The organism is Arthrobacter sp. zg-Y877 (genome assembly GCF_030373105.1).
GTDB lineage: Bacteria > Actinomycetota > Actinomycetes > Actinomycetales > Micrococcaceae > Arthrobacter_B.
In genome coordinates this window covers 511,584-567,339 of record NZ_JAUCPU010000003.1, presented here as the reverse complement: position 1 = coordinate 567,339, position 55,756 = coordinate 511,584, and the positions used below count along the sequence as shown (strand labels likewise).

54 protein-coding genes (2 of these 54 only partly in view) are annotated in these 55,756 nt (G+C 66.1%); 24 read left to right on the top strand and 30 right to left on the bottom strand.

The window, feature by feature from the left end:
- Together QNO03_RS10045 and QNO03_RS10040 are read right to left on the bottom strand one after the other, a co-directional pair.
- A protein-coding gene (locus QNO03_RS10045) for a BCCT family transporter (protein ID WP_502874575.1) crosses the window boundary here: on the bottom strand, positions 1 to 1,171 show its 5' portion. 767 nt of this gene lie to the left of the window's left edge; 1,171 of the gene's 1,938 nt are visible here — the first part of the coding sequence; the start codon lies at positions 1,169 to 1,171; its stop codon lies off the left edge, out of view.
- 231 nt (positions 1,172 to 1,402) lie between these two features.
- Complete coding sequence (locus tag QNO03_RS10040; protein ID WP_229949253.1) at positions 1,403 to 2,533, bottom strand: VIT1/CCC1 transporter family protein; 1,131 nt, start codon at positions 2,531 to 2,533, stop codon at positions 1,403 to 1,405.
- A 334-nt stretch (positions 2,534 to 2,867) separates the two neighbouring features.
- Here QNO03_RS10040 and QNO03_RS10035 point away from each other — a divergent pair, with 334 nt between their 5' ends.
- On the top strand, positions 2,868 to 4,649 hold the full coding sequence (locus QNO03_RS10035; protein WP_283995888.1) for a long-chain-fatty-acid--CoA ligase: 1,782 nt from the start codon (positions 2,868 to 2,870) through the stop codon (positions 4,647 to 4,649).
- 16 nt (positions 4,650 to 4,665) lie between these two features.
- Entirely contained in the window at positions 4,666 to 5,832 is a 1,167-nt protein-coding gene (locus QNO03_RS10030; protein ID WP_229949255.1) for an AI-2E family transporter, read from the top strand.
- A 124-nt stretch (positions 5,833 to 5,956) separates the two neighbouring features.
- Here QNO03_RS10030 and QNO03_RS10025 read toward each other — a convergent pair whose 3' ends face one another.
- Positions 5,957 to 7,630 (bottom strand): FAD-dependent monooxygenase, encoded by a 1,674-nt coding sequence (locus tag QNO03_RS10025; protein WP_289603187.1) that lies wholly within the window; start codon positions 7,628 to 7,630, stop codon positions 5,957 to 5,959.
- A gap of 123 nt (positions 7,631 to 7,753) precedes the next feature.
- Here QNO03_RS10025 and speB point away from each other — a divergent pair, with 123 nt between their 5' ends.
- The 5 genes from speB to QNO03_RS10000 all read left to right on the top strand — a co-directional run bounded on the left by speB (position 7,754) and on the right by QNO03_RS10000 (position 13,224).
- Complete coding sequence (gene speB, locus QNO03_RS10020) at positions 7,754 to 8,722, top strand: agmatinase (RefSeq protein ID WP_289603186.1); 969 nt, start codon at positions 7,754 to 7,756, stop codon at positions 8,720 to 8,722.
- Positions 8,719 to 10,392, top strand: a complete 1,674-nt coding sequence (locus tag QNO03_RS10015; protein WP_289603185.1) for a thiamine pyrophosphate-binding protein — start codon at positions 8,719 to 8,721, stop codon at positions 10,390 to 10,392. Before speB ends, QNO03_RS10015 begins: the two co-directional genes overlap by 4 nt.
- Positions 10,393 to 10,533: 141 nt before the next feature.
- Complete coding sequence (locus tag QNO03_RS10010) at positions 10,534 to 10,944, top strand: ACT domain-containing protein (RefSeq protein ID WP_289603184.1); 411 nt, start codon at positions 10,534 to 10,536, stop codon at positions 10,942 to 10,944.
- An 88-nt stretch (positions 10,945 to 11,032) separates the two neighbouring features.
- On the top strand, positions 11,033 to 11,545 hold the full coding sequence (locus QNO03_RS10005; RefSeq protein ID WP_289603183.1) for a MarR family winged helix-turn-helix transcriptional regulator: 513 nt from the start codon (positions 11,033 to 11,035) through the stop codon (positions 11,543 to 11,545).
- Positions 11,546 to 11,586: 41 nt separating this feature from the next.
- Positions 11,587 to 13,224 carry an MDR family MFS transporter gene (locus tag QNO03_RS10000; RefSeq protein WP_289603276.1) on the top strand — a complete coding sequence of 546 codons (1,638 nt, stop codon included), beginning with the start codon at positions 11,587 to 11,589 and terminating at the stop codon, positions 13,222 to 13,224.
- A 2-nt stretch (positions 13,225 to 13,226) separates the two neighbouring features.
- Here QNO03_RS10000 and QNO03_RS09995 read toward each other — a convergent pair whose 3' ends face one another.
- From QNO03_RS09995 to QNO03_RS09975, 5 genes are all read right to left on the bottom strand, one after another.
- Positions 13,227 to 14,384, bottom strand: coding sequence for an FAD-dependent oxidoreductase (locus tag QNO03_RS09995; RefSeq protein WP_289603182.1), 1,158 nt, complete (start codon positions 14,382 to 14,384; stop codon positions 13,227 to 13,229).
- Positions 14,374 to 15,117 carry a class I SAM-dependent methyltransferase gene (locus tag QNO03_RS09990; RefSeq protein WP_289603181.1) on the bottom strand — a complete coding sequence of 248 codons (744 nt, stop codon included), beginning with the start codon at positions 15,115 to 15,117 and terminating at the stop codon, positions 14,374 to 14,376. Before QNO03_RS09990 ends, QNO03_RS09995 begins: the two co-directional genes overlap by 11 nt.
- Positions 15,114 to 16,325, bottom strand: coding sequence for a type III polyketide synthase (locus QNO03_RS09985; protein ID WP_289603180.1), 1,212 nt, complete (start codon positions 16,323 to 16,325; stop codon positions 15,114 to 15,116). The genes QNO03_RS09990 and QNO03_RS09985 overlap by 4 nt, the downstream gene beginning before the upstream one ends.
- Before the next feature lie 129 nt (positions 16,326 to 16,454).
- Positions 16,455 to 17,237 (bottom strand): cytochrome c oxidase assembly protein, encoded by a 783-nt coding sequence (locus QNO03_RS09980; RefSeq protein WP_289603179.1) that lies wholly within the window; start codon positions 17,235 to 17,237, stop codon positions 16,455 to 16,457.
- Complete coding sequence (locus QNO03_RS09975; RefSeq protein ID WP_289603178.1) at positions 17,230 to 17,718, bottom strand: DUF2243 domain-containing protein; 489 nt, start codon at positions 17,716 to 17,718, stop codon at positions 17,230 to 17,232. The genes QNO03_RS09980 and QNO03_RS09975 overlap by 8 nt, the downstream gene beginning before the upstream one ends.
- Positions 17,719 to 17,795: 77 nt before the next feature.
- Between QNO03_RS09975 and QNO03_RS09970 the strand changes: the two genes are divergently transcribed.
- Entirely contained in the window at positions 17,796 to 18,089 is a 294-nt protein-coding gene (locus tag QNO03_RS09970) for a DUF503 domain-containing protein (RefSeq protein WP_289603177.1), read from the top strand.
- 50 nt (positions 18,090 to 18,139) lie between these two features.
- Positions 18,140 to 20,644, top strand: a complete 2,505-nt coding sequence (locus tag QNO03_RS09965; RefSeq protein WP_289603176.1) for a Tex family protein — start codon at positions 18,140 to 18,142, stop codon at positions 20,642 to 20,644.
- Positions 20,645 to 20,649: 5 nt separating this feature from the next.
- Here QNO03_RS09965 and QNO03_RS09960 read toward each other — a convergent pair whose 3' ends face one another.
- From QNO03_RS09960 to QNO03_RS09950, 3 genes are read right to left on the bottom strand one after another with little or no spacing between them, the layout of a single operon-like run.
- A complete protein-coding gene (locus QNO03_RS09960; RefSeq protein ID WP_229949280.1) occupies positions 20,650 to 20,874 on the bottom strand; it encodes a hypothetical protein in 225 nt (74 codons plus the stop codon).
- A gap of 21 nt (positions 20,875 to 20,895) precedes the next feature.
- The gene (locus QNO03_RS09955) at positions 20,896 to 21,588 is read right to left on the bottom strand and encodes an HAD family hydrolase (RefSeq protein ID WP_289603175.1); all 693 of its coding nucleotides are present in this window, start codon (positions 21,586 to 21,588) and stop codon (positions 20,896 to 20,898) included.
- A gap of 11 nt (positions 21,589 to 21,599) precedes the next feature.
- Positions 21,600 to 22,106 (bottom strand): very short patch repair endonuclease, encoded by a 507-nt coding sequence (locus tag QNO03_RS09950; RefSeq protein WP_289603174.1) that lies wholly within the window; start codon positions 22,104 to 22,106, stop codon positions 21,600 to 21,602.
- A gap of 122 nt (positions 22,107 to 22,228) precedes the next feature.
- On the opposite strand from QNO03_RS09950, the gene QNO03_RS09945 reads away from it, so the two are divergent.
- On the top strand, positions 22,229 to 22,462 hold the full coding sequence (locus QNO03_RS09945; protein ID WP_229949286.1) for a YegP family protein: 234 nt from the start codon (positions 22,229 to 22,231) through the stop codon (positions 22,460 to 22,462).
- 90 nt (positions 22,463 to 22,552) lie between these two features.
- Here QNO03_RS09945 and QNO03_RS09940 read toward each other — a convergent pair whose 3' ends face one another.
- Positions 22,553 to 22,696, bottom strand: coding sequence for a hypothetical protein (locus tag QNO03_RS09940; protein ID WP_229949287.1), 144 nt, complete (start codon positions 22,694 to 22,696; stop codon positions 22,553 to 22,555).
- A 199-nt stretch (positions 22,697 to 22,895) separates the two neighbouring features.
- Between QNO03_RS09940 and QNO03_RS09935 the strand changes: the two genes are divergently transcribed.
- Positions 22,896 to 24,566 (top strand): FAD-binding dehydrogenase, encoded by a 1,671-nt coding sequence (locus QNO03_RS09935; RefSeq protein WP_289603173.1) that lies wholly within the window; start codon positions 22,896 to 22,898, stop codon positions 24,564 to 24,566.
- 258 nt (positions 24,567 to 24,824) lie between these two features.
- On the opposite strand, the gene QNO03_RS09930 is transcribed toward QNO03_RS09935, so the two are convergent.
- Positions 24,825 to 25,358 (bottom strand): hypothetical protein, encoded by a 534-nt coding sequence (locus tag QNO03_RS09930; protein WP_289603172.1) that lies wholly within the window; start codon positions 25,356 to 25,358, stop codon positions 24,825 to 24,827.
- Between the two features lie 244 nt (positions 25,359 to 25,602).
- Here QNO03_RS09930 and QNO03_RS09925 point away from each other — a divergent pair, with 244 nt between their 5' ends.
- Entirely contained in the window at positions 25,603 to 26,226 is a 624-nt protein-coding gene (locus QNO03_RS09925; protein WP_289603171.1) for an FMN reductase, read from the top strand.
- Between the two features lies 1 nt (position 26,227).
- Here QNO03_RS09925 and QNO03_RS09920 read toward each other — a convergent pair whose 3' ends face one another.
- The 4 genes from QNO03_RS09920 to QNO03_RS09905 form a co-directional block, all read right to left on the bottom strand.
- Complete coding sequence (locus QNO03_RS09920) at positions 26,228 to 26,680, bottom strand: MarR family winged helix-turn-helix transcriptional regulator (RefSeq protein WP_289603170.1); 453 nt, start codon at positions 26,678 to 26,680, stop codon at positions 26,228 to 26,230.
- A gap of 65 nt (positions 26,681 to 26,745) precedes the next feature.
- Positions 26,746 to 27,006 (bottom strand): hypothetical protein, encoded by a 261-nt coding sequence (locus tag QNO03_RS09915; RefSeq protein ID WP_229949295.1) that lies wholly within the window; start codon positions 27,004 to 27,006, stop codon positions 26,746 to 26,748.
- A 191-nt stretch (positions 27,007 to 27,197) separates the two neighbouring features.
- Positions 27,198 to 30,539: a DEAD/DEAH box helicase gene (locus tag QNO03_RS09910; RefSeq protein WP_289603169.1), complete on the bottom strand. Its 3,342-nt coding sequence runs from the start codon at positions 30,537 to 30,539 to the stop codon at positions 27,198 to 27,200.
- A 149-nt stretch (positions 30,540 to 30,688) separates the two neighbouring features.
- Positions 30,689 to 31,666 carry a hypothetical protein gene (locus QNO03_RS09905; protein WP_289603168.1) on the bottom strand — a complete coding sequence of 326 codons (978 nt, stop codon included), beginning with the start codon at positions 31,664 to 31,666 and terminating at the stop codon, positions 30,689 to 30,691.
- 133 nt (positions 31,667 to 31,799) lie between these two features.
- On the opposite strand from QNO03_RS09905, the gene QNO03_RS09900 reads away from it, so the two are divergent.
- The 4 genes from QNO03_RS09900 to QNO03_RS09885 are packed head-to-tail and all read left to right on the top strand — an operon-like array spanning position 31,800 to position 35,609.
- The gene (locus QNO03_RS09900) at positions 31,800 to 32,321 is read left to right on the top strand and encodes a gluconokinase (RefSeq protein WP_289603167.1); all 522 of its coding nucleotides are present in this window, start codon (positions 31,800 to 31,802) and stop codon (positions 32,319 to 32,321) included.
- A 30-nt stretch (positions 32,322 to 32,351) separates the two neighbouring features.
- Positions 32,352 to 33,755, top strand: coding sequence for a GntP family permease (locus tag QNO03_RS09895; protein WP_289603166.1), 1,404 nt, complete (start codon positions 32,352 to 32,354; stop codon positions 33,753 to 33,755).
- A gap of 16 nt (positions 33,756 to 33,771) precedes the next feature.
- The gene (locus QNO03_RS09890) at positions 33,772 to 34,545 is read left to right on the top strand and encodes an SDR family oxidoreductase (protein ID WP_229949299.1); all 774 of its coding nucleotides are present in this window, start codon (positions 33,772 to 33,774) and stop codon (positions 34,543 to 34,545) included.
- A 14-nt stretch (positions 34,546 to 34,559) separates the two neighbouring features.
- Complete coding sequence (locus QNO03_RS09885; RefSeq protein ID WP_289603165.1) at positions 34,560 to 35,609, top strand: L-idonate 5-dehydrogenase; 1,050 nt, start codon at positions 34,560 to 34,562, stop codon at positions 35,607 to 35,609.
- A gap of 79 nt (positions 35,610 to 35,688) precedes the next feature.
- Here QNO03_RS09885 and QNO03_RS09880 read toward each other — a convergent pair whose 3' ends face one another.
- From QNO03_RS09880 to ppk2, 3 genes are all read right to left on the bottom strand, one after another.
- On the bottom strand, positions 35,689 to 36,474 hold the full coding sequence (locus QNO03_RS09880; protein WP_229949301.1) for an alpha/beta fold hydrolase: 786 nt from the start codon (positions 36,472 to 36,474) through the stop codon (positions 35,689 to 35,691).
- Entirely contained in the window at positions 36,471 to 37,193 is a 723-nt protein-coding gene (locus QNO03_RS09875; protein WP_289603164.1) for a FadR/GntR family transcriptional regulator, read from the bottom strand. Before QNO03_RS09875 ends, QNO03_RS09880 begins: the two co-directional genes overlap by 4 nt.
- A 122-nt stretch (positions 37,194 to 37,315) precedes the next feature.
- Positions 37,316 to 38,344, bottom strand: coding sequence for a polyphosphate kinase 2 (gene ppk2, locus QNO03_RS09870; RefSeq protein WP_289603163.1), 1,029 nt, complete (start codon positions 38,342 to 38,344; stop codon positions 37,316 to 37,318).
- Positions 38,345 to 38,475: 131 nt separating this feature from the next.
- On the opposite strand from ppk2, the gene QNO03_RS09865 reads away from it, so the two are divergent.
- On the top strand, positions 38,476 to 39,456 hold the full coding sequence (locus tag QNO03_RS09865; RefSeq protein WP_289603162.1) for a GmrSD restriction endonuclease domain-containing protein: 981 nt from the start codon (positions 38,476 to 38,478) through the stop codon (positions 39,454 to 39,456).
- A 39-nt stretch (positions 39,457 to 39,495) separates the two neighbouring features.
- On the opposite strand, the gene gluQRS is transcribed toward QNO03_RS09865, so the two are convergent.
- Positions 39,496 to 40,401: a tRNA glutamyl-Q(34) synthetase GluQRS gene (gene gluQRS / locus QNO03_RS09860; protein WP_289603161.1), complete on the bottom strand. Its 906-nt coding sequence runs from the start codon at positions 40,399 to 40,401 to the stop codon at positions 39,496 to 39,498.
- A gap of 127 nt (positions 40,402 to 40,528) precedes the next feature.
- Between gluQRS and QNO03_RS09855 the strand changes: the two genes are divergently transcribed.
- On the top strand, positions 40,529 to 40,798 hold the full coding sequence (locus QNO03_RS09855) for a hypothetical protein (RefSeq protein ID WP_289603160.1): 270 nt from the start codon (positions 40,529 to 40,531) through the stop codon (positions 40,796 to 40,798).
- 83 nt (positions 40,799 to 40,881) lie between these two features.
- Here the strand turns inward: QNO03_RS09855 and QNO03_RS09850 are convergent, their stop codons facing one another.
- Positions 40,882 to 42,258 (bottom strand): amino acid permease, encoded by a 1,377-nt coding sequence (locus QNO03_RS09850; protein WP_289603275.1) that lies wholly within the window; start codon positions 42,256 to 42,258, stop codon positions 40,882 to 40,884.
- A gap of 314 nt (positions 42,259 to 42,572) precedes the next feature.
- On the opposite strand from QNO03_RS09850, the gene QNO03_RS09845 reads away from it, so the two are divergent.
- Entirely contained in the window at positions 42,573 to 43,466 is an 894-nt protein-coding gene (locus QNO03_RS09845) for a hypothetical protein (protein WP_289603159.1), read from the top strand.
- A gap of 59 nt (positions 43,467 to 43,525) precedes the next feature.
- Here the strand turns inward: QNO03_RS09845 and QNO03_RS09840 are convergent, their stop codons facing one another.
- From QNO03_RS09840 to QNO03_RS09820, 5 genes are all read right to left on the bottom strand, one after another.
- On the bottom strand, positions 43,526 to 43,963 hold the full coding sequence (locus QNO03_RS09840) for a VOC family protein (RefSeq protein WP_289603158.1): 438 nt from the start codon (positions 43,961 to 43,963) through the stop codon (positions 43,526 to 43,528).
- A gap of 9 nt (positions 43,964 to 43,972) precedes the next feature.
- The gene (locus QNO03_RS09835) at positions 43,973 to 44,458 is read right to left on the bottom strand and encodes an SRPBCC family protein (protein ID WP_289603157.1); all 486 of its coding nucleotides are present in this window, start codon (positions 44,456 to 44,458) and stop codon (positions 43,973 to 43,975) included.
- Positions 44,458 to 44,964 (bottom strand): SRPBCC family protein, encoded by a 507-nt coding sequence (locus tag QNO03_RS09830; protein WP_229949317.1) that lies wholly within the window; start codon positions 44,962 to 44,964, stop codon positions 44,458 to 44,460. The genes QNO03_RS09835 and QNO03_RS09830 overlap by 1 nt, the downstream gene beginning before the upstream one ends.
- Positions 44,961 to 45,329 (bottom strand): ArsR/SmtB family transcription factor, encoded by a 369-nt coding sequence (locus QNO03_RS09825; protein WP_229949739.1) that lies wholly within the window; start codon positions 45,327 to 45,329, stop codon positions 44,961 to 44,963. The genes QNO03_RS09830 and QNO03_RS09825 overlap by 4 nt, the downstream gene beginning before the upstream one ends.
- Positions 45,330 to 45,501: 172 nt before the next feature.
- Positions 45,502 to 46,896: an FAD-binding oxidoreductase gene (locus QNO03_RS09820; RefSeq protein WP_289603156.1), complete on the bottom strand. Its 1,395-nt coding sequence runs from the start codon at positions 46,894 to 46,896 to the stop codon at positions 45,502 to 45,504.
- A gap of 427 nt (positions 46,897 to 47,323) precedes the next feature.
- On the opposite strand from QNO03_RS09820, the gene QNO03_RS09815 reads away from it, so the two are divergent.
- From QNO03_RS09815 to mmsB, 5 genes are all read left to right on the top strand, one after another.
- Entirely contained in the window at positions 47,324 to 47,713 is a 390-nt protein-coding gene (locus QNO03_RS09815) for a hypothetical protein (RefSeq protein ID WP_289603155.1), read from the top strand.
- Between the two features lie 161 nt (positions 47,714 to 47,874).
- Positions 47,875 to 48,309: a VOC family protein gene (locus tag QNO03_RS09810; RefSeq protein WP_229949324.1), complete on the top strand. Its 435-nt coding sequence runs from the start codon at positions 47,875 to 47,877 to the stop codon at positions 48,307 to 48,309.
- Positions 48,310 to 48,561: 252 nt separating this feature from the next.
- On the top strand, positions 48,562 to 49,680 hold the full coding sequence (gene chvE, locus QNO03_RS09805; RefSeq protein ID WP_289603154.1) for a multiple monosaccharide ABC transporter substrate-binding protein: 1,119 nt from the start codon (positions 48,562 to 48,564) through the stop codon (positions 49,678 to 49,680).
- A gap of 69 nt (positions 49,681 to 49,749) precedes the next feature.
- Entirely contained in the window at positions 49,750 to 51,297 is a 1,548-nt protein-coding gene (mmsA, locus tag QNO03_RS09800) for a multiple monosaccharide ABC transporter ATP-binding protein (RefSeq protein WP_289603153.1), read from the top strand.
- Entirely contained in the window at positions 51,294 to 52,496 is a 1,203-nt protein-coding gene (mmsB, locus tag QNO03_RS09795; RefSeq protein WP_289603152.1) for a multiple monosaccharide ABC transporter permease, read from the top strand. The genes mmsA and mmsB overlap by 4 nt, the downstream gene beginning before the upstream one ends.
- Positions 52,497 to 52,575: 79 nt before the next feature.
- On the opposite strand, the gene QNO03_RS09790 is transcribed toward mmsB, so the two are convergent.
- The 3 genes from QNO03_RS09790 to QNO03_RS09780 form a co-directional block, all read right to left on the bottom strand.
- A complete protein-coding gene (locus tag QNO03_RS09790) occupies positions 52,576 to 53,577 on the bottom strand; it encodes a sugar phosphate isomerase/epimerase family protein (RefSeq protein ID WP_229949330.1) in 1,002 nt (333 codons plus the stop codon).
- 52 nt (positions 53,578 to 53,629) lie between these two features.
- Positions 53,630 to 54,817 carry a Gfo/Idh/MocA family protein gene (locus QNO03_RS09785; RefSeq protein WP_289603151.1) on the bottom strand — a complete coding sequence of 396 codons (1,188 nt, stop codon included), beginning with the start codon at positions 54,815 to 54,817 and terminating at the stop codon, positions 53,630 to 53,632.
- Positions 54,818 to 54,878: 61 nt separating this feature from the next.
- A protein-coding gene (locus QNO03_RS09780) for a substrate-binding domain-containing protein (RefSeq protein ID WP_289603150.1) crosses the window boundary here: on the bottom strand, positions 54,879 to 55,756 show its 3' portion. Its footprint extends 163 nt past the window's final position; the window shows 878 of its 1,041 coding nt (coding positions 164-1,041); its start codon lies beyond the right edge, outside the window — the gene reads right to left on this strand; its stop codon occupies positions 54,879 to 54,881.

The window sequence follows — 55,756 nt, the reverse complement described above, 5'->3', positions numbered from 1 at the left end:
ACCAGGCCCAGTAGAAGATGGTCCAGCTGGAGAGCCAGGCGCGCATGGATTCGTCGCCTGCCACCTCGGTGCGGGAGGCCATCGAGGCCATATTGGCGGCGTAGTCGCCGATGGCTGCCGGGATGACGTTGAGGATGAAGAGCGTCGGCCCCACAACGAAAACGATGGCGGCCAGCACCAGCGCGAGGACCATGTTGATGTTGGACAGCCACTGGATGCCGCGGGAAATGCCCGAAACGGCGGATGCCACGAAGCAACCGGTGAGGATCGCGACGATCGCAACCAGGACGGTGGTTCCCGCGGTCCCGAGGAAACCAACGGACTGCAGGCCGCTGCCGATCTGCAGGGCGCCGAGGCCCAGCGAAGCGGCGGTACCGAAGAGGGTGGCGAAAATGGCAAAGATGTTCAGTACCTTGCCCAGCGGTCCCTCCACCCGCTTCACACCGAAGAGTGATGTGAAGGCCGAGGAGATCAGCTGGCGGCGGCCGAGGCGGTAGGTGCCGTAGGCCATGGCAACGCCGACGACGGCGTACATGGCCCACGGATGCAGGCCCCAATGGAACAGGGACGTGCCCATGGCGGTCTGCAGTGCTTCGGGGGTCTGGCCCTCAACGGTGCCGGGGGGAGGGGAGATGTAGTAGAACAGGGGCTCGGCCGCGCCGTAGAACATCAGACCGATGCCCATGCCGGCGGCGAACATCATGGAGATCCAGGAAACCGTCTTGAACTGCGGCTCTTCACCGTCCTGGCCCAGGGGGATCTTTCCGTACCGGCCCACGGCCAGCCAGATCACGTACGCCACGAGGAACGAGGCAAGGAGCACAAAGAACCAGCCCGCGTTAGTGATAACCCAGTCCAGTGCCGTGGTGGAGACGGCGGAGAGGTTGTCCCTCCCGAAGAAGCCCCAGGCAATGAAGGCGAGTGCCAGGACACCGGTGACGGCGAAGATCACTTTATCGAGCTTCGCCGGCACGCCGCGCCGGAGTGCTTCTTCCTGCTCGCGCTGCCCCTCGATCATCTGCTGGACGAGTGCTTCTTCCTGCTCCACGATGGGCATCGATGAAGTGGAGGGATCCGCAACGGAGGTGGAGCTGGTGGCGGGTACCGGCGGGGCGGGGGTGTCAGCAGCGTGCTTCCCGACGTCGCGCGTTGGACCTTCTGTGGTAGCCATAGGCCTTCCTTATGTCAGCGCAAAAGGGTCCCGGGTCTGGTGTGGACCCGGGCAGGCAGAATGGCAGTTCCTCTTTATTTGAGCGTGCAACGGACCTGAAACGGTCCGCCGGAATCTATAAAGTAACGCTGCCGTGCTTCTGCGTCCCTTTACATAATTCGCAAGTGTGTTGCTTCCAGACTCGCGGCCTGCGGCACGCCAAGTCAAATTGGCTTTTAGGCTCCACGGGGCCTAGAGCGCGGTTGTTCCGAAGAGCATTCCCAGCAGATATGTGGCGGCAGCAGCGCCGAATCCGATCGCCAGCTGGCGCAGCGCGCGCTTGAGCGGGGAGCCACCCGAGAGCAGGCCGACGACGGTGCCGGTGGTCAGCAGCGCCAGTCCCACCAGGACGCAGGAGAGGACGACGGCGGTCATCCCCGTCAGGCCGAACAGGTAGGGGAGGACGGGAATAACGGCACCGGATGCGAAGAAGCAGAAGCTGGACGCCGCAGCCCCGAGGCCCGTCCCGACGGATTCGTGTTCATCGCGTGTGGTGTCCGCGTCGGCTTCGGGGTTAAGGGAGAAGCTAGGATCGCAGTCGCAGCTGTAGAGACCCATCCGCTCGGCAGCACGGTGTTCGGCGGCCTCCCGCGTCATGCCGCGCGCCCGGTAGACCAGCACCAGCTCGTTGGCATCGATGTCCAGTGATTTCGCAGCTGAAAGCGTGATCTGGGTGGGACGGGACGCATCCAGCAGCTCACGCTGGGACCGGACAGAGACATACTCTCCCGCACCCATGGACAACGCCCCGGACAGCAGGCCGGCCAGGCCGCTGATGAGGATGAAGGTGCTGGATACCCCCGTGGCCCCGATGCCCATAATGAGGGCCAGGTTGCTGACCAGCCCGTCATTGGCCCCGAACACCGCCGCGCGGAAGTTTCCCGACAGGCGGGTCCGCCCCCGGGTCGCGAGTCCGCGGATCACTTCCTCGTGGATCTGTTCATCGGCGGCCATGGCGCTGGGGACATGGGGATCATGGGCGTAGGGGGAGCGGCTCTCGGCGCGCTGCGCCAACGCCAGGACGAACACGGAGCCAAAGCGACGGGCGAGCAGCCCGAGGAGGCGGTTACGGAAGGAAGCGCGTGTCCTGCGTCCGGCGTCGTCGCCCAGCAGTGTGCGCCAGTACGCTTCATGGCGGCCCTCCGCCTCGGCCAGGGCGAGCAGGATGTCGCGTTCCTCGCCGTCGCGGCGTTCGGCCAGATACCGGTAGGTTGCCGCTTCCGCCTGCTCATCGGCAAGGTATTGCCGCCAGCGCTTTATCTCGGCAGGGGTCGGCACGCTGGAGTCGCTGGATGCGGGCTCCGGCAGGGATTGGGGGTTCACGGTACTCCTGACAGGGACCGGAAAGGGGAATCCGGTCAGTTTGAACACAGCTTAAACACAGCTCTTCTGACCGAAGGTCTCGCTCGCCCGCGGCTGGTGCCGGCGGGTGGACTGCCGGGACGCCGCAGCGTCCAGTATGTCGACAGGCCTCGGCTTGGAATGGACCCGTATCGTCACTCAAATAGTCACGCACATGGTCCCGCCGGAGCTACTCCCCTTCGCGTGTCCCAGTGTAGTCGAATCCGCCGGTCGGATCGGCGGATCCGCCCGGGCGCGGTTGGAGGCGGGGACGTGCTGGCTTAAGTCAATGACGGGCAGGCGCTAAAGTCATTTCGTGAGCAAAAACTACCCTCTTCCGGATCCGAACCGCCCGTGGACCCGCCACTACAGCGAGGGAGTACTGGAAGGCTTTACCCTTCCGGACGAATCCCTCGTCGACGTCGTGGAGAGGTCCGTCCGCAACCACCGGTCCAAGCCCGCCCTGCAGTTCTTCGGTGCCACCACTTCCTATGGGGAATTGGGAGACCAGATCCGCCGTGCCGCGGCGGGATTGTTGAAGCTCGGTGTCCGTAAAGGCGACCGGGTGGCGCTCGCGCTGCCCAACTCGCCCCAGCATGTGGTTGCGTTCTACGCAGTGCTGCGCCTGGGCGCAGTAGTGGTGGAACACAACCCCCTCTATACGGACCGTGAACTCCGCCACCAGTTCGAGGACCATGGCGCCACTGTGGCGATCGTCTGGGACAAGATCGTGGAGAACATCCAAAAGCTTCCCGCAGACATCCCGGTCCGGACCATTGTCTCCGTGGAACTGATCCCGGCCATGCCGCTGGTGAACCGGCTGGCCTTGAAGCTTCCCGTCCCGGCGCTGCGGGAGGCGCGGGCAGCCCTCTCGGCTGCCAAACACCCGCCCCGCCGCCCGCGGAAACTGGTCCGCTGGCAGGACCTGCTGGACAACCGTCCGCTGCGCAGCCGCCACCCCCGGCCTGAACCCGAAGATCTGGCGGCCATCCAGTACACGAGCGGCACCACCGCCGATCCCAAGGGTGCGATGCTCACGCACGCGAACCTCGTGGCCAACGCGGCGCAGGGGCGCGCCTGGGTCCCCGGGCTGAAGCCCGGCCACGAAACCTTCTACGCCGTGCTGCCCATGTTCCACGCCTACGGACTGACACTGTGCCTCACCACCGCCATCAGCCTGGGTGCCCGGATTGTGCTGTTCCCCAAGTTCGACGTCGATATGACGCTCAAGGCGATGAAGAAGACACCCGCCACCTTCCTGCCCGCCGTGCCGCCCATCTATGAGCGTTTGGCAGCAGGAGCGGCGGAACGGGGTATTTCCCTTCAGGGTGTCCACGCCGCCATTTCCGGTGGCATGAACCTTCCGCCCCGGACGGTGGAGCTGTGGGAAAAGGCCACCGGCGGGCTCCTGATCGAAGGCTACGGCCTCACCGAAACGTCGCCGATTTCCCTGGGTAACCCCTTTGCGGCGTCGAGGAAGCCGGGAACGGTGGGCGTTCCCTTCCCGATGGTCGACATCCGGGTGGTGGACCCCGAACACCCCACCGTTGAGGTGCCCAAGGGAAACCGCGGAGAACTGCTGATCAAGGGACCCCAGGTTTTTCAGGGCTATTGGAACAAGCCCCGCGAAACCGAGGCGGTACTGCTCGACGGCGGCTGGTTCCGGACCGGTGACATTGTCACGGTGGATGAGGATGACTTCGTCACCATTGTCGACCGGATCAAGGAGCTGATCATTACGGGCGGCTTCAACGTTTCCCCGTCCGAGGTGGAAAATGCCCTGAAGCGCCACGAGTCCGTGGACGACGTCGCCGTCGTCGGCCTGCTCCGCTCCGGCGGCGGGGAAGACGTAGTGGCCGCGGTGGTCCCCAAGGCAGGATCCCGCTTCAACGCCGAAGAGCTGCGCGCCTTCGTACGCAAGGAATTGGCCGCCTACAAGGTTCCCCGCCGGATCGTGGAGATCCAGGAGCTGCCCAAGTCCCTGATCGGCAAGGTGCTGCGCCGGCATGTCCGCGACAGCCTCCAGGACAACGGTGCCGGACCGGGCGCTGACGGCGCCGCCGAGAAGATTTCCCCAACCCTCCAGACCAAACCCTGAGCAGGAAAGAGCGAACATGAGCGCATCAAGCCCCGACAGGGCCGAACGGCACACCGAACCGGAGCATGCGAGACCCGGCCGCTATTGGAGTGGTGCCCTCGGCCATGCCGGGCAGCGTTCAGCCCAGATCCTGCTGATCCTGCTGCTGGTCTCGGTCACGGTCTACGGGCTGCTCCAGGTCACCCTGGTGGTGATCCCGGTGCTCCTGGCGCTGATCCTGGGGGCGGCGATTGCGCCGTTCGTGAACTGGCTGCGCCGCAAGGGCTGGCCCAGTGCCCTGGCCACGGGATTGTCCTTCCTGCTCCTGCTCGCCATCTTCGGTGGCCTGATAACCGGGATCGCGTTCGCTATCCGCAGCGAATGGGATGACCTGGTGGACCAGGCCGTCGCGGGCTTCGACAAGCTCTATGACTTTGTGCTCAACGGGCCGCTTCCCGTGGATGACGAGATGCTCGGCAATGCACGCGACAGCGTGATCGACTTCGCGACCAGCAGCACGGTCAGCAGCGGTGCCATTGCCGGTATCTCCGCCGCGACCTCGTTCGCTACCGGATTCCTGCTGATGGCCGTAGTGCTGTTCTACTTCCTCAAGGACGGCGACCGTATCTGGGCGTTCTTCCTGCGGCTGTTCCCCGCCGGTGACCGGCGGGACAAGGCCCGGCTCTCCGGCTTCCGAGTGATGGAGGTCCTCGGCGGCTACGTCCGCGGCACGGCCATTGTGGCGCTGGTTGATTCGGTGTGCATCGGTGCGGCGCTGTTCATCCTGCAGGTTCCGCTGGCACTGCCCCTGACGGTGATTGTTTTTGTTGGTTCCTTCATCCCGCTGGTCGGTGCCACGGCGGCCGGTGTCTTCGCCGCCCTGATCGCGTTGGTGGCCAACGGGCCGGTGGTGGCCCTGATTGTGATCATTGTGATCATTGCGGTCAACCAGCTCGAGGGCAACTTCCTGCAGCCGGTCGTGATGGGCAAGTCCCTGAGCATCCACGCCCTGGTGATCCTGCTGGCCCTGACCGCCGGAACCATCCTGGCCGGCATCGTCGGCGCCATCCTTGCTGTCCCGATTGCCGCCGTCGGCTGGGCTGTCATCAAGGTCTGGACCGGGGAGGACGACGGCGAGGATCTCGACGCGAAGGAGATCCCGGACCCCAAGGACCAGCCCGAAATGGAATCCCTCGACAAGTAAAGTACGGGACTTCCAAGGGGCCGGCCCCCCGTCCGCTTCGACGGATGAGGTGCCGGCCTCCGCTTTTCGCTCCGGCTGACCCGGTCCCGCAGAACGTGGGACGGCGGTGAGAGGGCTGGGCTGACTACACCCCGGCGGCAGGTCCGCTGGTCAGTCGCTGCAGGTAGTCCACGGCTCCGGTGATATCCCGCCCGGAGGACCGGTAGCCTACATAGCCGTCCGGACGGATGACCAGGAGTTCGGCCCGGCGGGAGCTCAAGCCCAGCCGGTGGAACGCCAGGCCGCTGACGTCCTTGATGATGCCCGGAGCGTTGGCAATCAGGCTGCTGCCAACGGTGAGGTACTGGACATTAAGCAGACCTGCGAGCCCGGGCAGAGCGGCATGGAGTTGGGGAACCGCGTCCTGGGGCCAGCCGGGTCCGGTAAGTAGAACCGAGAAGCCCGGCATGGACACCAGGTCCTGCAGGCGGCGTTCCCGGTCCTGGTAAATGACATCGGCGTCGGGCAGGCGGTCACCCGGCTGCGGGCCGCTGGCCAGGAGTGCCGGCCGGCGGGAGGGCCCGGACTCGACAATGCTGCTGCCGCGGTAGTTGACGTTCAGCTGGGCCATGGTCCGGAAGAGCCGCGCGCGGAGTCCGTCCCAGCCCATGGCCTTCGGGGCCAGTGCCGGCAGGAGTTTGGTGCGGGGGAGTTTCTTCAGCCCGTTGCGGCTGATGGCCAGCCGGAAAATGCGGTCCGTCGAGGACACGACTTCCTGGTCCACCGGCCGGCGCTCGGCGTGGTAGCTGTCGATCAATTCATCGCTGGCGAGGCCACGGGCGCCAAGCGCGAGTTTCCAGCCCAAGTTCAGGGCATCCTGGATCCCGGTATTCATCCCCTGGGCGGCAACGGGGGAGTGGACATGGGCGGCGTCCCCGGCCAGGAAGACGGAACCCCGCTGGAAGTATTCGGCCATCTGATGCGACAGGCGGAAGGTGCTGATCCAGCGCGGGTCGTGCACCTTGAGGGCGCCATGCGCAAAGGTGTCGGCCAGTCCCTGCAGTGTTTCAAGGGTGGCGGGTTTGCGCGGCGGTTTGATGGAGATCATCCGCCAGGTGGCGGCGCCGCCGAGCGGGAACAGGAAAAGGAAGCCGTCCTCGGTGGGGTAGGAGTGCACGGCGTCCGGTTCCGCACCCTCGATTTCGACGTCCGCCAGGATGAAAGTCTCGGGATAGGCTCCGCCGCGCCAATCCATGCCGGCCTTGGCCCGGACGGTGCTCCCGGCACCGTCCGCACCAACCACATAGCGGGCACGGATGCGCTCGATGCCCCGGTCCATCCGCTGGATCTTGGCTTCCATACCGGCAAACGGATCCTCGGGATCCAGGCGTTCAAGGTCCTGGAGCTCGGCACCGCGTTCGATGCGTACCCGGCGGGAAAGCAGATGCTGGGTGAGGATGCGTTCGGTTTCCGTCTGGGACAGGAACAGCAGCTGCTGGAAGGCAGAGTCCTCCAGACCGGTGTCGAAGAGATCGACTTCCAGCGTTTCCTCCGGCAGATGGAGGTGCAGTTCGCGGGCGGGCCGCCCGGCGGACACCAGCTCGCCGCTGATCCCGAAGGGCCGCAGCGCTTCCAGGGTGCGCGGCTGGATGGCGATGGCCCGCGATTCGGTGCCCGGCGTCTGGCGCCGGTCAATAATGCGGAAACTGGCGCCGAACGCTGCCAGCTGCGCGGCCAGGGCCAGGCCCGTAGGTCCGGCACCCACGATCAGGACATCGACGTCGTAGTTAGGGTCTTCGCTGTTATCGTGGGCCGCCATGCTCTCAGCCTAGTCTTGACCCTAACCGCAGTTCCACTTTAGCTTTCGACTACACCTCTGGTTACCCCACGTAACCCCCGACGGCGGACGACGATGCCCGCCCTGGATCCGGAGACAGCGCCCATGGATGAGACTCCCCGCGTGAACGCCAACGGCCGCTTGGGGCCGGTGGATGCCGCACAGGTCCCGCGGTACGCCGGGGCAGCCACCTTCGCCCGGCTGCCCCGCCTGGACCAGCTGGAACAGGTGGACGTGGCCGTGGTGGGGGTGCCCTTCGACAGCGGCGTGTCCTACCGTCCCGGGGCGCGGTTCGGCGGCAACCACGTCCGGGAAGCCAGCCGGCTGCTGCGTCCGTATCACCCGGCGCTGGACGCGTCGCCGTTCGAAAACCTGCAGGTGGCCGATGCCGGGGACATGGCAGTGAATCCCTTCAACATCAGTGAAGCCATCGACACAGTGCAGCAGAACGCCCTGGGCCTGACCGAAGACGGTGCCAAGCTGCTGACCCTGGGTGGGGACCACACCATCGCCCTGCCCCTGCTGCGCGCGGCTGCCGAACGGGCCGGGTCCCCGGTGGCACTGCTGCACTTCGACGCGCACCTGGACACCTGGGACACCTACTTCGGTGCCGCCTACACACACGGCACGCCGTTCCGTCGGGCGGTCGAGGAAGGCATCCTGGACACGGACGCCATGTCCCATGTGGGCACCCGTGGCCCGCTCTATGGGAAGAAGGACCTGGCGGATGACCGGCGTTTCGGTTTTGGCATCCTTACCTCGTCCGACGTTTTCCGGCAGGGGGTGGACGAGGTCGTCGCGAAGCTGCGCGACCGCATCGGCACCCGGCCGCTGTACATCTCCGTGGACATCGACGTCCTGGACCCGGCACACGCCCCGGGCACCGGCACCCCGGAGGCCGGCGGCATCACCAGCCGCGAGCTGCTGGAGATCCTGCGCGGGCTGCGTGGACTGAACCTGGTGGGCGCCGACGTCGTCGAGGTTGCCCCGGCCTATGACCACGCGGACATTACCGCGGTGGCCGCCTCGCACGTGGCCTACGACCTGATCACCCTGATGGGACTGTCCGCATGAGCGGTGAGTTCAGCGCCTCCGATGCCTTCACCGGGACGGGACCCGTCCGTAACGGCGGAGACCTGGTGATCGAAACCCTTGAAGCCCTCGGTGCCAGCAAGGTTTTCGGCATTCCCGGCCAGCACGCGCTGGGACTCTTTGACGCACTGTCCCGCTCCCGGCTCGATTTCATCTCCTCCCGGGTGGAAAACAACTCCGCGTTTGCGGCCGACGGCTTCTCCCGGGCCACGGGACAGGTGGGGGTGCTCTTCCTCTCCACCGGCCCCGGCGCCCTGACCGCCCTGTCCGGACTGCAGGAGGCCTATGCCACCGGGGTGCCGATGATCGTGGTCGCCAGCCAGATCCCCCTGGACGGGCTGGGTGCACGGCGCCGGGGGATGCTGCACCAGCTGGATGACCAGAAGGCCTCCGCAGCGAATGTCACCAAGAGCCAGCGGCTCATCCAGCATGCCTCCGGTATTCCTTCGGCCATCCAGGATGCCTGGACCGAAGCCATTTCCTCGCCTGCGGGACCGGTCTGGATCGAGATTCCGCAGAACGTGCTGCTTCACCCGGTGCTGGTTCCCGCGGTGGAAGACGCGCTCGCGGAGCCGTTCGACAATCCGCCGCGCAGCGAGCTGGTCAAGGAGGCCGTGCGCTGGCTGGAAGCAGCGCGGCGTCCGGCGGTGATCGCCGGGGGAGGGGTGCGCCGCAGCGGCGCCGAGGCCCCGCTGCTATCGATCGCGGAGAAACTGCACGCGCCGGTCATCTCGACGCCGGGCGGCAACGGCGCCTTCCCCTGGAACCATCCGCTATCACTGCAGGCCTGGATGGAAGACCGGTACATGACGGAGGTGCTCGAGGACGCCGATGTCCTGGTGGTCATCGGTTCGTCGCTGGGGGAAGTGACGTCCAATTACTTCACGATGGCACCCCGCGGCCGGATCATCCAGATCGACGCCGAACCCCGCGTCCTGGAATCGAACCGTCCCGCCCTCGGTATCCGTGCCGACGCCCGGCAGGCGCTGGATGCCCTCGACGAGGCCCTCCGGCCGGCGGAACGCCTCCCCGACTGGCACGGGCAGGGCGCGGAGGAGCTGGTGGCCGGTGCACTGGCGCGGGTACAGGCCCGGCTGGATGCCCAGGACCTCGGCATGGAGCGCCGCTTTATGGCGGACATCCGAGCCGCAGTGCCGGACGGTATGCAGACCTACTGGGACATGACCATCGCCGCCTACTGGGCGTGGAGCTGCTGGGACTCGAAGGCAGGCCGGTTCCACTCCGCCCAGGGAGCCGGCGGCCTGGGGTACGGCTACCCGGGGGCGATCGGAGGTGCGGTGGGCCTGGGGGAGCGGGTGCTCGCCGTGTCCGGCGACGGGTCGGCCATGTACTCCATTGCCGAACTGGCCACGGCCCGGCAGCATAACCTTCCGGTGACCTGGCTGATTGTCGACGACGGTGGCTACGGCATCCTTCGCGAATACATGGAGGACGCCTTCGGCAAGGCCACGGCCACGGAACTGGCCCGTCCGGACTTCGTGAAGCTGGCCGAATCATTCGGCGTGCCGGCCCGGCGCTGCGCCCCCGTGGACATCCGTACTGCCTTGGAGCAGTCCTTCACTGCCGAGGGTCCCAATGTGGTTGTGGTTGAAGCGCGGATAGGACTTTTTGCTCCCACGCATCTTGTCTGACGGGGATCGGGGGGGGCGGACCTCGACGCGCACGCGCGGCTCAACCGGGAAGAAAATGACCCTCTGGCATGATGTGGGGGTGCGATTGGCGCGGCCCCACCCTGTCGGGGCCTTCCGCACAAAGTGAATCAGGACTCTTCGATGACCTTTCCTGTCCCCACTCCTTCCGTGGAGTTGCATGTCCTTGCCGGTGATTACGTGATCGCACGGCTTCCCCCGGCGGCGGAGGTACCCGCTGTGCTTCTGGCAGGTTCTCCGCTCGGAGGATGGGTCTCCGTCACCCGAACCCCGCAGGAGCTTTCGATTGTCTGCCCCGCTGCGGTTGCCCCGGCGGACGCCGAAATTGACGGAATGTGGGCAGCGTTTTATGCCTCCGGTCCAATTCCGTTCGGGCTGACCGGTGTGGTGACCTCCTTAGTTGCACCTCTCTCAGCCGCCGGCTGCCCGGTGTTCGTCGTTTCGACTTTCGACGGCGACATCCTCATGGTTCCCGCGCCGCAGTACGGCCAGGCCCGCGACGTACTGCAGGCGGCAGGCCACACGCTTCGCTAGGACTGTTTAGTTAGTTGACCTAGGCAAATTTCCGCGTATAGTTGCCTAGGTCAACTATCAGTACCCAACACCCCCGGAGACCATCCCCATGCCTATGCAACAGGAAACGGCGGATGATCTGATCCGGAAGATCTTCGCCCTGCAGCGAACGTTGCGGTGCGTCACCCAACACAGTGCCGACCACGGTGGACCCGGCGTGGCACTGCAGGGAGTTATGCGCATGATCGGCGAGGACGGTGAGCTGCGGGCAACCGAGCTTGCCGCCAAACTCGGCATCGGCCCCGCCGGCCTGAGCCGCCACGTCGCCGAACTCGAAGAACTCGGTTACGTCCGGCGCCGCCCGCACCCCCAGGACCGCCGCGCCTACCTCATCAGCCTGTCCGAACTGGGGGAGTCGGTTCTTCACGACGCCATGAAAAACCGGGCAGCCGTGCTGCAGGAAGCGCTCGCCGCCTGGTCCGAGGACCAGGCCCGGCTTGCCGCAGAAACCATCGGGTCGCTCTCCGACTCGCTTTTTACGTCTATCCGCCGCGCACCCGGAACCCCCGGGAGGACGCCGGAAACCTCCGAATCCTATCCACAGGAGCAAACAGCTAAGTGACCGAGACCAAGACTGTCCGGAAGAAACATATTCCCGGCGAGATGAGCCACCGCCAGATCCTGCAGGCCCTGACCGGCCTGCTGGCCGCATTGTTCACGGCGATGCTGAGCACCACCATCGTGGCCAATGCCCTGCCCACGATCATGGCCGACCTGCACGGAACCCAGACGGACTTCGCCTGGGTGGTCACGGCAGCCCTGCTGGCCAACGCGGTGAGCACACCCATCTGGGGCAAGCTCGCGGACCTGTTCAACAAGAAGCTGCTGGTGCAGCTGAGCATCGTGATCTTTGTTGCCGGTTCCGTCCTCGCAGGTTTTTCCCATTCCATGGACCTGCTGCTGACCGCACGCGTCATCCAGGGACTGGGCATGGGCGGCCTGACTGCACTGGCCCAGGCGATCATCGGTTCCATCATTCCGCCGCGGGAACGCGGCCGGTACTCCGGCTACATGGGTGCCGTCATGGCCGTCGCCACAGCCGGCGGCCCGCTGCTGGGCGGGTTCATCGTCGACAGTCCGCTGGGCTGGCGCTGGACCTTCTTCCTCTGCGTTCCGCTCGCCGTCGTCGCCCTGATCCTGCTGCAGGTCACCCTGCGGCTGGAACACGTGCGCCGCCCCGCGAAAATCGACTGGCTCGGTTCCATCCTGCTCACCGCAGGTGTCTCCCTGCTCCTGATCTGGGTCTCCTTCGCAGGCAAGCCCGACTACTACGAATGGTGGTCCTGGGAAACGGCCGCCATGGTGGGCGGATCCCTGGTCCTGCTGGCCCTGCTGGTGCTGGTGGAGGCAAAGGTCTCCGAACCGATCATTCCGCTGAAGATCATCAGCCAGCGGACCACCGCCCTGGCCATCCTGGCTTCCGTAGCCGTGGGTATCGCCATGTTCGGCTCCACCACCTTCCTGGGCCAGTACTTCCAGCTGGCGCGCGGCTTCACCCCCACCGAAGCCGGACTCCTGATGCTGCCCATGATTGCCGGCAACCTGCTCGGTTCCGTGGGATCCGGCCTGCTCATCACCCGCTTCGGCAAGTGGAAGCGCTTCCTGATTATCGGCACCATTTTGGTGATTCTCGGGACGGGACTGGCCGGCTTCATCGACCACGAAACCGACATGGTCCTCGTCAGCCTGTTCATCTTCATCCTGGGCATCGGTATGGGCCTGCTGATGCAGAACCTGGTGCTGGCCGTGCAGAACACGGTCAAGGTCACGGATGTCGGTTCCGCCAGTGCATCCGTTGCATTCTTCCGCACCGTCGGCGGCGCCATCGGCGTGTCGGTGCTCGGCGCAGTGCTCTCCAGCTCGGTCAGCCGCCGCGTCACGGAGGAACTGGACAAGGCCGGTATGCCCACCAACGCAGACGGCACCACCGCCACGCTGGACATCGGCGAGCTTCCGCCGGCAGTCCAGATGTTCTTCCGGATCGCCTATGCGGAGGGTACGGCGGATATCTTCAAGATCGCCGCTGCCGTTGCGGTCATCGCCCTGGTCGCGGTGCTGTTCATCAAGGAGCAGGCGCTGCGCCGGACTTTGGACATCAAGCCGACGTCGGCCAACCCGCTTGAGCCCGGCCTCACCGGCGGCGCGGAAATGCTGCACACCGGCGCCATGTCCAGCGTGGATCCGGCCGCACCGGTTCCCGCCGACAGCACCGGCTCGCGGAACGGCAGCAGCTCGAAATAGCCCTACTGCATGGTGAAACGCCGTGCCACGGCCCCGCCCAACGCCGGGACCTGGAACATCCGTTCCAGCCCGGCGTTGCGCAGGGCCATTGCTCTTTGAGGCAGCGGCCGGCCCAGCACCATGTTGGCGCGTGCCTGCGCCGAGGCCACAACGGCGCCGCGCCGCCGCCGCCGTTCGAAGTCCTGCAGCGCCCGTCCCATCGGTTTCCCGTGCAGGGACGCGGCAATAAGCGGTGCCACGGCGGCCGCGTCCAGCCAGCCAAGGTTCATGCCCTGACCGCCGATCGGACTGATCTGGTGGGCCGCGTCCCCGACCAGGACCGTACGACCGGAAACCAGGTGGTGCGCCCGGCCAATCCGGACCCCGAAGGCGCTCAGCATGGAATTTCCGGCCACGTCCAGGCGGTGCCCGGTCCGCCTGTGGACCAGCTGCGCGAGGCCGGCGGCGGTGACTTCCGGCGGCAGGGCACCGCTATGCGCCACCCACCGGCGCAGCCCGCCCGGCAATGGAAACGACTCCACGATCCCCTCCGGCTCCAGGTAAAGCACCGCCAGCGCCCCGTCGCCGGTACCGTCCGGGTAATCACCCATCACGTAGGTGTCTGGCAGATCGCGTGCGGACCAGCGGGTGCCCAGTGCGGACCGGATGCCTGACCGCGCGCCGTCGGCCGCCACCAGGAGGACCGCCTCAGTCATGAAGGGCTGTCCTTCGCTGGTCCCGTACACACGGACGGAGGACCCGAGGTCGTCAAAGGATTCGACCTTGCTGCCCCGGACCAGCGCGCCGGGATCCAGGGCACGCAGCCGTTCCTCCAGCAGATGTTCGGTACGGACCTGGGGCAGGGTAAGGACAAAGGGGTAACGGTCCGACGCCGCCGCGAAGTCCAGGCGGGCCACGGTCCGCCCCGCACTGCGGGCTTCCCCGTGGGTGATGCGGACGCCTTCGCGGATCATGGCATCGCCAATGCCGGCCTGGGCCAGGGACTCCAGGGCGGGCGGATGGACCCCGATCGCCCGGGAATGGCTGCTGCGGCTCGGCCGCTGTTCCAGGACCTGGACGGACACCCCTGCCTGCAGCAGCAGGACGGCCAGGTACAGTCCGACCGGGCCGCCGCCCGCCACCACGACGTCGGTGCTGCGGCGCGGAAGATCAGCCGGCATCGAACTGGCCCGTGGGGGTCCGCGCAGGAACCGGCGGCCGGTAAAGAAGCAGGTTCTGCCATGGCTTCTGCTGCCGTCCCTGCCAGCCCGGCGGTGTCACCGCCGCGAGTTCCGAAGCCGTGTAACTGCGGCGGATGGAGGTCAGGCCGTCTGCCCGGATGAACGAGCCGGGGAAGAACGGCAGCGTTCCGACGGAGAACAGGGCGTAGGCCCACCGGCTGCGCTGAATGTCGCTGTGCAGGCACAGTTTCCGTCCCAGCAGCTCCGAGTCGGCCAGCAGCCCCCGCAGTTCCTTCGGAGCCAAATGGTGGAGCATGTGGTTGGAAATCACCGCGTCGTAGGACCGTCCCTCGGCAACCAGATCCCCGCTGAACGCACGGCGGAAGGTCAGTCCCGGTATCGGTGGACGCGAGGAGGCAAACGCATGCGCCCTCGGGTCCGGGTCAATCGCGGTGATCTCCACGGCTAGCCCATCCCGCCGGGACCAGCGGGCGATGCAGCGGGGGACATCCCCTCCACCGGAGCCGACGTCCAGCAGGGTGCCGCCGCCGTCCTGCCTGAACAGCGGACGGAGATAGCGGACATAGTTGCGCCGCCACCCCGAAACCACGGCATTGATCAGCCAGAACTGCGCGTAGGTGCGCTCGAGGCGCAGGAGATCCGCGTCGGGCCGGTCCATTTCCTCCACGGCGTCGAGGGCCCGGGTGGAAAGGGATGGGAAAACGGCTGTCATGCGGGAACACCCGCGGGCTCCACCTGGCCTCCCGGCACCGCCGCCTGTTCCGTTGCCGCGGCCGCCGGCTGGACCGGGCCGCCGACCCGGGTGAACAGACCGGTTTCCACGGTGAGGCCGGGTCCGAAGGCCATGGAGCAGATCCGCTCATTGCCGCCGGTGAACGGCTGCTCCAGGATGTACTTGAGCACAAACAGGACGGTGGCGCTGCTCATGTTGCCCACCGTGCGCAGTGTTTCCCGGGCCGGCACCAGCTGCTGTGCACTGAGTTCGAGTTTTGCCTCCACCTTGTCCAGGATGGCGCGGCCCCCGGGGTGGATGGCCCAGTGCCCAATGTCCCGGTAGGGGTGGACGCTCACCGACTCGTCGTGGGCCAGCAGGGGAGCCAGTGCGCCCACGATGTGGTCGTCGATGATGTGGGGGACGTAGGTGCCCAGGACCATCTCGAAGCCTTCATCGCCAATGTTCCAGGCCATGGCTTCTTCGCCGACGGGGGTCAGGACCGTTTCGAAATGGTCCAGCTGGATGGCCGGACCGGCGTCGGGCAGGTCATCGCGGGCGGTGATGACGGCGGCCGCCGCACCATCGGCGAAGAGCGAGGACCCCAGAATCGCATCGGGATCGTTGGAGGTGCGGACGTGTAGGGAGCACAGCTCCGCGCTGACCACCAGGACGACCGCGCGGGGGTCGGCTTCACAGAAGGATTTCGCGGCCCGCATGGCCGGGAAGGCGGCGTAGCAGCCCATAAACCCCAGATGGTAGCGCTGGACCGAGGGATTCAGCCCGAGGGCACGGGTGACTTTGTAGTCCGGGCCGGGGTTGAAGAAGCCGGTGCAGGAGACCGTGATGACGTGCGTGATGTCCGCCGCGTTGACGCCGGTGCAGGCAGCCAGCGCCTTTGACGCTGCTTCGATGAAGAGCTTGGTGGCCTCCACGGCAAAGATGTCGTTCCGGGTCTTGGTGCTTGGCCGCAGCAGCAGGCCACTGCGGGCGTCGTAGAAGAGGGGATGTTCCGAGGTGTCCGTCAGGGAGAGTTCGGCCAGGGCCGTGCGGCGGGTGTCGATGGCCGCGGAATCGAAGCAGGTGCGCACCAGCCGCTGACCCAGGCGGGTCAGGCCGGGCTGGGCCACGAAGGTGTCACGGACTTCGGACTGCACCAGGACTGTTGGAGGGATCGCAGTTTCCAGGGACCTCAGGGTAACCGTCATAGTCCATTGTTGGGGGAGGGCAACGCTCTGCACAATGGCAACGGTTGCTGGAAAGTTGCCTTCAGCCACTGGTTTTCCGGAACCCCGGCAGGGAAACCGGTTGCGGGTCGCCCCGGCAACCGGGCATACCTAGTGAGGGGAAGCGGTGGATGCCACCCGGCCCCGCGGCCGCGCCGACGCATACCACTGCCGGCACAACAGGACGATCAGGGCCAGTTCCAGGACCCCGCCGCCGTAATACATCACCAGCGCACCCTGTTCCGCAGCCGCGGCGGAAATCCCGGGAGGCGGGTCGGCGTAAATGCTCTTGGCGAGGATATTGTGCGCGGCGATGGAAAGCACCAGCACCGCTGCCCGCAACCGGTATCCGGACCGGTGTGGAGAGGGGTCCCGTCCCACTATGGAGGCGGTGAACAGATAGCCGGCCGCCAACAGATGCAGGGTCACCAGCCAGTGCACGGGCATGGATTCCTGCATGGACTGCAGCAGCCCGGTGCGGAACATCAGGATCATGCCGCCGGTGTTCAGCAGCGCGGCGGTCACCGGGAAGGACAGGAACCGGGCAAACCTGCTGCGCAGCAGGCGGGAGAGACGGCGTGCCGGAAAAACATCGAGTGTGCGCAGCGCCAGGGTGAACGGCCTCGAGAGCACCAGCAGCAGTGGGGAGAGCATCCCGGCCAGGAGGTGGGACAGGCTCAGCACGGCGAAATCTTCGTGGGCGAGTCGTGCCAACGGGTTCAGGACCGTGGCGAGTACGGCGGCCACGCCCAGGGTGAATAACGCAGTCCGGTACCAGGGCCACCGCCCGGAACGCGGTGAGAGGGCGCCGGCCCAGTAAGCGACCACAGCCACCACGGCGGGAATGAAGAACAACGACTCTGCGGGAAAGTCGCCGCCGCCGTGGCTATGCATCGGCGGGGGTTTCCCGTTCCCGCGGAACAGCAGTGCGGGTGCGGTAGGTGAGCCATGCACCGGCAAGAATCAGCAGACCGGCAATCACGTTCCAGACCGTGTCATAGGCCAGCAGGTCCACCTCGTAGCGGATCTGGTGCAGTCCGAGCAGCTTGTGCTGCACCGTCCCGTCGTACAGCTGGAAAACTCCGGCGCCCAGCAGGACCCCGCCAATCCAGCGCTGCCAGAGGGTCTCGTGCCACCGGCGCAGATCCGCGAACAGGAAGAGACCGGCTACCACGGCAAACCAGCCGAAGGCATGGAACAGACCGTCCGAAAACAGCCCGACGGAGGTAGTGGAGCGGTCGTAGAAATGGTGCCACTGGAGAAGCTGGTGGAAGATCACTTCATCAACGAAGGCAGCCAGCCCAATGCCAAACAGCACGCCGGAAACCAGGTTACGCAGGCGCGGAGAGCGGCGCGTGCGGAGGGTAGAGCTCATTCTTCGAACATAACACCGGTACCGTCCCGCCGCAGGCCCGCGTGACAGGAGCGGACTCCCCGGCAAGGATGGGGTGCATGTGGATAGGCGCACTTGAACTGGACCTGCTGCTGGGAGACGTGCACTCCCTCAAAGGCAAACGGTCGGTGGTCCGGCCGATCCTTGCCGAACTGCGGCGTAAGTTCGACGTTTCCGCTGCCGAGGTTGGTTCTTTGGACCTGCACCGCCGGTCCGGGATTGGGGTTGGGCTCGTGGCGGCGGACCGCTCCCATGTGGTGGACGTGCTCGACGCCGCGGAACGGTTCGTGGCCGGCCGCCCCGAAGTGGAACTGTTGAGCGTCCGGCGTCAACTCTTCACCGGGGAGGACTAGGCGCTCCGTCCAGCTGACATCGGTCGGAGAAATGGGGAACAATTGGGCGCGTGAGTCTTAGCGCCGTAGAACCCGTCAACCTTTCCGGATCCACCGATGAGCAGGTGATCGCCCAACTGGCCGCCGAACTGGGGGTTGCCCCCTGGCAGGTCCGGGCCGCGGTGGAGCTGCTCGACGGCGGCGCCACGGTTCCGTTTATTGCCCGGTACCGGAAGGAGGTCACCGGCACGCTGGATGACGCCCAGCTGCGGGACCTGGATGAACGGCTGCGGTACCTGCGCGAGCTGCAGGACCGCCGGCGGGTCATCCTCGAGGCGATTGATGCCCAGGGGAAGCTGACGAAAGAGCTGCGGGCCGCCGTCGTCGGCGCCGAGACCAAGTCCCGGCTGGAGGATATCTACCTGCCGTACCGGAGCAAGCGGCGGACGAAGGCACAGATTGCCCGCGAAGCAGGCCTGGAACCGCTGGCGGATACTCTGCTGGCCGACCCCCGGCATTCTCCGGAAGCCGAAGCTGCGCGGTACGTGCGCGACGGCGTTCCGGACGCGGCCGAAGCGCTCGCCGGAGCGCGGGCCATCCTGATTGAACGGGTGTCCCAGAACGCAGACCTGTTGACCGAGCAGCGCGAGAAGCTCTGGCGGCAGGGACGGATGCGCTCGCAGGTACGTCCGGGGAAGGAAGCCGAAGGGCGTAAATTCACCGACTATTACGATTTTTCCCAGTCACCCGCCGGCATGCCCTCGCACCGCGTCCTGGCACTGTTCCGCGGCGAGAAGGAGGGCATGCTGGAACTGGCGCTGACCGAGGGCGATCCGGCGGATGCCGAGGCCCTTGCCGCCGCCCGTGCCCGATACGAACGCTCCGTCGCTGCCCGTCTGGGGGTGGCCGAGCGTGGCCGGCCCGCCGATGCCTGGTTGATGCAGACAGTGCAGCTCGCCTGGCGCCGGATCCTCGCCAAACTCGCGGTGGACCTGCGCGTCCGGCTCTTCACCGACGCGGAAACCGAGGCTGTGCGGGTTTTCGCCGCCAACCTGCGCGATGTCCTGCTCGCCGCCCCGGCGGGAAACCGGGCCACCCTCGGACTGGACCCCGGGCTCCGGACGGGTGTGAAGGTGGCGGTGGTGGACGGTACCGGCAAGGTGGTGGCCACCGATACGGTGTACCCGCATGCACCCATGCGCCGCTGGGACGACGCCCTGGCAACGCTGGCGGAGCTGGTGAAGGAACATGGGGTGGAACTGATCGCGATCGGCAACGGCACCGCGTCCCGGGAAACGGACAAGCTGGCCGCGGAGCTGATCCGGCTGGTGCCCGGCGGGTCGGTGCGCAAGCTGGTGGTGTCCGAAGCCGGTGCGTCCGTCTATTCCGCCTCGTCTCTCGCCTCCGCCGAACTTCCCGGGATGGATGTCTCCCTGCGCGGCGCGGTATCCATTGCCCGGCGGCTGCAGGATCCCCTGGCGGAACTGGTCAAGATCGATCCGAAGTCGATCGGAGTGGGGCAGTACCAGCATGACGTGACGCCGGCGAAGCTGGAGCGCTCCCTGGACGCCGTGATTGAGGACTGCGTGAATGCCGTGGGGGTGGACGTCAACACCGCCTCCCCGTCGCTGCTGTCCCGGGTGGCCGGCGTCGGTCCGCTGCTGAGCGAAAACATCGTGGCCTACCGCAACGCGAATGGACGGTTTACCCGGCGGCAGGACCTGCTGAAGGTGCCGCGGCTGGGGGCCAAGGCCTTTGAACAGTGTGCCGGGTTCCTGCGCGTCAGTGCGGGAATGGAGCCGCTGGACGGTACCAGCGTGCACCCGGAGTCCTACCCGATTGCCCGGAAGGTCCTCGCGGCGGCCGGGGAAACCATGAGCGCCTCCGGTGCCGTCCTGGCCGGGGTGGATCCGGCTGCGTTCGTGGACGAGCACGTGGGCCTGCCCACCGTCCTGGACATCATTGCCGAGCTCCGCAAGCCCGGGCGGGATCCGCGGCCGGCGTTCGAAACGGCGACCTTCTCGGAGGGGATCGAAAAGATCGCCGATCTGCACCCCGGAATGGTGCTCGACGGCGTGGTCACCAACGTTGCTGCCTTCGGGGCATTCGTGGACGTGGGAGTGCACCAGGACGGACTGGTACACATCTCCGCCATGTCGCACACGTTCATTTCGGATCCGCGCGAGGTGGTCCGCTCCGGCCAGGTAGTGAAGGTCAAGGTGATGGAGGCGGACCCGGAGCGGAAACGGATTTCGCTCACGCTTCGCCTTGACGACGACGCCGCCGAGCCGGGTGGGCGGTCTGGCGGACCGAAGGCTGGCGCAGGCAAGCCGGGTGCAGGCAAGCCGGGAGCTGGCAAGCCGAAGGCGGCGAAGCCTGACTCGGCGCATCGAGACGCGGCGAAGCCCAACGCCAAAAAGCCCGGTGCTGCCAGGGTGCCGGCATCCGGTGGGAAATCCGGTGCTCCCCGGTCCGGCTCGCCCGCATCTAAAGCCACCTCACCCAATACACCCGCATCCAACGCGCCCGCCGGAGCGATGGCGGACGCGCTGCGTGCGGCCGGGCTGCTGAAGTAACTCCCCTAGTCGGAGTCTGCCGGGCTCCCGGCCTCGGCGGCTTCGTCAGCCTTCTCGGGGGCGGCGGGAACAGTTCCGGCAGGGGACGTTCCCTGGTCATCGCGGATGTTGCCGGCCGAATGTGAAGCGCTGCCCGGCTTGCGGGGTTCACCCGTGGGTCCGGGCTGCGGAGCGCTGGGGCCGAGCGGATCGTCGGCGTCGTTGGCAGGTCCGGTGGGTTCAGTGGTCACGGGGGATCCTCTCGGTGATGCCTAGCTTCGGTTGATGAGTGCGCCCAGCAGGCTGGTGTCCAGGGCCGCAAGAAGGGCCCGGGGGTTTTCGTAGACTTCCTCGGCGCCGGCCTCGCGCAGTTCGGCTTCGCTGGTGCCGCCGCAGGTCACGCCGATGGTGGGAATGGAGAGCTTCGCGGCAGCCTTGATGTCCCAGACCGAGTCACCCACGAACACCGTGTTGGCAGCCTCGAGACCGCCGGCTTCCAGGGCAGCCTCGAGGATGTCCGGTGACGGTTTGCTGGCCTCGGCATCAGAGGAGCTGGTGGCACCGGTGATGGCGGATTCCGCTTCAATCACGGTGCGTAGGAACTCCAGCTCCGCACCGGAAGCAGAGGATGCGAGCACAACTTCGAGGTCCTTGCCCGAGCAGGCTTTCAGCAGTTCGCTGGCACCGTCGAAGGACCGCAGCGACGGCCACCACGTGGAAAAGATGGCGCCGTGCGTAGCGTCGAGCTGTTCGTCCTCGTCTTTGTTGCGGTCCTCGCCCAGGAGGTGCTCCACGAGCTTGTCTCCGCCCATGCCGATGGCACGGTGGATGGCGGACATCGGGACGTCGTGCTCCATCCGGCGGAAGGCCTGCCACCACGCGACGGCGTGCAGGTAGTTGGAATCCACCAGGGTGCCGTCCACATCGAAAAGAACGCCCCGCTTGCCGCTGCCCGAACTGCTCATGGTGTGCCGCCTCAGTCTTGATTGGTGCTGATATCTGGTTCCGAGTCTAGCGGCGGCGGTACCGCCAGCGGTGCCGGTACTGAGGGAACGCGCCCGGGCGGGCCCAGGAAGGTCCGCAGCTGCTGCTCGAGGAGGCTGCGGTCTTTTAGTTCGCATTCCCAGACCACCAGGACGTCCCAGCCTTCCGCTTCCAACCGTGCCTGGGCGGCAGCATCCCGCTCGACGGTCCGGTTGCGTTTCGCGGCCCAAAACCCGCTATTGGTTTTTGGTGCCCGCTGTCCTGCCCGGCATGAGTGGAAATGCCAGAAGCACCCGTTGACGAAGAGGACTTTCCGGCGCCCGGCGAAAACGAGGTCGGGCTTTCCCGGAAGCGGGGCCTTCCCAAAAGAGCCGTGCAGCCGGAAACGGTACCCCGCGGCGTGGAGGATGCTGCGGATCAGCAGTTCGGGTTTGGTGTTCTTGCCCCGGATACGGGACATGTTGCGGCTGCGCTGTTCCGGCGTGACGGTATCGGCCATGGGTCCAGTCTAGAGATCACAATTGCATCTCACGGTGCCTGATTTGGCCCGGAGGGGTCTGCGGACTCGTAAGGTGACTTACTATTGAAACCACTGATACGACCCTTACAAGGAGGTAAGAGATGTCGGGCTATTTCAAGCTGGTCGACGCCCACGAGGGCTACCGCATTAAGCTCATCGCCGGCGACGGAACGCTGATGGCGGTATCCACGACTTTCGAAACCAAGCAGGAAGCAGCGGCTGGAATTGCCCAGCTGCGGGAAATTGCAGGAACGGGTCCTGTGGTTGACCAGAGCAGGGATTCGGACGTACTGGGCGATGCCAGGACCTCGGCCCGCAAGGCGGCAGCCGGCTGACGAGTCAACGTGCACGAACAATCGGTCAGGCCTCCGGCTCCCCCTCGGGGAACTGGAGGCCTGGCTGCGTTGTAGGTGAATCCAACCGGCTCAGGACTGGTCTTCGCCGCCCTCGGCAGGCTCCTGGGTATGCTCGCGCTGCGCGTTCTCCTTCTCGTCCGTAGTCCCTTCGGAAGGCTCCTGCGGATGGGTCCGGTTGGAGTCCTTTTCCTCGTTGGCACCCTGTTCACTCATGTGGATCTCCGATTCGTTTCCAGCCGACACCGGCATTTGCCGGTTCTCCTTCAGAGCGGCCCTGCCTTCCAGTCTAGAAACTCCCGCGCGAGTCTAGAAGCCCTGGACGGATCCTCCGGGCGCCGCCGAGCCAGACACCCCAGACACGCCTGGCGCACGCTGCTGGCCAGGGCCGGCCGGCGCCGGTAGCGTGTGCCGGATGCAGCCCAAAGACGCAGACGTCATTGTTGTTGGTGCCGGACTTGCCGGCCTGGTGGCCACCGCCGAGCTGGTGGACGCCGGGCGCTCGGTGATCCTGGTTGAACAGGAGGGCGCCCAGAGCCTGGGTGGTCAGGCTTGGTGGTCCTTCGGTGGGCTTTTCCTTGTGGATTCACCGGAGCAGCGCCGGCTGCGGGTGAAGGACTCCGTGGACCTCGCCTGGCAGGACTGGCTGGGCACTGCGGGTTTTGACCGCGACGAGGACCTCTGGCCGCGCCGGTGGGCCGAGGCGTATGTGCATTTTGCGGCGGGGGAGAAGCGGGCCTGGCTGCAGCAGATGGGGCACCGGCTGTTCCCGGTGGTGGGCTGGGCGGAGCGCGGCGGCTACGGTGCCACCGGGCCGGGCAACTCGGTTCCGCGCTTCCACATCACCTGGGGTACGGGGCCGGGGATCACCGCACCGTTCGAGGCCAAGGTGCGCGACGGCGTCGAACGCGGGCTGGTGCGTTTCGCGTTCCGCCACCGCCTCGATGACCTCGTCCTCACCGGTGGTGCCGTGACCGGGGTGCGGGGCAGCATCCTGGAGCCCACGACGGCGGCCCGCGGCACCGCGTCCAGCCGGAACGTTGTTGGGGACTTTGAGTTCAGTGCCTCCGCGGTGGTGCTCACCACCGGAGGTATCGGCGGAGACCACGACGCCGTCCGGGCATCCTGGCCCGGACGCCTGGGCTCGGCGCCGGCAACCATGCTCAGCGGTGTGCCGGAGCACGTGGACGGCAGGGGTATTGGAATTGCCCAGGCCGCGGGCGGGCAGGTCATCAACCCCGACCGCATGTGGCATTACGTGGAAGGAATCCGGAACTGGGACCCAGTGTGGAAGAACCACGGGATCCGGATCCTCCCCGGCCCGTCCTCGCTGTGGCTGGACGCGGCGGGAAACCGGTTGCCGGTGCCGCTGTTCCCGGGATTCGATACCCTCGGGACCCTTGAACACCTGCGCCGCACCGGCTCCGACTACAGCTGGTTCATTCTGAACAAGGCGATCATCCGCAAGGAATTCGCGCTCTCCGGCTCGGAACAGAATCCGGACCTCACCGGAAAATCCCTCCGGGACGTCCTGAAGCGGGCCACGGCCGGAGTGCCTGCCCCCGTCCAGGCGTTCCTGGACCACGGCGAGGACTTCATTACTGCGGATTCGGTCGAGGAACTCGTGGCGGGCATGAACCTGCTGGCCAAGGGCTCGTCGCTGCAGGGGGACGCGCCCGTGTTGTCCGCTGAAGCGGTGCGGCAGGAGCTGGAGGCCCGGGACCGGGAGATCCGCAACCCGTTCACGAAGGATTCCCAGGTCACCGCCATCCGCGGAGCCCGTACCTATCTGGGCGACCGGTTGATCCGCACCGCGGCGCCACACCGCATCCTCGACCCGAAGGCCGGCCCCCTGATCGCCGTCCGCCTGTCAGTGCTGACCCGCAAAACGCTTGGCGGACTGGAGACGGACCTGCAGTCACGGGTCCTGGCAGACGACGGCGCTCCGGTCCCCGGACTCTTTGCCGCGGGCGAGGCCGCCGGATTCGGCGGCGGCGGTATGCATGGCTACCGCTCGCTGGAGGGGACGTTCCTCGGTGGGTGCCTGTTCAGCGGCAGGTCGGCTGGGCGCGCAGCCGCGGGCTAGAGTGTCGCCTGGCTAGCAGGGCAGGGGACAGCCCGCCGCCCCTTAGCGGCAGCGAACCCACCCTGGCCTCGCATGCTCGGTCAGGGAACCCTGGTTCGCTGCTTTCCCGCTCGTTCCTCGCTCGGCGATGCGGGGCTCACGGGCTGTCCCAGCCCCGCTAGGACCGCCGAGATTAGACGGCGTCGAACATAAACAGAACGGCCGGGACGCCGCGAAGGCGTCCCGGCCGTCGTCTGTCACGGGCCGGAGTTTCGGCTGCTAGCCAGCGTAGCCCAGGGCTTTTGCCTGGCGGTACTGCTTCATCTGGGCAAAGAAAGCACTGGCCGGCTTGGTGAAGAACAAGACGACAGCTGCGACGGTCAGCAGCACGGAAATAAGGCTGAGGATGCCCGCAGCCGAACCGTCGATGCCGATCAGGGTGAGGAGGGACAGGGCCGCGAAGACGGTGATGACAATCCGCGCCCAGTTGTGGCCCTTGCGGGCGAAGATGGCGAACAGCACGCTGACGGCCACGCTGACCAGGCCGATGGTGATCGCCGTGACGAGGCCGATGGTTACTGCCGTATCCACCTCGGCCGCAGACAGGCCGCTCTGGCGGGCCAGTTCACTGCGGGTTTCATCCGAGGTCAGCTCCGGGAGGGCCAGGAGCAGGCCGAGCAGACTGGCCACAGCGGAGGCAATCAGGAGCCAGAACCCACGTTCGACGGCGGCCGGACGCTGCGGTGCCGCGGGGGGATTTGCAGGCTGGCCGCTGCTGTAGGCGCCGTAGTTGTAATTCGGAGGCATGCTCATGTATTTCTCCCTAAAGGTTTAGTCCACATATCGTCAAACGAAGGACGAATAAGAAAGTCTTCCGGCAAGCCTAGCCATAACCCCGCCTTCGCACTTCCACACTCCGGGGGAGATTTGCGCTGTTTTTCGACGGGGGAAGGGCTTCCGGTGCTCCCGGTTCCACCGAACGGACTATCGGGCCCGGAATAAGGCAGCCCCCGCCGCGGTTGAAACAAACATGCAAACGCATGAAGAGGAGGATGGTGTGGTGGATCGCAGAATAGTGGTGGTGTCGGGCGGACTGGGTGTTCCGTCGTCGTCCCGGATGCTTGCCGATGCCCTCGCCGCGGCCGCCAAGACAGAGATCGAAGCCCTGGGTTCGACCGTCAGTGTCACCACCTTCGAACTGCGTGAATACGCGGTGGACATCGCCAACAACATGGTGACCGGTTATGCCGCACCGCGGTTGGAAGCGGCCATCAATGAGCTAGTCGCGGCGGATGCACTGGTCGCGGTGACGCCCGTCTTCACGGCCTCGATGAGCGGATTGTTCAAGTCTTTCTTCGACATCGTCGATAACAGTGCGCTGGACGGCAAGCCCGTTCTGCTTGGCGCCACCGGAGGCAGTGCGCGGCATTCCATGGTCCTGGACTATTCCCTGCGGCCCATGTTCAGCTACCTCCGGGCACGGATCGCCCCGACGGCTGTTTATGCGGCACCGGGTGACTGGGGCTCGGGCGAGACCGGTACCGGAACTTTGGACCAGCGGGTCCGCCGAGCTGCCGGAGAACTGGCGGCGCTCCTGGGGGATGCTCCGGTGCAAAAGCGCAGTAACCCGGCCGAGTCGCTCCCGTTCGAGGAACTGCTCGCCCAGACGCAACGGAACTAGCCTAGGTATCGACGCGCGGGCCGGAGGCGACGTCGCCGTCCCAGCCCAGGTTGCTGGCCATCCGCTGCAGGACAGCCAGCAGAGCACCGTATTCCTCTTCGGTGATGTTGTCCGTCATGAGCTGCCGAATGCGGTCCACGGCACCACGGAGATTTTCCAGGCTGCGGCTACCCAGATCGGTGAGCTGGTACTGGCCGTCTTCCAAAAGCACCCAGCCGGATTCCCGCAGCTCTTCGATGAGCTCGGCGGACGTGCCGGTCTCCACTGCGGGGAAGAAGGGGCGCAGGCCGTCCGAGAGCTGCTTCTGGGTTGCGGGCCCTTCCACCAGCAGGTTCATCATCTGCCATTGCCGTCGGGTGACGCCGTGTTCTTCGAAGCTGGCGCCAAACTGGTCATCAACCAGCTGGTCGACGAGCTTGAGCCAGAATCCGATGGGACGCTCCTGATTGGCCATCTCTCCACTGTACAAATCAATTCCGGTACAGGGAATGGCTCTGGTACAGCCTCCGGTGGTTCGGCTCAGGCGAAGCGGGCCATGGTTCCACACCTTGGACAGGGCGCGGAGCGGGCCAGGTCCAAGCACACTGCGCAGACGGGAAGATCTCCGGTGTCGTCCTTCAGTGGGCGGTTGGGCATTTGTTTGCCGCAGTAGGGGACCGGGCGGCGCGCACGGCTTCGTGCCCGCCGTTTGCAGGGGGTGCAGAAAACATGCACCAGCTCGTCTTCATCCTTCGGGGGAGTCTCCACCGGCCGGACCAGCGTGGATTCCTGGACGCTCATTGCCTTTCCTCGGTACGCGTGTGGCTTGCCCGCGACCGTCCGACGGCGGCAGCGGACCCTGTTTCCACGGTAACGGTTTCTACGGACTGTAGAATTCAGCGGAGGCGCGGACAGCCGCGCGATTATGCGGGTGCCGAAGGAACACAGGTGCCCGAATTCACTCTGGCACCCTCTCCGCTGGAGTCGTTCCGCTACTGCAACAGGGAACGGATGTCGTCGGCCGTGAGCGCGGAGCTGAAGACGGCGTCGTCGTCCATCACGGAGGAGAACAGCTTCGCTTTCTGCTCCTTGAGCGCCATGACCTTTTCCTCGATGGTGTCCTTGGCGACCATGCGGTACACCATGACGTTGTTCTTCTGCCCGATCCGGTGCGTGCGGTCCACGGCCTGGGATTCCGCCGCCGGGTTCCACCACGGATCCAGCAGGAAGACGTAGTCCGCCTCGGTCAGGTTCAGCCCGAATCCACCGGCCTTGAGGCTGATCAGGAACACGGGGACCACGCCGTCCTTGAAGGACGCGATCACCTCGGCCCGGTTGCGGGTGGAGCCGTCGAGGTAGGCGTACTTGATGCCCTGTTCGTCCAGGCGCTGCGCTGCCTTCTTCAGGAAGGAGGTGAACTGGCTAAAGATCAGCGCGCGGTGTCCTTCGGCCGTGACGTCTTCGAGCTGGTCAAAGAGCACGTCCAGCTTCGCGGAGGGCACGCCGTCGTACTCTTCCGGCTCGACGAGCGAGGCGTCCAGGCTGAGCATGCGCAGCAGGGTGAGCGAGCGGAACACGATCATCCGGTTCCGGTCCATGTCCTGGATCAGGCCCATGAGTTTCTGGCGTTCGCGCTGCAGATGCGTCTCGTAAATCTTGCGGTGCTTCGGATGCAGCTCCACCTCGAGGATCTGCTCCTGCTTCTCCGGCAGGTCCTTGGCCACGGCTTCCTTGGTGCGGCGCATCAGCAGCGGCTTGATGCGCCTGCGCAGCCGCGCCAACAATTCGGGGCTGTCGCCACGTTCGATGGGCCGCTGGTATTCGTCGGTGAATTTGCGGGCGGAGGGGAACAGCCCAGGCGCCACAATGGCGAACAGGCCCCAGAGCTCCATCAGGTTGTTTTCCATCGGGGTGCCGGTGATGGCCAGCTTGAACGGGGCCGGCAGATCGCGGGCGCACTGATGCACGCGGGTGACCCGGTTCTTCACGAACTGCGCCTCGTCCAGGATCAAGCCGTCCCACTCCAGTTTCCGGTAGGAGGCGAAATCGAGCCGGAACACCGCGTAGGAGGTGAGGACGACGTCGGCCCCTGCCACTACTTCCGCCAGCGGTATCCGGGACTTGCCGGTGGTGTCGGAGACGGAGACCACCTTCAGTCCCGGGGTGAAGCGTGCGGCTTCGGATGCCCAGTTGGGCACCACCGAAGTGGGGGCAACCACCAGGAACGGTTTGCGGGCCGGCGCGGTCTCCGGTGATTCTGCAGCCGATTCTGCCTGCTTTTCCCGGGCATGGGCGAGCAGGGCCAGGGTCTGCAGGGTCTTGCCGAGTCCCATGTCGTCGGCCAGGATGCCGCCCAGGCCGTGGTCCCACAGGAAGGCCAGCCAGTTGAAACCTTCATGCTGGTAAGGGCGCAGGCTGGCCTCGAGTCCGGCGGGCAGCGGCACCGGGTCCACCGACTCCAGGTCCAGGAGGGCGGAGACCGACTGCCGCCAGGCAACCGCTTCCTCGGTTTCCTCCGCCAGTTCCTCCAGCTCGGACCACAGCCCGGCCTGGTAGCGGCTGATGGACAGTTCGCCGGTATCCCATTCCTGCAGGCCCTGTGCCTCATTGATCAGGGCATGCAGGTGCTCAAACTCGGGACGGTCCAGGGAAAGGTAGGTGCGGTCCACCAGCATCAGCTTGGTTTTGCCCTGGGCAATGGCCTTGAAGATTTCCGCGAACGGCACCAGCCGGCCCTCCACCGTGACCATCACGGCGAGGTCGAACCAGTCCCGGCGTTCGGTTTCCACCGTGGTGATCTTCAGCTTCGGTGCCTCAAGCAGCTCCCGGTAGTCGGGCCGGGTTCCCTCGATCTCCACCCGCACCCCGTCGAGCTTTTCCAGCTCCGGCAGGACATGCTCGGTGAATTCGGCGGCCTCGATCTCGCGCAGCGTCCGATTGCGGGGGACCGCATGCAGGGTCTTTCCTGCGGCAGCAAGGAGTTCCGCCTCGGCGGGGATATCACGGTAGGAGGCATCGTCGTCGTCCGCCGACCGGCCTGCCTGCGGCGCACGGGTGAGCGGCAGCAGGGTCTGGGAACTGCCGTGCCGGTAGGACCAGTTCCAGGTCAGGGTCAGCTCATCCTCGGCGCCAAATGCGGCCGTGAGGACCAGGACAGGTGGCTCGATCTCGGGGAACTCCACCGAGTCGTCACTGCTGGTGACCGGCAGGACCTGCCGCAGCCGCGGGTAGAACTTCTCCAGGAACACGGGAGCGTCCGCCTTCGGCACCATCACCGGGGCACCCTGCAGCAGCAGTCCCTTGTCCTGCTCGGTCAGGGTCTTGGCCGTGGGGGCCAGCGTGATGGAGTTTTGCGGGGACCGAAGGTAGACCCCATGGCTGCCGATGATGCCGGCGTCTTCCAGCGGGACGGGCTGCCCGTCGATTTCCAGGGTGGGCAGCAGCTGCAGGGGCGCGGGAGTCTCGGCGCCTGCTGCCCGGACATCCAGGGACAGGGTGGCCAGTTTCCCCACCCGGACGTGGGTGTCTTTCTTGGTGCCGACAAAGGGGATCCCCAGTCGCACTGCTTCATCCAGCAGCTGCCAGAGCAGGGGGTTGGCGAAGTCGTCGAGGTACAGCCAGGAGTCGTTCTGGCCGAAATAGCTGACGCCGTTGGAGCGGTGCAGGGCGGGGAACTGGGAGAACCAGCGGTGCTGGTCGGGGTCCAGCCGCAGCCCGTAGGTCTGATAACTGATGTTGCTCCAGGCCAGGTTGTTCTTGACCCAGTTGCCCTTGGAATTGCGCACCACCGGACGGACGCCCAGACGGAAGGGGGTGGCCCGGTGCCGGCTGCGCGGGGCGGGGGCGGCGCCCCAGCGGGACGCGGCAGCGGCGGCGAAGTTCCGCAGTTCAAACTGCAGAGCCAGGGGTGTGGTTTCGGTGGGTTTGGAGCTGTCCGCCAGATCAGCATCGATCAGGGTCTGCAGTGACTGCTGCCAGGCCGGCACGGACTGGCGTACGGCAGGAGCGGAGAGTTCCTGCCGGGAAATCAGGTGCTCGGTGTTGCTCTGCAGTGCCACGGCGGCCACATGCTTGCAGTCAAAACCGAGGGGGCAGCTGCAGTGGTTGTCCAACAGGCGGTAGTCGCCCTGGCGCTTGGCGCCGAGCTGAAGCATGATCCGGTAGGGAACCGAGGCACTGCCTCGGACCGAGGCGCGCAGCACTTCGCCCTGCGGGTCCCATTCCAGCGCCTCGACGGCACCGCCCTTGGCGTAGGTCTGGCCCCGTTGAAACGCCGAGCCGCCAACCACGCGGATGACGTCGGTGACGTCTACGAGCGGAGGGGTTTCGAGCATGGTTTTATCGTCTCACGCAGCGCTGACGGTTTCCGCCGCCGGTTCCCTCCCCGCGGATTTGGCCTCGGTCCGGGGGCCATGCCTAGGATGGTGGGTAACGCAGGTCACAATGGCGTGATCTGCGTGTAACTCATCTTTTTGTTGTTCGGCTACTGGTCGGCGCAGGCCGTCTGGACGAAGCCATAGACCGCAGCCGTGAATTCGTCCGGAGGCGGCAGGCGGACCTGGCCCGAGTATCCAGCCGCCGTCACGGTCAGGGGCAGATAGGTCCCCAGTTTGTCCTCCGCAAGTGCATGCGCGTCGCAGCGCTGGGGCGCCACGCCCAGCACCAGCTCCCGTGGCCCGTCCATGCTGTTCAGCGTGGTTTCCGTCGGCCAGGGGTGACCCGCCGGTGCCAGCAGGGGAGTGGCATCAATCCGGTGCAGGATCATACTGCCGGTGCCGGTGCCGGTGCCGGTGGGTTGAATCAGGACGCGGACGACGGCGGTCCGGCCGTTGGGTGCCACCTCCAGCTGCGGAACGAAACGGGCGACGGCGGCCATGCCCTGCCGCAGGCAGTCCTGGTAGTGCAGTGCCGAGAAGTCGCCGCGGGGATCGGCCGCAGCCAGTTCCAGGACGCCGGTGGACAATTCCATGGAGACCACAGCGGGACGGAGATCCGGACCATCCGGCGGACAGGCCGGACCGGTCAGGGGAACCGGCAGGCTCACAGTTGCTCCGGAGCGCAACCGGACCGGTTCCGGGCGTGCGGGCACCCACTGCTGCGGCTCGGCATAGCCTTCCGAGAGCAACCGGGCGCCGGCGACCTCCACCACCTCCGGCGTCGAATTCGAGAGTTTCAGCAGAACGGTGGGTTCGGCCCCGAACAACCTGCTGGCGGACAGCTCTGCACTGAGGCCGGAAGTTGCCCGTTCCGTCGGGGAATCCGTCGCCGCCGTCGAACCCTCCGACGGTGCGCCCGCCGACGTCGACCCCTGTACCGTGCCTCCCTGCACAGTGTCTCCGGTGAGGAAGCCTCCCATCAGACCAGCCGCCAGCCCCACTGTCAGGGCGCTGACGGCAACGCCCGTCCGGCGCCGGCGGAACCGGGACTGAACAGTTGACCGGGAAGCAACCGTGCGGATCATGGGCTCAACGCTCCCACTGTGGATGACAGAAACCCAGACCCCGTACTGTGCTACCTTGTGGAGGAAAAATCTGATTTATTGTCTGCCTGGTCACACAAGATCAGATCCAACGACGTGTCTGAGGAGTGCAGCCATGCAGCTGTCCGGTGTTCCACCGCTGATCGTTATGGGTGTGCAGGGAAGCGGCAAATCCACGTCCGGCCGGGCCATTGCCGAAGCCCTGGGCCTGCCGTTCATTGATGGGGATGATCTGCATCCGGTTGCCAACAAGGAAAAGATGGCTGCCGGGCACCCCTTGACCGACGAGGACCGGGACCCTTGGCTTCGCGCCATCGGCACGGCCCTCGCCGACGGACTCGCCCGCGGGGAATCCACCGTAATCGCGTGCTCGGCGCTGAAACGCCGGTACCGTGACCTCATCCGCTCCTTCGCACCGGAAACCCGGTTTGTGCACCTGACCGGTGAGCGCAACCTCATTGCCGAACGCCTGTCCCGCCGGAACCACGAATACATGCCCGCCACCCTGCTCGATTCGCAGTTCGAAACCTTGGAACCACTCGCTGCCGATGAAGCAGGGATCCCGGTGGACATTCACCTCACACCAACTGAAATTGCCGCAGCCGTCGCTGCGGCACTCACCACTGCCGGACGCTGACGTCCGCGCCGTACCCCAGATAGGACGAAGATGACCGACCTAGAACTCAACTGGACGTTGAGTACTCCCGGCCTGCTCCTTGTCGCCGTCGCAGCCATCGCGCTGCTGCTGGTGATGATCATGAAGTTCCGTATCCACGCGTTCCTGGCGCTGATCACGGTCAGCCTGCTGACCGCCGTCGCCACCGGCATTGCCGCCGCCGACCTGGTGCCGACAATGCTGAGCGGCTTCGGCACCACCCTGGCCAGCGTCGCGCTGCTGGTGGGCCTGGGCGCCATGCTGGGACGGATGCTTGAAGTATCCGGCGGTGCGGAGGTCCTGACCAACGCGCTGATCACCAAGTTCGGACAGAAGCGGGCCTCGCTGGCCCTTTCGGTGGCCTCGTTGATGTTCGGCTTCCCGATCTTCTTCGACGCCGGCCTCGTGGTGATGCTGCCGATCATCTTTACCGTCGCCCGCCGCATGGGTGGCTCGCTGCTGACGTACGCCTTCCCCGCAGCCGCGGCGTTCTCCGTGATGCACGTGTTCGTGCCCCCGCACCCGGGCCCCGTGGCCGCCACCGGCCTGCTCGGTGCCGATATCGGCCTGGTCCTAATCTTCGGCCTGCTTATCGCCATCCCCACCTGGTACCTGGCCGGCTACCTCTTCGGCACCTTCCTGGGCCGCAAGTTCAACATCCCGGTGCCCTCCATCCTGGACGCACCTAAGGGGTCGGCGGAGTCTGAATTCCGCTCCGCTCCCAAGCTCGGCACCATCGTGCTGCTGCTCCTGCTTCCGTTCGTATTGATCTTCCTCAACACCGGCCTGAACATGCTGGCGACCGCCGAGGTCGTCTCCCTGGACACCGGCTGGGTGCAGGTCCTCCGCTCCCTGGGTGAAACCCCTGTTGCCCTGCTGATCACCGTTTTCCTGGCGATGTGGCTGCTCGGCCGCCGTGAGGGCAAGAACGCCTCGCTGATCGAGACCGTTGTGGACAGTGCCCTCGGCCCGGTCTGTTCCATCATCCTGATCACCGGCGCCGGCGGTATGTTCGGCGGCGTGCTGCGTGCCAGCGGCATCGGCACCGCCATCGCCGATTCGCTGGATGCGGTGGGACTGCCCGTTATTGTGGCGGGCTTCCTCATCGCCGCCATCGTCCGCCTGGCCCAGGGCTCGGCCACCGTTGCCTTGACCACCGCCGCTGCCCTGGTGCAGCCGGTGGTCCTGGACAACCCGGACTTCAACGGGGTCCAGGTGGTGGCCATTGTCCTGGCACTTGCCGGCGGCTCGGTCTTCGCCGGACACGTGAACGACTCCGGTTTCTGGCTGGTCAGCAGGTTCTTCCAGATGGACACCAAGACCACCCTCAAGACCTGGACCGTGGGCCAGGCCCTGATCGGCGTGATTGGCTTTGTCTTTGCCCTGGTGATCTACCTGGTCGCCGCGCAGTTCTAGCTGACAGGTACTGCTGATGAATGCCAGCTTGTTTGATATTTCCGGCCGGGTCGCCCTGGTCACCGGGTCCAGCCGCGGCATCGGCCATGCGATTGCCCGCGGCCTGGCCGCCGCGGGCGCCGTCGTTGTGCTCAACGGACTGGATCCGGACCGGCTGGAGGCAGCCCGCGCGGAGCTCGCGGCAGAGTTCGGCGCGCACCGGATCTTCGCCCGCCGCTTCGACGTCACCGATGCGGAGGCAGCGGCCGACGGCGTGGCCTGGGTGGAGCGCGAAGTCGGGCCGCTGAGCATCCTGGTGAACAACGCCGGCGTCCAGCACCGCGAACCGATGCTGGACCTGGACGTGGCCGATTGGGAACGGGTGCTCCGCACCAACCTGACCAGCGCGTTCCTGGTGGGCCGCGAGGCCGCACGGCACATGATTCCGCGGGGTGCCGGCAAGATCATCAATATCGCTTCGGTCCAAACGGACCTGGCCCGGCCGACCATTGCTCCGTATACGGCGTCAAAGGGTGGGATCCGCAATCTCACCCGGGCCATGACGGCCGAGTGGGCGGGGGAGGGGCTGCAGATCAATGCGATTGCCCCGGGCTACATCCACACCGAAATGACGCAGAACCTCGTCGATGATGAGGCATTTAATTCCTGGATCCTCGGCCGCACCCCGGCGCACCGGTGGGGAACCGTGGAGGACATTGTGGGCCCGGCGCTCTGGCTGGCGTCGGACGCGTCGAATTTCGTCAACGGTCAGGTCGTCTTCATCGACGGCGGCATGACCACCGTGGTCTGAAAGGACACCCTGCCATGACCGAACTGCCAACCAGCACCCTCGGCGTCGTCGCCCACGGCGCCGGCGATATGCGGGTGGAACCGGTGGCACTGGCTGCCGCACGGGCTGACGAAGCCGTCGTCGAAATTGCGTACGGCGGCATCTGCGGATCCGACCTCCACTATTGGCAGCACGGAGCGGCGGGGGAGTCTATCCTGCGGGCGCCCATGCTGCTCGGCCACGAGGTCGTGGGACGGGTGCTCGCGCCGGCGGCGGACGGGACCGGCCCTGGCGCCGGGACCGCCGTCGCCGTGCACCCCGCCACGCCGGGACCCGGAGACGGAACCCGGTATCCCGAGGACCGGCCGAATCTCTCTCCCGGGTGTACGTACCTGGGCAGCGCGGCACGGTTTCCCCACACCGACGGTGCCTTTGCCCGGTATGTGAACCTGCCGGCACGGATGCTCCGGGTGTTGCCCGCCGAGTTGCCGCTCCGCCGCGCTGCGCTGGTGGAACCCGCCGCAGTGGCCTGGCATGCGGTGTCCCGTGCCGGCGATGTGCGGGGTAAACGGGTGCTGGTGGTGGGTTCCGGGCCGATCGGCGCGTTGATTACGGCGGTGCTGCGGACCCGCGGAGCCGGGGAAATCATCACGACCGACATGCACGAAGGACCGCTGGCCATCGCCCGTACGCTGGGTGCCGACCGCAGCCTGCCGGCAACGGACGCCGAGGCCATTGCCCAGGTCGATGCGGATATCTGTTTTGAATCGTCTGGGAGCTACCGGGGCTTGATGTCTGCTGTCACGGGAGCCACCCGCGGCGGCCGGGTGGTAATGGTCGGGCTGCTGCCCTCGGGCGAGCAGCCGGCCCTGATCTCGCTGGCGATCACGCGGGAACTGGAACTGGTGGGCTCGTTCCGGTTCAACGACGAGATTGACGCGGTCATTGCCGCCCTGGCGGACGGCAGCCTGCAGGCCGACGCCGTTCTGACGCACGAGTTTGCCGTCGAGGATGCCCTCGAAGCGTTCGATACGGCCCGCGATGCTTCCCGCAGCGGGAAGGTGCTGCTGCGCTTCGGCGCCTGATCCGCCGTCAACTGCCCCGAAGCGGGAAGGCAACCCGGCTCTCGAGGAGGAGTACCGGGTTTCCCCGGCGGGGTAGCGGCTACTGGGGGAGAGCGGGCGCGTGTGCCCGGGAGCTGGTCAGCCAGTCATCCACGAGCACCGAGACTGCGGCGGGACGCTCCATGTACAGGTGGTGTCCTGCGGCGTCGAGCACTACGAACGTTCCGCGCACGTAGTGGTCCCTGAGCGCCAGACCGTCCTCGTATCCGGTGACGTGGTCCTGCCGGCCGAAGATATGCAGCGACGGCGCCTCGAACGGTTCCGAATGAGCTGTCTCCGGCTCCCACCGCAGCGCGTAGTCCGCGGCAATCCGCTCGGTCACCTGCCGATCCGTCCCCCGAAGACCGGGAAGGACAAATTCGTTGAAGGCCGCGAGGGTGCCCGGAGTCTGGATTACGGCTATTTCCAGGAAGTCATCATCGGCTGTTAGGTCCGGAAGAGCCGCGGAGATGACTTCGCGTGCGGGGAGCACCCGCTTGCGGTGGTCGGCTGTGAAGACCGCCCCGAGGGTGGCCAGCCCGAGCACCTGGCTGCGCATCGCGTGCGCCACATGGCGGGCAACCATGCCGCCGAAGGAATGCCCGATGATCGCGAACGGCTCGTCTCCCAGCCGGTCCCGAAGCTCACTGACGACGCCGTCGGCCACGTCCTGTGCGCTGGCGACCGGTCCGGGAACCGCCTGTTCGGTCCACGGCAGGTCGAGGTAGATGCGCCGCCACGGACTGTCAGCCAACGAGCTTTCGAGGGGCAGCATGCTGCGGTGGTCGAGCTCGAAACCGTGTATCAGTACCAGCGGCCTGCCGTGTCCCAGCTCGCGGGCGATCACGGCAGGGGCTCAAAGATCCGGGGCTCGTGTGCCCAGACGGCACCAACTTCGTCCATGGTCCGGCGCATGATCTGGTCCATCGCGTTCCGTGCCGCCTCGGGATGGTGGGCCTGGATCGCAGAGGCGACATCCATGTGCAGCTCCAAGGCTTCCTCATGCGGGCGGTCGGGCATCAATCCGTAATGGGTCCGGCCGCGCAGCACCTCGGCGATCATGGACTGCATCTGGCCGAACATCTCGTTGCCCGAAGCGGCAAGCACCAACCCGTGAAAGCGGATGTCCAGGTCCAGGAACCGCTCCAGGTCTCCGGCCTGGCCGGCTGCCCGCATCTGCGCCGCCACCGTGAGTAACTCGGCTGACAGTTCGGCGGGGGCATGCACGGCGGCCAACTCTGCGGCAGCGGGTTCGACGGCGGAGCGCAGCTCCGTCAGCGAGCGCAGCTGGAGACCCTTTTTCGAGGCTGCGAGCCGCCAGCGGATCACCGTGGGGTCAAAGACATTCCAGCGGGCGGCGGGAAGAACCCGGATGCCCACGCGTTTGACGGACTCCACCAGGCCCAGGGACTGCAGCACCCGCACCGCTTCGCGGGCAACGGACCGGGATACCTGCAGTTCGGTTTCCAGGTGTTCCGAATGCATGGTGTCTCCGGCAGCAAGTTCACCGGAGATGATCCGCATACCCACCGTTTCAATAACGAGGTTGTGCAGCCGCGAACTCATGCGGGCTGCCGGGTCATCACGGCGGAAGAAATCACCTTTGTATTCTATCCACGCATGTGTGACCGCCGTCGCACACCCGGGCGAGCTTCCAGCACTGGCCTCGGGGCGCGGCCGTTCCAACGTTAGCCGGGGACGGTGCCGTTGCCCTGCGGTTTCACCACGGGGAAACTGCCGTGCGGTTCATCGTCCTCTTCGAAGTGGTTGTAGGCGCGTCCCACAATCAACGGATCCGGGGCATGGGCAATGGATGAGTCCTTGTTCGGGTAGTCCACCGTGTTCAGCACGTGGCGCATCGCCTCAAGCCGGGCACGTTTCTTGTCATTGGACTTCACCGCGGTCCAGGGCGCGTCCCCGGTATCCGTGTAGAAGAACATGGCTTCCTTCGCCTCGGTATAGGCATCCCACTTGTCCAGGCTGGCCAGGTCGGTGGGGGAGAGCTTCCACTGCTTGACGGGGTCGGTTTCACGCGCTGCGAACCGGGCCATCTGCTCCGCCCGGCCCACGGAGAACCACAATTTGTACAGCAGCGTGCCCGAATTGACGAGCATGCGTTCGAGTTCCGGAACCTCCCGCATGAACTCCAGATACTGCGCCGGGGTGCAGTACCCCATGACCCGCTCGACGCCGGCCCGGTTGTACCAGGAGCGGTCCATCATCACCATCTCCCCGCCGCTGGGCAGGGTCCGGATGTACCGCTGGAAATACCACTGGGTCTGCTCCTCGGAGGTGGGTTTCTCCAGCGCCACCACCCGTGCGCCGCGGGGATTCAGGTGCTCGTCAAACCGTTTGATCGCCCCGCCTTTTCCGGCGGCGTCACGGCCCTCGAAGATGATGAGCATCTTCTGCCCGGTTTCCTTGACCCACAGCTGCATCTTCAACAGTTCAATCTGCAGGCGCCGCTTCTGCCGGTCATAGGTCCGCCGGCTGAGCTTGGTGTCGTACGGGTAGTTCTGCCGCCAGGCGTCGTCGTCGACGTCGATCTTGAGCTTTTTGCCCTTCTTCTTCAGCTCCTGCAGCTCGTCGAGTTCCTGGGCGTAGTCCGCTGAAACCACCACGCGCTCCCCATCCAGATCGGGCGCGTCCGCTGCCGCCCCGTCGGCTGCTGGCCGCTGGGTTGAAAGTTCCTTGGTGCTGTTCTTATTGGTTGCCATGGCATCTCCACTGCAGGGTTGGTTCTCCGAATTTACGCGGCACCGCCGCCGGTTGGAAGAGGGTTCCGGCTCCCGCCGCGGGCGGCGCGCCTGAGCGGGACCCGGGGCCGCGCCGCCGATAATGGAGGGCGATGACCTCACTACGCACCAAGACTTTGTCCCTCGTTGCTCTGCTTGCCTTCGGCGCAGTCGGCTGCACCCCCGTCGCTGACACCGGTTCCGCGCCGGCTCCGTCCTCCACCACCCGGCCCGCCGACGTCGAGCCGTCACCTCCCACGGAAACGGCACCTCCGTCCGATCCCGCCGCCCCGCCCGCCGACCTGGTGGCGGAAGGCACCGCGCTGGAGCAGCTGGCGGGCATACCGATCAAGGGCCGGGCGCCGAAAACCGGCTATGACCGTGAGCAGTTCGGGCCGGCGTGGGCCGATACGGACCGCAACGGCTGCGACACCCGCAACGACATCCTCGCCCGGGATCTCGTGGACATCGTCTACAAGGACGGAACCAAGGAGTGTGTGGTTGCCTCGGGGACGTTCCTGGATCCCTATACGGGAGCAACCATTGCCTTTGTCCGCGGCAACACCACCAGCACGGCCGTGCAGATCGACCATGTGGTGGCCCTGTCCGATGCCTGGCAAAAGGGCGCCCAGCAGCTGTCCGCCGAGGAACGCCGGCAGCTGGCCAATGACCCGTTGAACCTCATGGCCGCCGATGGTCCGGCGAACGGCGCCAAGTCCGACGGCGACGCCGCCACCTGGCTGCCCGCGAACAAGGCCTTCCGGTGCGAATACGTCGCCCGCCAGACGGCGGTTAAAGCCGAATACCGGCTCTGGATGACGCAGGCCGAACACGATGCCATCGCCGCCGTGTTGTCCGGTTGTCCGGAGGAACCGGTTCCGCTGCGGGAAGGCTCTGCTTCTGCGGCCGCAGCTGCCGGTGCCGGTGCCCCGGCCGCGGAGCCCGCTGCCGTTCCCGCAGCTCCCGGCGGACCCGTCGCGTATGCCAACTGCACCGCCGTGAAGGCAGCCGGCGTGGCACCGATCCGTCCGGGGGACGCCGGCTGGGATCCGAAGTTTGACCGCGACGGCGACGGCGTCGGCTGCACGTCCTGACCCGCTAGCCCCCGGGTTCCCCGGTCAGTGGTACAAAAGTCAGTGCCGCAGATCCATGGCGGGATCGACGGTCCACGGTTCCAGCGGAATCCGGTCCGGGGAAAACTCCGCCAGGGCGTCGCGAAGATTCCCGGGAAGCCCCAGGGAGCCGAGGATCAGGGTGCGGACGGCGTCCGCGTCCAGTCCGGCGGCCGCCAGATCCGGGAGGGTCACGGCGCCGTCGCGTTTGGCCAGCCGCTGCCCCGCAGTGTTCAGTGCCAGCGGAACGTGGGCATAGCTGACCGGCGGCAGGCCGAGCAGGGAACCGAGGTACGCCTGCCGGGGAGCCGAGCTGAGCAGGTCGTCGCCGCGCACCACCTGGTCGATGCCCTGCAGCGCATCGTCCAGGACCACCGCGAGGTTGTAGGAGGGGACTCCGTCGTTGCGCAGCAGCACCAGGTCATCCACCGCCGAGGTGTAGCTGCCGTACAGCTCGTCGGTAATGGTGAACTGGTCCACCTGGGCGCGCAGGCGCAGCGCGGCGGGACGTTCAAGCCGTCGCTGTGCGCGTTGTTCCTCGGTGAGGTGTCGGCAGGTGCCGGGGTAGGCTCCGGGCGGGGCGTGCGGGGCTGACGCCGCTTCGGCTACCTCGCGCCGGGTGCAGAAGCACTCATACACCAGTCCGGCGCCGCGCAGCTCCGCGATGGCGTCCAGATAGAGGGCGGTGCGTTCGGACTGCCGGAGGATGTCGCCGTCCCAGTCGAGCCCGACGGCGGCCAGGTCGCGCAGCTGTGCGGCGTCGGCTCCGGAGCGTACCCGGTCCAGGTCCTCCATCCGCAGCAGGAACCTGCGGCCGGTGCTGCGGGCAAAAAGCCACGCCAGCAGGGCCGTGCGGAGGTTTCCCACATGCAGTTCGCCGGTGGGGCTGGGGGCGAAGCGGCCGGCGGCTGCGGAGAAAGGAGGCACACCCCCAGTCTATTCGGGTGTTGCGTGGGCCCCTTCGGTACTCCCCGTTCCGCGGCAGTTTCCTTGCGGACCGCACGTGTCCGCAAGGGCATGGCCCGCCCCGGATGCGGTGCCTAGCGTTGCCGGTATGGGACTTATGGAACTTGAACTTGCCCAGATGGAACACCGGCTCCGGACAGCCGAGGTGGAACGGCGGAACAGCCTTCGGTGGACACTGCGGGAACGGTCGGAACAACCACAGCCTGGAGCGTCACGCCCGGAACCGGAACCCGCCAAGATCGACTGGCCGCTGATCACCCTGCGCTTTGGCGCGTTCAGTGTTGCACTGTTCCGGACGGTCCGGTTCCCTGCTGCGGGACCGTCTTCCCGCAGGACGTCCAGCCCCCTCCCGGGGTAGCCGGACCGGGGGAGGGGGACGGGAGACGCCGTGTTTAGCGCTGCCCGGCTCAACTAGACCCGGTGCTCAACTGGACCCGGCGCTCAACTGACCCGGTGTTCAGCGGCGCCCGATGTTCCGGCGTCGTCCGTTTCATCGACCAGTTCCGCGCGGAGCCGTCCGTTACCGCGCACCCACAGGCGGTAGGCCGCGAACAGCAGGACAATCCACGCGGCGCCGACGATCAAGGCCACGCGCGTCTCCGGCATGATGCCGAGCAGCACCACAATGAACACCATGAAGGCCAGCGCCGCGTAGGACGCGGCCGGCCAGAACGGCACACCGAATTCCGACGCCGGGAGGTTGCGGCGCTTGATCTCCCGCTTCATCGCGATGTGCGAGAGCAGGATCATCAACCACACCCACACGGTCGCGAAGGTGGCGATGGACGCGATGATCGTGAACAGCGATTCGGGCAACAGGGCGTTGAGGACGACGCCGGCCAGCAGCACCACGGCCATGGTCGCCACGGTCATCCACGGCACGCCGTGCCGGGAAATCTTTGCGAACGACGCTGGCGCCTGGCCTTCCTGCGAGAGTCCGTAGAGGACGCGGCCGGCACCGAAGATGTCGGAGTTGATGGCCGAGATTGCGGCGGTGATGACCACGGCGTTGAGGATGTGCGCCGCGGCGGGGATGCCGAGGGTATCGAAGATCTGCACGAAGGGGCTGGTCTCGCCGTTGATGTCCTGCCACGGGAAGATCATCATGAGGATGCCCAGGGCGCAGACGTAGAAGAGCAGGATGCGTACCGGCACGGTGTTCACTGCGGCAGGGATGGCCTTCTTGGGGTCGTCCGCTTCGCCGGCGGTGATGCCGATGGTCTCGATGCCGCCGAAGGCGAACATCACGATCGAGAAGGATGCCAGCAGGCCCCAGAAGCCGTTGGCGAAGAACCCTCCGGAACCCAGCATCGTGTCCAGGCCGGGGTTGGCGGCGTCGGGCAGCCCGAAGCCGAACACCACGATCACCGCTCCGCCGACGATCATGGCGATGATGGCGGCGACTTTGATCAGCGAGAGCCAGAATTCGGTTTCTCCGAACACCTTCACCCGCATCAGGTTCAGGGCGGCAATCAGGAACACCACGGCAAGGATCCAGATCCAGCGCGGAACGTCCTCGAACCAGAAGCCCATATAGATGCCGAAGGCCGTGACGTCGGCAATCGCGACGATGGCCATTTCGAAGGCGAAGGTCCAGCCGGTGATGAACCCCGCAAACGGGCCCAGGTAGCGGCTGGCGTAGTGGCCGAACGAGCCTGACACCGGATGCCGTACGGCCATCTCGCCGAGCGCCCGCATGACCAGGAACACGGCGGCGCCGCCGATCATGTAGGCCAGCAGGACGGAGGGGCCGGCGGACTGGATGGCCGATGCCGACCCGTAGAACAGGCCCGTGCCGATCGCCGATCCGAGCGCCATGAAGCGGATGTGCCGGACATTCAGCCCGCGGGCCAACGCCTGGGTAAAGGAGGACTTCAAGAAAACGCACCTTGGAATGGGGAGGTAAGCCCGATTTAGGGGCCAATCCATATTACGCCCGACGGCGGCGTGTCCGTTTTCAGGCGGGAAGGACGGGGAGGGTGGAGGCCCTCAACCCAAAAATGTCAGAGGGGGCAGCTAAGTTCTGCTCATTGGCCGAACACGGTCTTGCAGAACACTCGCACAGTCGGTGCGCGGCGCCTTCGCAGGCGCTGCTAGGCACCGGCTTATGCACTCATCAATGGGGAGAAACCATGGACAACACGACACATTCGCCTTATCCGCCCTCCGGGGAGCCGTCGTCGGACGGACAACCCTTTCCGGCCGACCCGGGAATGGCAGGACCCGGCGCGGGTGGCCCGGGCCAGACCAATTTCGGCAAACCGGCCGGCAACCCGGACGCGGGGAAGGGACTTGCCATCACCGCCCTTGTCATCGGTGTTGTCTCCCTGCTCCTGTGCTGGATCCCCTTCGTCAACAACCTCGTGTTTGTCCTGGGCCTGATCGGGCTCGGGTTCGCCATTCCGGCCCTGATTATCTCCGTCAAGAACCGTTCCCGGTCCAAGGGCATGTCCATTGCGGCCCTCATCCTCGTAGTCCTGTCCCTGGTGGGAGTCCTGGCGACGCAGGCTTTCTACGGGAAGGTCATTGATGACACCGTCGAATCGATCGAGGATGGGGCGGACGGCGTCGTCGAAAGCTCCGAGGAAGAGAAGGAAGCTTCCTCTGGGGAAGAAGCAGCGCTCGGAACCGCCGCGGAGGTAGGCGACTACAGCGTCACCGTCTCGGCAGTAAACACGAACGCAGGCGACGTGATTGCGGCGGTAAACCCCTACAACGCGGCCCCGCAGGGCCAGTATGTGCTGGTGGACCTCGCTGTGCAGTACAGCGGTGACGGGGAGGGCAACCCCTGGATCGATCTGCAGACTAAGTTCATTGGAGCTGATGCCCGCCAGTACGATCCTTCGACGTGCACGGTCGCCCTGGAGAAGGAAACTTATGACGTTCCTACCTTGGAGAAGGGTGGCGTAGCCGAATACCAGGTCTGCATGGATGTTCCGGCAGAAGCGCTTGCCGATGCGAAGATCTTCGTCGAGCCGACCTTCACCTTGGACAACGACGACCGCGCTTACTGGGCCGCGCAGTAAGCAACCGGCAGGGCTTCCAGCGATACGGGAAGTCCTGCCGGTGCTGGCTTACTCCATGCCTACGCCTGCTCCATGCCGTAACTGATCCGGGCTTCTTGCGGAATCAGGGGCTTGTCCGCACGGACCTTCATCTCCTGCACGGTCCAGGCGTTGCCGTCGGGATCCGCAAAGCTGAAGAAGGTTCCGCCGTCGCGCTCATCAAAAACGGTCACGTCGCCCACTTCCACGCCGCGGTCCAGCAGTTCCTGACGTGCGGCCTGCGCGTCGGAAACCACTAGCTGCAGCCCGCGCAGTGAGCCGGGCACCATCCCCTGCTGGGAGCCCGTATCCCCGAGCACAATGGAGCAGCCGGAACCGGGCGGAGTGAGCTGCGCGAAGTCCATCTGCTCGGTCGACGTGCGGTGATCCAGATTAAAGCCCATCTGGTCGCGGTAGAACTCAATCGCCCGGTCCTGGTCGCTGACCGGGACAATTACCACCTCGAGGGTCCAATCCATGCTCGGCACCTACCTTCCGGCCCGGACGGAACCGAGCAGTGCATCCAGCTGGTCATAGCCGTCAGACATGCCCTCTTCCATGCCGTTGCCTAGGAACTCGTCCCGGGATTCAACCGACGGGTACAAGGAGCGGCCGGTCAGCAGTGTCCTGCCGCCGGGCAGCTCGGTGAACGTGCTGTACTCCAGCGTCACCACGTCCGGGTAACCTTCGAATTCGAAGGTCTGCAGCACGAAGTCGTCCTGGCGCAGAGTGTGGAAGACACCCCGGAATGCGTATTCGTCCTCGCCCCTGGACTGCACGAATCTGTAGGCGCCGCTGGTACGAGGTTCGAAGACATCAATCCGGGTGGTGAGGTCCTGCGGCCCGATCCACCTGGCGAACAACTCCGGGTCCGTGTGGGCGTGGAAGACTTCACTGACCGGGAAATCGAACTCACGGGAATAATCCATATAGGGTTCGCCCGCCGGCGCGCTGAGGTTCAGTGGGTTGCTCATCACGCTCCCCTTCCCTGCAGCGCTTCCGGCTGGAGCTGTGCGAGGAGCTCCTCCATCCGGTCGAACCCTTCGGCGACGCCGGCCTCCATGCCCGAGGCCGCCATCCCGTCCCGCGCCTCCATGGAAGGGTAGACCGCGTGGGCGGAGATCCGGGTGCGGCCGCCGTCGAGCGCCTCCAGGGTCATGAACTCCAGGCTGGTGACGTCGGGATAGCCGGAGAACTCGAAGGTCTGGATCGCGGACTCGTTTTCCCGCACCGTGTGGAAGATGCCGCGGAACTCATAGGGAACTCCCTCCGGACCGGTGTGGATGTAGCTGTAGGAGCCTCCCGTGCGGAAATCGTAGTGGTTGATGTCCATCTTCATTCCGCGCGGGCCGAGCCACTGGGCCAGAAGGTCCGCCTCGGCATAGGCCCGGAAGACCTGGTCCACGGGGTAGTCTACTTCGCGGCTGAAATCTATGAAAGGGACACCCTCGGGGACCGTGAGCTGCAGTGCATTCGTCATGATGAATCCTTTGCCTGCGGGCCGCCTTTCGCGGCGGCCTGTGCGCGAAGCACGGCGTCAAGGCTGCGGAACTGCTCCTCGCGGACCAGCCGGTACTGGCCGATCCAGGCGGTGAGCGCCTCCAACCGTGCGGGATTCAGGTGGACGGGTCGGCGCTGGGCGTCACGGCTGCGCGTGACCAGCTGCGCTTGTTCGAGGACCTGAATGTGCTTCGAGACGGCCTGCTTGGAGATCTCGAAGGGTTCCGCCAATTCGTTGACCGTGGCAGGGCCCCGGGAAAGCCGGGCAATGATCTGGCGGCGGGCCGGATCGGCCAAGGCCAGGAAGGCCCTGTCCAGAAGGGGTTCGTCGCTGTGGGAATCCATGCGCTGGGTCAGCTTCTGTCGATGTGTAATCAAGGTGCTGGTTGTTCAACCTTTCGGTTGATTACGAAGGTACGACTGCGCGGAAGGCGGGTCAAGGGTGTTCAGCAATAATTTCCGGCGGTTGGCGGTTGGCGGTTGTACGAACCGGCAACCAGGGACGATTGTCCAGCCTTTATCCGTTGGGCACGATGTTGTGGTTCCGGCGGAAGAGGTTCTGCGGATCGTAGGCGGTCTTCAAAGCCGTCAGGCGGGCGAGTTTGTCCTTTCCATAGACCGACGGGACGGTGCCCTGCGCCACCGGATCCTCGGCGCCCATAAAGTTCACGTACTGCGCGCCCGAGGAAAACGGTTCCACGCTGGCAGCGACCTGCCGGATAAAGGCCGTATGCGCGTCGTCGTCGGCCGGGTCTTCCCAGAACCCGTAGATATTCAGCCAGAACGGAGCCGACCGGGTGGGAAAGGCGGTGTCCTCCTCCGCCACCCGGCCGTAGGCTCCGCCAAGGTGGTGCAGATCGAACGCGGTACCCCGCCACGTCTGGTCACTGCCGGCACGCACCAGGGCGTCAATGGCAGCCTGGTCCAGTCGGTCGATCGCGGCGTTCTTCCAATACGCACGCACCCCGGGTGGAAAGAGCATGTCCGCGGAGGACTGCCACGACCGCCAGGGCATCGTCGCCCGCAGGTCCGCGTCGGGCGGCGCAGCAGCGGCCAGCCGGTCCACCAGCTCGACGCCGGCACCCTCCTCGGCACCGGACCAGACAAACCCCGCCACCATCAGCGGCTGGTCGCCCAATTCCCACTCCGGCGGCGGCACCAGGAAACTGATGATGCTCGTCATTTCCTCCGGCAGGTCCTGTACCCACTGGGCGTAGGCGGTGAGGGCCCGGTGCCAATGCATGTTCCCGTAGCCGAGGTTGCCGGAGTACACCTGTGCGGGCAGCGGATGCGCGGCGAAGGTGAAGGAGGAGACAACACCGAAGTTCCCGCCGCCGCCGCGCAGCCCCCAGAACAGTTCCGGATGGTCGTTGGCGTCGGCGTGGACCGCCTCGCCATCGGAGGTGACGACGTCGGCCGCGAGCAGGTTGTCGATGCTCAGTCCGTGCGCGCGGGTCAGCCAGCCGACACCTCCGCCGAGGGTCAGCCCGGCGACGCCCGTTCCGGAAATGACACCCAGGGGCACGGCCAGTCCGTACGGTTCGGTGGCGGCGTCGACGTCGGCCAGGGTGGCTCCCGCCTGCACCGTGACGGACCTGGTGTCCGGGTCCACGCCGACATCGCGCAGCGCACCCAGATCCAGCACGATTCCGTCGGCCACTGTCCCGTTGCCCGCTACATTGTGCCCGCCGCCGCGGACCGCGAGCGGCAGCTCCCACTGCTGGGCAAAGGCCAGCACGGGAGCGATGTCCTCGACGGTGCCGGCGCGGACGACCATTGCGGGCAGGACGTCGATCATCCCGTTCCAGATGCGGCGGGCGTCGTCGTACTCCTCGTCCTGCGGCAGGACGACGGAACCGGACACGGACGCCCGCAGGTCCGCTACGGCGTCGGGGGAAAGCTGGGGGTCCATGGGATACCACCTTTGGACGGCCGCGCCCGGACGCCCGGATGGTGTCCGGTCCTGTGGCTCTGCTCCGTCCTTTAGTGAAAATTCTTCGCCTTTGCTGCGGCGGTATCAAGGGTCCGGGCTGCCGCAAGTGGCAGAGCAGCGGAGCTAATTCCATGGACACCAGGGGCATCCGGCCCACCGCGGAGGAGGTGGGCTCGGCTGACTGCGAATAACAAAGAACCTCCCGGCGGAGGGGTTCGGCCGTTCCGACGGGGGCTAAAAGTGCCGGACGTCACCCGCCAGATTTCCGTCGTTACACAGTTGATGCTTCGGGAGGGCGAAAACCGGGCAATCCCGCCCCGGCGGCTGAAATAATAGGAAAGGCGGCTTACTTCTTCTTGACCGCCCGTACCACCAGAGTCTCGTGCCCAGGAATGGAGCCCCCCCAGTGTCTTCCGAATCAGCCCAGCCGTTCGATCTTTCAGCGGCCGACCGCGTCACCGTCTACGGTGCCAAGAGCTTCCCCGAGGTGGCCGGGCTGCTGCCGGATTCCGCCTTCTTCGCCGAGGATGACGGACATTTCCCGGCCGACGTCGTACTGCTGTTCGTGGCATCCGCAGCGGACCTGGCCCACGATCTCGCCTCGGCCGCTGCCGCCGTCGAACCGGGCGGTTCGCTCTGGGTCTGCTATCCGACGGCGGAGGTCGACGGCGGCGCCCCGGACCTGAACCGGGACACCGTGGCTTCCCTGTTTGAAACGAACGAATGGGAACCGGTGGGCGACGCCGTATTCAGCAGCGAGTGGTCTGCCGTCCGTGGACGTCCGGCCGGTAAATAGCCGGGCTTCCAGCCGGTAAATAACCGGCCGAAAATTCCTCGACGGGGCATTGGAACGGGACCGGAAGCGGTGGCAGGGAAATACGCCCGGCCGCTTCCACCGGGACGGACGGCGGCGCATACTCGGGTGCATCCGATCCGTTCCCCCGTCAGGAGACCGTTATGTCCTCGAACATGAACCCCTACCTCAACTTCCGGGACAACGCCGCCGAGGCGATGTCGTTCTACCACGACGTGTTCGGCGGCACGCTGGAAAGCTCCACGTTCGCGGAAATGAACATGTCCGACGACCCGTCCGAGGGCAACAAAATCATGCACTCCACGCTCACCACGGACAGCGGTTTTGTGCTCATGGCCTCGGATACACCCAACAGCATGCTGGGTCCGGAAGGCGCGGTCTCCGATTCCGGCAATGGCTACGCCATCGCACTGAGCGGCGACAACGGTGACGAGCTGCGCGGGTACTGGGACAAGCTGCTCGACGGCGGCCAGATGACGCTCCCGCTGGAAAAGGCTCCGTGGGGAGACATCTTCGGCATGGTGACCGACAGGTTCGGCACCAGCTGGATGATCAGCATCGAGGATGAGGACTCCTAGCAGGCACCCCAGGCTGGCCTGAACCTGGAGAGTTGCCCGGGAATTAGTTGCTGATCTCTCTTGTCTGCAGGCGGGTGCGGCGATATGTTGTGCTCGCCTACAAAATCGTCGGAGTCGCGGTCGACGTCGACAGGGCGCTACAGCGTTGTATCCGCTCGATCCAGCCAAAGGACGAATCCGCACTTACCCGCTGCACGGCGGGCACCAACGGGAAGCTCCGCAGCGGCAGGATCCTTTTCGAAGGTTTCCAGCATGAGCAGAATGAAGAATTTCTCGGCCGCTGTCCTGGCTTTGGGCCTGGCGGCAGGCATGTCGGCGTGTGCGCCGGCGGGTTCCACCGAAAGTGAAGGCGACGGCGAAGGCACCAGCTGCAGCGTTGGTATCTCTATGCCCACCCGTAGCCTCGAGCGCTGGATCAATGACGGCGAAGGGCTGAAGGAGAAACTCGAGGCCAAAGACTGCGATGTTGACCTGCAGTACGCCGATAACAAAACCGACCAGCAGATCAGCCAGATCCAGAACCAGGTAGCCGGCGGCGCGAAGATCCTCGTGGTCGCAGCTATCGACGGCGAGACCCTCGGTCCCACGCTCGAAGACGCCAAGGACCAGGACGTGCAGATCATTGCCTACGACCGCCTGATCAACGGCACCGAAGCGGTTGACTACTACGCCACCTTCGACAACTACCAGGTGGGTCAGTTGCAGGGTGAGTTCATCGAAGAGCAGCTGGGCCTGGCCGATGGGGAGGGCCCGTACAACCTGGAGCCCTTTGCCGGAAGCCCGGATGACAACAATGCCGCCTTCTTCTTCTCCGGAGCGTGGGATGTGCTGCTGCCCTACGTGGAAAGCGGCCAGCTCGTGGTTCCCTCCGGCAAGTCGCCGGCCAGCAATGAGGAATGGACGTCCATCGGCATTCTCGGCTGGGAATCGGCCGATGCCCAGGCGGAAATGGATAACCGCCTGCAGTCCTTCTACACCGGTGGTGAGAAAGTCGACGTCGTCCTCTCTCCGAATGACAGCCTGGCGCTGGGCATCGGGGCGTCCCTGGATGCTGCCGGGTACCAGCCCGGAACGGACTGGCCGCTCATCACGGGCCAGGACGGCGACGTCGCCAACGTCAAGGCGATGCTGGGGGACATGCAGTCCATGACGGTCTGGAAGGACACCCGGGAGCTCGGCAGCCAGGTGGAAACAATGATCGACTCGCTCGTGGCCGGCGAGGAGGTGGAGGTCAATGACACCGAAACCTACGACAACGAGGTAAAAGTGGTTCCTACCTACATCCTCGAGCCGGAGGTGGTCACCAAGGACACCGTGCAGTCCTCCCTGGTGGACTCCGGCTTCCTTGACGCGGGCGACGTCGGCCTCTGATCCCCGGCTGCGGTGGGGTGCGGCGGATGGCCGCCGTACTCCACCGCCCAGTACCGAAGCGAGAACCATATGACCGACGTCATCCTGTCCATGGACGGCATTGTGAAGGAATTCAACGGCATCCGCGCCCTCGACGACGTGTCGGTGAATGTTGAACGCGGCGAAGTCCACGCCATCTGCGGCGAGAACGGCGCCGGTAAGTCCACCCTGATGAAGGTGCTCAGTGGGGTCTACCCGCACGGCAGCTTCTCCGGAACCATCACCCTTGAAGGCAAGCCCGTCAGCTACAACTCGATCAATGACAGCGAGCGCGACGGCATCGTGATCATCCACCAGGAACTGGCACTGAGCCCGTACCTGTCCATCGCGGAGAACATCTTCCTGGGCAACGAGGTGGCACGCGGCGGGGTGATCGATTGGAATAAAACCAACCTGCAGGCGGTGAAACTGCTGGAGCGGGTGGGGCTGGACGAAAATCCGGCCACGAAGATCCTCGAACTCGGCGTGGGCAAGCAGCAGCTGGTGGAGATCGCCAAGGCGCTCTCCAAAGAGGTGAAGATCCTCATCCTGGATGAGCCCACCGCGGCACTGAACGACGACGACTCCGCGCACCTGCTGGGCCTGATCGACCAGCTGCGGGGCCAAGGCATCACCTCGATCGTCATTTCCCACAAACTCAAGGAAATCCGGTCGATTGCCGATACCGTCACGGTGATCCGGGACGGCCGCACCATCGACGACTTCCCGGTGGAGGACACCGAGGCCATCGAAACCCGGATCATCCGGGCTATGGTGGGCCGCCCGCTGGACCACCAGTTCCCGCCCCGGGAACCCCACATCGGTGAGGAGAAGTTCCGGGTGGAGAACTGGACCGTGCACCACCCGGTGGATCCGGACCGGGTGGTGGTGGACAACGCGTCCTTCACCGTGCGGGCCGGGGAGATTGTGGGGTTCGCCGGGCTGATGGGAGCCGGCCGGACGGAGCTGGCCATGAGCATTTTCGGCCGCTCCTACGGCACCGGCATTACCGGGAAGGTCTACAAGGACGGCATCGAAATCCGCACGCGCACGGTGGGGGAGGCGATCCGGCACGGCCTCGCCTACGTCAGTGAGGACCGCAAGCGCTACGGGCTGAATCTGATCGGCAGCGTCACCGTCAATATCTCCGCCGCGGCGCTGGGGAAACTGGCCCGGCTGGGCGTCATCGACCGGCACCGCGAATATGCCGTGGCGGACGACTACCGGCAGCGGATGAACATCCGTACCCCGAGTGTCACCTCGACGGTCAGCAACCTCTCCGGCGGGAACCAGCAGAAGGTGGTCCTGAGCAAGTGGATCTATTCCGGTCCGGACGTGCTGATCCTCGATGAACCCACCCGCGGGATCGACGTCGGCGCCAAATACGAAATCTACGGAATCATCAACGAGATGGCGGCCCAGGGAAAAGCAGTGGTCGTGATCTCCAGTGAGCTGCCCGAACTGATCGGGCTCTGCGACCGCATCTACACCATCGCCGAAGGCCGCCTCACGGCAGAGGTGCCCCGGGCCGAGGCGACCCAGGAAGAGCTGATGCGCCACATGACCGCCGCCAGGACCCAAGGAGCTCAAGTCCAGTGACCACCACTACTTCAGAACAGGCGAAGGCGCCCCTGCCGCCGTCCGGCGCGGCACCGAAGAAGCGCCGCCGGGTTGACCTGCGCCAATACGGGATCCTCGCCGCACTGGTGGTGATCATCCTGCTGTTCCAGGTGCTCACCGGCGGCCGGCTCCTCTATCCGGGCAACGTCAGCAACCTCATCCAGCAAAACGCGTACGTGCTGATCCTGGCCATCGGCATGGTGATGGTGATCATTGCCGGGCACATCGACCTGTCCGTTGGCTCGGTGGTGGCCACCGTCGCTGCCATTGCGGCGCTGGCCATGAACAACTGGGGGATGCCCTGGTGGTCGGCCGTGCTGCTCTCGCTGCTGGTGGGTGCACTGATCGGTGCGTGGCAGGGGTTCTGGGTGGCGTTTGTGGGGATACCCGCGTTCATTGTCACGCTCGCCGGGATGCTGGTGTTCCGCGGCGTCGCGCTGGTGCTGCTCTCCGGCGGCACCATCAGCGGCCTGCCCCGGCCGTACAACTCGATCGGCTCCGGCACCCTGCCCTCCACCGGTACGCCGGACCTGCTGACCCTGGGCATCGGCGCGCTGGCCTCGGTTGCGCTGGTGGCGCAGCAGCTCAAGGGGCGGGCGGACCTGCGCCGGCTGGACCTGCCGCGCGAGCGCGCGGCGTCGTTTGTCTTCAAGATGGCCGTGGCCGTCTTCGCGATCATGTATCTCTGCTATCTGCTGGCCTACAACCGCGGCATGCCGATCATCCTGATCATCCTGGCCGCGCTGGTGCTGGCGTACTCGTTCCTGCTGGGACGTACGGTGTTCGGCCGGCACATCTACGCGATGGGCGGGAACCTGAACGCCGCCATGATGTCCGGGGTGAAGACCCAGTGGGTGAACTTCCTGGTGTTCGTGAACATGGGCTTCCTCGCTGGACTCGCTGCCGTGGTCAACAGCGCCCGGGCCGGCAGTGCGGTGGCCGGGGCCGGCGCAGGGTTTGAGCTCGACGCCATTGCCGCGGTGTTCATCGGCGGCGCCTCGGTGCAGGGCGGCGTCGGCACGGTGGTCGGTGCCGTGATCGGCGGCCTGGTGATGGGCGTGCTGAACCAGGGCCTGTCCATCCTGTCCGTCGACGCCGCGTGGCAGCAGATCATCAAGGGCATGGTGCTGCTGGCGGCGGTCGCGTTCGGGTTCAGCCGCCGGCGCAGCGCCCGGTAGGTTCCTGCAGGTTCCGCATAACCAGAACGACGACGGCGGCCGCCTCGCGAAGGAGGGGCCGCCGTCGTCGTGAGCCTCCCTACCGCGAGGAGAAGGCGGCGTCGAACGCCGCGGCAGGCGGATCCAGGGCCAGCGAACGTACGAAGGCCAGTGCTTCCGGGGCGCCGACCAGCCGGTCCATCCCGGCGTCCTCCCATTCCACGGAAATGGGACCTTCGTAGCCGATGCTGTTGAGCATCCGGAAGGCGTCCTCCCACGGAACGTCTCCGTGGCCGGTGGAGACGAAGTCCCAGCCGCGCCGCGGATCAGCCCAGGGCAGGTGCGACCCGAGCCGGCCGTTGCGGCCGTTGCTCATCCGCTTCTTCGTGTCCTTGCAGTCCACGTGGTAAATCCGGTCCTGGAAATCCCAAAGGAACGCGACCGGGTCCAGGTCCTGCCAGACAAAGTGGCTCGGGTCCCAGTTCAGGCCGAAGGCAGGCCGGTTCCCGATCGCCTCCATCGCCCGCTGCGTGGTCCAGTAGTCGTAGGCAATCTCGCTGGGATGGACCTCGTGGGCAAAGCGCACGCCCACCTCGTCGAACACATCCAGGATGGGATTCCACCGGTCGGCAAAGTCCTGGTAGCCGGCGTCGATGGCCTCCGCGGAGACCGGCGGGAACATGGCCACGTATTTCCAGATGGACGAGCCGGTAAAACCGATCACGGTATCCACCCCGAGCGCTGCGGCGAGCCGGGCCGTGTGCTTCATTTCCTCTGCCGCACGGCGCCGGACCCCCTCCGGATCGCCGTCGCCCCACACGGCGTCGGACACCATGTCCCGGTGGCGCTGGTCGATCGGGTCGTCGCAGACCGCCTGCCCCTTGAGGTGGTTGGAAATGGCGAACACCTTCAGGTGGTACTTCTCCAGGATGTCGCGCCGGCTCTGCACGTATTCCTCGTCATCCCACCGCCACGGATCCAGATGGTCTCCCCAGCAGGCGAGTTCCAACCCGTCATACCCCCAGCCGGAGGCGAGCCGGGCCACTTCTTCGAGCGGCAGGTCCGCCCACTGGCCGGTAAACAACGTGACAGGTCGGGACATGGCAGGCTCCTTCGCCTTCGGGATAGGGACGACCTTCGGTATCGCGGGAGAGTCAGTGCACGGGCAACCATACGCTCGATTTCGCGGCGCTGCGGGAAACGGCAGCCAGTACTTCCTGGACCTGCAGCCCATCGGCGAACGACGGCGCGGGCGCGGTTCCGGTGGCAATGGACTCCACGAAATCCTTCGCCTGGTGCACGAAGCCGTGTTCGTAGCCAAGCGAATGGCCCGCCGGCCACCACGCGGACAGATACGGGTGTTCCGGTTCGGTCACCATGATGCGGGTGAAGCCCTGCCGGTCCGGCGGAAGCGTGTAATCCATAAAGCCCAGGAAGTTCAGGTCCTCCAGGTCAAAGCTGATCGCGCCGAGGCTGCCGGAGATCTCGAGCCGGAACGCGTTCTTGCGCCCGGTGGCCATCCGGCTGGCTTCGAAGGATCCCAGCACACCGTCCTCGAAGCGGCCGAGGAACAGTGCGACGTCGTCGACCGTCACCGGCCCGCGGGTGGCTGATTCTCCGCTGCCTCCACCCAGGCCGGTTCCACGCTGGCCCGCCGACGGGACAGGACGGGTGGGGACCAGGGTGGCGAGGGTGCCGCTGACCTCGGCCAACGGCACCCCGGTGATGTACTGGGCCAGGTCGATGGCGTGCGCGCCCAGATCGCCGAGGGCACCGGACCCGGCTTCGTCCTGCTGCAGCCGCCAGGTCAGCGGGGAGTCCTCGTCCACCAGCCAGTCCTGCAGGTACACCGCCCGCACCTGCCGCACCGTGCCGATGGCCCCGGACGCCACCAGGTTCCGGGCATGCGTGGTGGCGGGCAGCCGCCGGTAGGTGAAGCCCACCATCGCCTGTACGCCCCGGGCCTCGGCGCGGGCGGCGGCGTGTGCCATCGCCTGCGCCTCCTCCACGGTGTTGGCCAGCGGCTTTTCGCAGAGGACGTGCTTGCCGGCGTCGAGCGCGGCAATGGCGATTTCCGCGTGCGAGGCACCGGGCGTGACGATATCGACGACGTCGATGTCCTCCCGGGTGACCGCCTCCCGCCAGTCGGTGGTGGACCCGGCCCAGCCCCATTTCCGGGCGGCGGCGGACGTGCGCTCCGCATCCCGGCCCGCCAGCAGCTCCATCCGCGGCTGCAGGGGCAGGTCGAAGAACCGGGGAGCCACCCGCCAGGCCTGCGAGTGGGCCGCCCCCATAAAGCCGTGGCCCACCAGCGCCACCCTCAGCGGCTTGTCGTCCTGCATGGTTTCTCCTTCGTGCTGCGGTGCGGGGTTGCTGTGGTGCGGCAGTGCTGATCCGGCCGGATCAGGACTCGAAGGCGGTGGGCAGGTATTCCTCGACGTTCTCGCTGGTGACCACCGGGGCGTTGAGCACCACGCGGTTGGGCACCTCGATCTCAACCAGGTCGCTCATGGCCTTGTCCTGCGCCAGCAGCCGGGCCAGCCGGATGCCGTCCGCGGCCTGGGTGTGCGGGTAAATGATGGTCGCCTGCATCACGCTGTCTCCGGACTGGATTTCCCGCATGGCGTTCGCGGAACCGGCACCGCCCACCATGATGAACTCGTCCCGGCCGGCGGCGTCGATGGCGGCCAGGACGCCGATGCCCTGGTCGTCGTCGTGGTTCCACAGCGCGTCGATTTCCGGGGCGGCGGAGAGCAGCTGACCGGCAGCCACCTCCCCGCCCTGCACGGTGAAGTCCGCCGCCACCCGGTTGCTGACCTCAAGCCCGCACGCCTCCAGGGCGTCCTCGAAGCCGGCGCTGCGGTCCTGGGTGAGCGGAAGGGCATCGACGCCGGCGATCTCGGCCACCACGGCGTCGGGCTGGTCGCCCACCTGTTCGCAGATGTAGGTGCCGGCGCTGACGCCCATCCCGTAGTTGTCCCCGAGCACGGTGGCGCGGGCGGCGAAGGGGCTGGAGAACTCCCGGTCCACGTTGATCACCGGAATGCCGGCGTCCATGGCGCGGATGGCGACGTCGGTGAGGGCGGCGCCGTCGGTGGGCAGCAGCACGATCGCGTCCACCTGGTCGTTGATGAACTGCTCCACCTGGCTGATCTGCAGGTTCGCGTCGTTGGTGCCTTCGGCCACCCGCAGGTCGATGTCCGGGTATTTTTCGGCCTCGGCGAGGGCGGCGTCGTTGATGGCCTTCAGCCAGCCGTGGTCCGCGGCGGGTCCGGAGAAGC

Coding starts and splice junctions, on each gene's coding strand:
- QNO03_RS09945 (WP_229949286.1), top strand. CDS start 22,229: ATGTCGGGCTATTTCAAGCTGGTCGACGCCCACGAGGGCTACCGCATT.
- QNO03_RS09910 (WP_289603169.1), bottom strand. CDS start 30,539: ATGCTCGAAACCCCTCCGCTCGTAGACGTCACCGACGTCATCCGCGTG.
- QNO03_RS09935 (WP_289603173.1), top strand. CDS start 22,896: ATGCAGCCCAAAGACGCAGACGTCATTGTTGTTGGTGCCGGACTTGCC.
- QNO03_RS09825 (WP_229949739.1), bottom strand. CDS start 45,329: ATGGATTCCCACAGCGACGAACCCCTTCTGGACAGGGCCTTCCTGGCC.
- QNO03_RS09865 (WP_289603162.1), top strand. CDS start 38,476: ATGACCTCACTACGCACCAAGACTTTGTCCCTCGTTGCTCTGCTTGCC.
- QNO03_RS10030 (WP_229949255.1), top strand. CDS start 4,666: ATGAGCGCATCAAGCCCCGACAGGGCCGAACGGCACACCGAACCGGAG.
- chvE (WP_289603154.1), top strand. CDS start 48,562: ATGAGCAGAATGAAGAATTTCTCGGCCGCTGTCCTGGCTTTGGGCCTG.
- QNO03_RS09930 (WP_289603172.1), bottom strand. CDS start 25,358: ATGAGCATGCCTCCGAATTACAACTACGGCGCCTACAGCAGCGGCCAG.
- mmsA (WP_289603153.1), top strand. CDS start 49,750: ATGACCGACGTCATCCTGTCCATGGACGGCATTGTGAAGGAATTCAAC.
- QNO03_RS09890 (WP_229949299.1), top strand. CDS start 33,772: ATGAATGCCAGCTTGTTTGATATTTCCGGCCGGGTCGCCCTGGTCACC.
- QNO03_RS09895 (WP_289603166.1), top strand. CDS start 32,352: ATGACCGACCTAGAACTCAACTGGACGTTGAGTACTCCCGGCCTGCTC.
- QNO03_RS09915 (WP_229949295.1), bottom strand. CDS start 27,006: ATGAGCGTCCAGGAATCCACGCTGGTCCGGCCGGTGGAGACTCCCCCG.
- QNO03_RS09980 (WP_289603179.1), bottom strand. CDS start 17,237: ATGCATAGCCACGGCGGCGGCGACTTTCCCGCAGAGTCGTTGTTCTTC.
- QNO03_RS09790 (WP_229949330.1), bottom strand. CDS start 53,577: ATGTCCCGACCTGTCACGTTGTTTACCGGCCAGTGGGCGGACCTGCCG.
- QNO03_RS09990 (WP_289603181.1), bottom strand. CDS start 15,117: ATGACAGCCGTTTTCCCATCCCTTTCCACCCGGGCCCTCGACGCCGTG.
- QNO03_RS09985 (WP_289603180.1), bottom strand. CDS start 16,325: ATGACGGTTACCCTGAGGTCCCTGGAAACTGCGATCCCTCCAACAGTC.
- QNO03_RS09920 (WP_289603170.1), bottom strand. CDS start 26,680: ATGGCCAATCAGGAGCGTCCCATCGGATTCTGGCTCAAGCTCGTCGAC.
- QNO03_RS09970 (WP_289603177.1), top strand. CDS start 17,796: ATGTGGATAGGCGCACTTGAACTGGACCTGCTGCTGGGAGACGTGCAC.
- QNO03_RS09820 (WP_289603156.1), bottom strand. CDS start 46,896: ATGGACCCCCAGCTTTCCCCCGACGCCGTAGCGGACCTGCGGGCGTCC.
- QNO03_RS09840 (WP_289603158.1), bottom strand. CDS start 43,963: ATGGATTGGACCCTCGAGGTGGTAATTGTCCCGGTCAGCGACCAGGAC.
- QNO03_RS09975 (WP_289603178.1), bottom strand. CDS start 17,718: ATGAGCTCTACCCTCCGCACGCGCCGCTCTCCGCGCCTGCGTAACCTG.
- QNO03_RS09835 (WP_289603157.1), bottom strand. CDS start 44,458: ATGAGCAACCCACTGAACCTCAGCGCGCCGGCGGGCGAACCCTATATG.
- QNO03_RS10005 (WP_289603183.1), top strand. CDS start 11,033: ATGCCTATGCAACAGGAAACGGCGGATGATCTGATCCGGAAGATCTTC.
- QNO03_RS09785 (WP_289603151.1), bottom strand. CDS start 54,817: ATGCAGGACGACAAGCCGCTGAGGGTGGCGCTGGTGGGCCACGGCTTT.
- QNO03_RS10025 (WP_289603187.1), bottom strand. CDS start 7,630: ATGGCGGCCCACGATAACAGCGAAGACCCTAACTACGACGTCGATGTC.
- QNO03_RS10015 (WP_289603185.1), top strand. CDS start 8,719: ATGAGCGGTGAGTTCAGCGCCTCCGATGCCTTCACCGGGACGGGACCC.
- QNO03_RS09850 (WP_289603275.1), bottom strand. CDS start 42,258: ATGGCGCTCGGATCGGCGATCGGCACGGGCCTGTTCTACGGGTCGGCA.
- QNO03_RS09940 (WP_229949287.1), bottom strand. CDS start 22,696: ATGAGTGAACAGGGTGCCAACGAGGAAAAGGACTCCAACCGGACCCAT.
- QNO03_RS09810 (WP_229949324.1), top strand. CDS start 47,875: ATGTCCTCGAACATGAACCCCTACCTCAACTTCCGGGACAACGCCGCC.
- QNO03_RS09900 (WP_289603167.1), top strand. CDS start 31,800: ATGCAGCTGTCCGGTGTTCCACCGCTGATCGTTATGGGTGTGCAGGGA.
- speB (WP_289603186.1), top strand. CDS start 7,754: ATGGATGAGACTCCCCGCGTGAACGCCAACGGCCGCTTGGGGCCGGTG.
- QNO03_RS09885 (WP_289603165.1), top strand. CDS start 34,560: ATGACCGAACTGCCAACCAGCACCCTCGGCGTCGTCGCCCACGGCGCC.
- QNO03_RS09875 (WP_289603164.1), bottom strand. CDS start 37,193: ATGAGTTCGCGGCTGCACAACCTCGTTATTGAAACGGTGGGTATGCGG.
- QNO03_RS09950 (WP_289603174.1), bottom strand. CDS start 22,106: ATGGCCGATACCGTCACGCCGGAACAGCGCAGCCGCAACATGTCCCGT.
- QNO03_RS10010 (WP_289603184.1), top strand. CDS start 10,534: ATGACCTTTCCTGTCCCCACTCCTTCCGTGGAGTTGCATGTCCTTGCC.
- QNO03_RS09845 (WP_289603159.1), top strand. CDS start 42,573: ATGGACAACACGACACATTCGCCTTATCCGCCCTCCGGGGAGCCGTCG.
- QNO03_RS09905 (WP_289603168.1), bottom strand. CDS start 31,666: ATGATCCGCACGGTTGCTTCCCGGTCAACTGTTCAGTCCCGGTTCCGC.
- QNO03_RS09995 (WP_289603182.1), bottom strand. CDS start 14,384: ATGCCGGCTGATCTTCCGCGCCGCAGCACCGACGTCGTGGTGGCGGGC.
- QNO03_RS09855 (WP_289603160.1), top strand. CDS start 40,529: ATGGGACTTATGGAACTTGAACTTGCCCAGATGGAACACCGGCTCCGG.
- QNO03_RS09830 (WP_229949317.1), bottom strand. CDS start 44,964: ATGACGAATGCACTGCAGCTCACGGTCCCCGAGGGTGTCCCTTTCATA.
- ppk2 (WP_289603163.1), bottom strand. CDS start 38,344: ATGGCAACCAATAAGAACAGCACCAAGGAACTTTCAACCCAGCGGCCA.
- QNO03_RS10000 (WP_289603276.1), top strand. CDS start 11,587: ATGAGCCACCGCCAGATCCTGCAGGCCCTGACCGGCCTGCTGGCCGCA.
- QNO03_RS09955 (WP_289603175.1), bottom strand. CDS start 21,588: ATGAGCAGTTCGGGCAGCGGCAAGCGGGGCGTTCTTTTCGATGTGGAC.